The 57,671-nt window shown below is 66.8% G+C and carries 46 protein-coding genes and 1 pseudogene; 30 read left to right on the forward strand and 17 right to left on the reverse strand.

All coding sequences use genetic code 11. The features are described 5' to 3' along the window. A partial coding sequence (locus LIG30_RS11815; protein WP_038712330.1) for a porin occupies nt 1–1,103 on the reverse strand: 1,103 nt, incomplete at its 3' end. 332 nt (nt 1,104–1,435) lie between these two features. On the opposite strand from LIG30_RS11815, the gene LIG30_RS26230 reads away from it, so the two are divergent. From LIG30_RS26230 to LIG30_RS11825, 3 genes are all read left to right on the forward strand, one after another. Then, a complete protein-coding gene (locus LIG30_RS26230) occupies nt 1,436–1,798 on the forward strand; it encodes a hypothetical protein (protein WP_152986071.1) in 363 nt (120 codons plus the stop codon). Next, on the forward strand, nt 1,795–2,994 hold the full coding sequence (gene fdhA, locus LIG30_RS11820; RefSeq protein ID WP_038712331.1) for a formaldehyde dehydrogenase, glutathione-independent: 1,200 nt from the start codon (nt 1,795–1,797) through the stop codon (nt 2,992–2,994). The genes LIG30_RS26230 and fdhA overlap by 4 nt, the downstream gene beginning before the upstream one ends. Before the next feature lie 150 nt (nt 2,995–3,144). Continuing rightward, on the forward strand, nt 3,145–3,630 hold the full coding sequence (locus LIG30_RS11825) for a hypothetical protein (protein WP_038712333.1): 486 nt from the start codon (nt 3,145–3,147) through the stop codon (nt 3,628–3,630). Nucleotides 3,631–3,739: 109 nt separating this feature from the next. Here the strand turns inward: LIG30_RS11825 and LIG30_RS11830 are convergent. After that, a pseudogene (locus LIG30_RS11830) lies at nt 3,740–4,853 on the reverse strand (GlxA family transcriptional regulator). A 354-nt stretch (nt 4,854–5,207) separates the two neighbouring features. Between LIG30_RS11830 and LIG30_RS11835 the strand changes: the two are divergent. The 11 genes from LIG30_RS11835 (at nt 5,208) to LIG30_RS11885 (ending at nt 19,461) form a co-directional block, all read left to right on the forward strand. Further along, nucleotides 5,208–6,482 (forward strand): serine hydroxymethyltransferase, encoded by a 1,275-nt coding sequence (locus LIG30_RS11835; RefSeq protein ID WP_038712337.1) that lies wholly within the window; start codon nt 5,208–5,210, stop codon nt 6,480–6,482. Between the two features lie 28 nt (nt 6,483–6,510). After that, nucleotides 6,511–7,482 carry a dipeptidase gene (locus LIG30_RS11840; RefSeq protein ID WP_038712339.1) on the forward strand — a complete coding sequence of 324 codons (972 nt, stop codon included), beginning with the start codon at nt 6,511–6,513 and terminating at the stop codon, nt 7,480–7,482. Nucleotides 7,483–7,603: 121 nt separating this feature from the next. Further along, the gene (locus tag LIG30_RS11845) at nt 7,604–8,137 is read left to right on the forward strand and encodes a DUF5943 domain-containing protein (protein ID WP_038712340.1); all 534 of its coding nucleotides are present in this window, start codon (nt 7,604–7,606) and stop codon (nt 8,135–8,137) included. A gap of 58 nt (nt 8,138–8,195) precedes the next feature. Then, nucleotides 8,196–10,259, forward strand: coding sequence for an NADH:flavin oxidoreductase (locus LIG30_RS11850; RefSeq protein WP_038712342.1), 2,064 nt, complete (start codon nt 8,196–8,198; stop codon nt 10,257–10,259). A gap of 4 nt (nt 10,260–10,263) precedes the next feature. Further along, on the forward strand, nt 10,264–12,189 hold the full coding sequence (locus LIG30_RS11855) for a (Fe-S)-binding protein (RefSeq protein ID WP_038712343.1): 1,926 nt from the start codon (nt 10,264–10,266) through the stop codon (nt 12,187–12,189). 4 nt (nt 12,190–12,193) lie between these two features. Then, on the forward strand, nt 12,194–13,381 hold the full coding sequence (locus LIG30_RS11860; protein WP_038712346.1) for an electron transfer flavoprotein subunit alpha/FixB family protein: 1,188 nt from the start codon (nt 12,194–12,196) through the stop codon (nt 13,379–13,381). Next, complete coding sequence (locus LIG30_RS11865; protein WP_038712347.1) at nt 13,378–14,163, forward strand: electron transfer flavoprotein subunit beta/FixA family protein; 786 nt, start codon at nt 13,378–13,380, stop codon at nt 14,161–14,163. Before LIG30_RS11860 ends, LIG30_RS11865 begins: the two co-directional genes overlap by 4 nt. Nucleotides 14,164–14,195: 32 nt before the next feature. Next, nucleotides 14,196–15,464, forward strand: coding sequence for an aromatic ring-hydroxylating oxygenase subunit alpha (locus LIG30_RS11870; protein ID WP_152986072.1), 1,269 nt, complete (start codon nt 14,196–14,198; stop codon nt 15,462–15,464). Between the two features lie 25 nt (nt 15,465–15,489). Continuing rightward, a complete protein-coding gene (locus tag LIG30_RS11875) occupies nt 15,490–16,653 on the forward strand; it encodes a hybrid-cluster NAD(P)-dependent oxidoreductase (protein ID WP_038712349.1) in 1,164 nt (387 codons plus the stop codon). A 122-nt stretch (nt 16,654–16,775) separates the two neighbouring features. After that, nucleotides 16,776–17,639, forward strand: coding sequence for a glycine betaine ABC transporter substrate-binding protein (locus LIG30_RS11880; RefSeq protein ID WP_038712350.1), 864 nt, complete (start codon nt 16,776–16,778; stop codon nt 17,637–17,639). A gap of 166 nt (nt 17,640–17,805) precedes the next feature. Further along, entirely contained in the window at nt 17,806–19,461 is a 1,656-nt protein-coding gene (locus LIG30_RS11885; RefSeq protein ID WP_038712352.1) for an APC family permease, read from the forward strand. Nucleotides 19,462–19,475: 14 nt separating this feature from the next. On the opposite strand, the gene LIG30_RS11890 is transcribed toward LIG30_RS11885, so the two are convergent. The 3 genes from LIG30_RS11890 to purU form a co-directional block, all read right to left on the reverse strand. Beyond that, the gene (locus tag LIG30_RS11890) at nt 19,476–20,747 is read right to left on the reverse strand and encodes an ABC transporter ATP-binding protein (protein ID WP_051994983.1); all 1,272 of its coding nucleotides are present in this window, start codon (nt 20,745–20,747) and stop codon (nt 19,476–19,478) included. Between the two features lie 108 nt (nt 20,748–20,855). Next, nucleotides 20,856–22,589: an ABC transporter permease gene (locus tag LIG30_RS11895; RefSeq protein ID WP_038712354.1), complete on the reverse strand. Its 1,734-nt coding sequence runs from the start codon at nt 22,587–22,589 to the stop codon at nt 20,856–20,858. A 113-nt stretch (nt 22,590–22,702) separates the two neighbouring features. Beyond that, nucleotides 22,703–23,575 carry a formyltetrahydrofolate deformylase gene (gene purU / locus LIG30_RS11900; protein WP_038712355.1) on the reverse strand — a complete coding sequence of 291 codons (873 nt, stop codon included), beginning with the start codon at nt 23,573–23,575 and terminating at the stop codon, nt 22,703–22,705. 339 nt (nt 23,576–23,914) lie between these two features. Between purU and LIG30_RS11905 the strand changes: the two genes are divergently transcribed. Beyond that, nucleotides 23,915–25,057, forward strand: a complete 1,143-nt coding sequence (locus tag LIG30_RS11905; RefSeq protein ID WP_038712358.1) for a porin — start codon at nt 23,915–23,917, stop codon at nt 25,055–25,057. A gap of 96 nt (nt 25,058–25,153) precedes the next feature. Here LIG30_RS11905 and LIG30_RS11910 read toward each other — a convergent pair whose 3' ends face one another. The 4 genes from LIG30_RS11910 to LIG30_RS11925 form a co-directional block, all read right to left on the reverse strand. Then, nucleotides 25,154–25,516, reverse strand: coding sequence for a YbjQ family protein (locus LIG30_RS11910; RefSeq protein ID WP_038712359.1), 363 nt, complete (start codon nt 25,514–25,516; stop codon nt 25,154–25,156). Nucleotides 25,517–25,570: 54 nt separating this feature from the next. Next, on the reverse strand, nt 25,571–26,515 hold the full coding sequence (locus LIG30_RS11915) for a GlxA family transcriptional regulator (RefSeq protein WP_038712362.1): 945 nt from the start codon (nt 26,513–26,515) through the stop codon (nt 25,571–25,573). A gap of 235 nt (nt 26,516–26,750) precedes the next feature. After that, nucleotides 26,751–28,196: a DEAD/DEAH box helicase gene (locus tag LIG30_RS11920; protein WP_038712364.1), complete on the reverse strand. Its 1,446-nt coding sequence runs from the start codon at nt 28,194–28,196 to the stop codon at nt 26,751–26,753. Between the two features lie 232 nt (nt 28,197–28,428). After that, on the reverse strand, nt 28,429–28,617 hold the full coding sequence (locus tag LIG30_RS11925; RefSeq protein ID WP_038712452.1) for a hypothetical protein: 189 nt from the start codon (nt 28,615–28,617) through the stop codon (nt 28,429–28,431). A 288-nt stretch (nt 28,618–28,905) separates the two neighbouring features. Between LIG30_RS11925 and LIG30_RS11930 the strand changes: the two genes are divergently transcribed. From LIG30_RS11930 to LIG30_RS11945, 4 genes are all read left to right on the forward strand, one after another. Then, nucleotides 28,906–29,859 carry a choline ABC transporter substrate-binding protein gene (locus tag LIG30_RS11930; protein WP_038712367.1) on the forward strand — a complete coding sequence of 318 codons (954 nt, stop codon included), beginning with the start codon at nt 28,906–28,908 and terminating at the stop codon, nt 29,857–29,859. Between the two features lie 76 nt (nt 29,860–29,935). Next, nucleotides 29,936–30,865, forward strand: coding sequence for a 3-keto-5-aminohexanoate cleavage protein (locus tag LIG30_RS11935; protein WP_038712369.1), 930 nt, complete (start codon nt 29,936–29,938; stop codon nt 30,863–30,865). 79 nt (nt 30,866–30,944) lie between these two features. Further along, nucleotides 30,945–31,910, forward strand: coding sequence for an L-carnitine dehydrogenase (locus LIG30_RS11940; protein ID WP_038712370.1), 966 nt, complete (start codon nt 30,945–30,947; stop codon nt 31,908–31,910). Between the two features lie 23 nt (nt 31,911–31,933). Continuing rightward, a complete protein-coding gene (locus LIG30_RS11945) occupies nt 31,934–32,443 on the forward strand; it encodes a thioesterase family protein (protein ID WP_038712373.1) in 510 nt (169 codons plus the stop codon). A gap of 161 nt (nt 32,444–32,604) precedes the next feature. Here LIG30_RS11945 and LIG30_RS11950 read toward each other — a convergent pair whose 3' ends face one another. From LIG30_RS11950 to LIG30_RS11960, 3 genes are all read right to left on the reverse strand, one after another. Then, the gene (locus LIG30_RS11950; protein ID WP_038712375.1) at nt 32,605–32,910 is read right to left on the reverse strand and encodes a DUF4148 domain-containing protein; all 306 of its coding nucleotides are present in this window, start codon (nt 32,908–32,910) and stop codon (nt 32,605–32,607) included. A gap of 361 nt (nt 32,911–33,271) precedes the next feature. Continuing rightward, entirely contained in the window at nt 33,272–33,562 is a 291-nt protein-coding gene (locus LIG30_RS11955; RefSeq protein ID WP_038712377.1) for a DUF3331 domain-containing protein, read from the reverse strand. 305 nt (nt 33,563–33,867) lie between these two features. Next, entirely contained in the window at nt 33,868–35,109 is a 1,242-nt protein-coding gene (locus tag LIG30_RS11960) for an NAD(P)/FAD-dependent oxidoreductase (RefSeq protein WP_038712379.1), read from the reverse strand. A 793-nt stretch (nt 35,110–35,902) separates the two neighbouring features. Between LIG30_RS11960 and LIG30_RS11965 the strand changes: the two genes are divergently transcribed. The 7 genes from LIG30_RS11965 to LIG30_RS11995 all read left to right on the forward strand — a co-directional run bounded on the left by LIG30_RS11965 (nt 35,903) and on the right by LIG30_RS11995 (nt 45,890). Next, on the forward strand, nt 35,903–38,413 hold the full coding sequence (locus LIG30_RS11965) for an EAL domain-containing protein (RefSeq protein WP_051994981.1): 2,511 nt from the start codon (nt 35,903–35,905) through the stop codon (nt 38,411–38,413). A gap of 100 nt (nt 38,414–38,513) precedes the next feature. Continuing rightward, nucleotides 38,514–40,163 carry a methyl-accepting chemotaxis protein gene (locus LIG30_RS11970; protein ID WP_038712381.1) on the forward strand — a complete coding sequence of 550 codons (1,650 nt, stop codon included), beginning with the start codon at nt 38,514–38,516 and terminating at the stop codon, nt 40,161–40,163. 760 nt (nt 40,164–40,923) lie between these two features. Then, on the forward strand, nt 40,924–42,039 hold the full coding sequence (locus LIG30_RS11975) for a branched-chain amino acid ABC transporter substrate-binding protein (protein ID WP_038712383.1): 1,116 nt from the start codon (nt 40,924–40,926) through the stop codon (nt 42,037–42,039). Between the two features lie 167 nt (nt 42,040–42,206). Continuing rightward, entirely contained in the window at nt 42,207–43,133 is a 927-nt protein-coding gene (gene livH / locus LIG30_RS11980; protein WP_038712386.1) for a high-affinity branched-chain amino acid ABC transporter permease LivH, read from the forward strand. A gap of 11 nt (nt 43,134–43,144) precedes the next feature. Next, the gene (locus tag LIG30_RS11985) at nt 43,145–44,419 is read left to right on the forward strand and encodes a high-affinity branched-chain amino acid ABC transporter permease LivM (RefSeq protein WP_038712388.1); all 1,275 of its coding nucleotides are present in this window, start codon (nt 43,145–43,147) and stop codon (nt 44,417–44,419) included. Continuing rightward, entirely contained in the window at nt 44,416–45,189 is a 774-nt protein-coding gene (gene livG, locus LIG30_RS11990; protein ID WP_038712391.1) for a high-affinity branched-chain amino acid ABC transporter ATP-binding protein LivG, read from the forward strand. The genes LIG30_RS11985 and livG overlap by 4 nt, the downstream gene beginning before the upstream one ends. Continuing rightward, the gene (locus LIG30_RS11995) at nt 45,189–45,890 is read left to right on the forward strand and encodes an ABC transporter ATP-binding protein (protein WP_038712392.1); all 702 of its coding nucleotides are present in this window, start codon (nt 45,189–45,191) and stop codon (nt 45,888–45,890) included. Before livG ends, LIG30_RS11995 begins: the two co-directional genes overlap by 1 nt. A 165-nt stretch (nt 45,891–46,055) precedes the next feature. Here LIG30_RS11995 and LIG30_RS12000 read toward each other — a convergent pair whose 3' ends face one another. Next, nucleotides 46,056–46,355 (reverse strand): 2Fe-2S iron-sulfur cluster-binding protein, encoded by a 300-nt coding sequence (locus LIG30_RS12000; protein WP_038712394.1) that lies wholly within the window; start codon nt 46,353–46,355, stop codon nt 46,056–46,058. Nucleotides 46,356–46,563: 208 nt separating this feature from the next. Next, nucleotides 46,564–48,492, reverse strand: a complete 1,929-nt coding sequence (locus LIG30_RS12005) for a sigma-54-dependent Fis family transcriptional regulator (protein ID WP_038712396.1) — start codon at nt 48,490–48,492, stop codon at nt 46,564–46,566. A gap of 157 nt (nt 48,493–48,649) precedes the next feature. On the opposite strand from LIG30_RS12005, the gene LIG30_RS12010 reads away from it, so the two are divergent. Continuing rightward, on the forward strand, nt 48,650–48,928 hold the full coding sequence (locus tag LIG30_RS12010) for a DUF2964 domain-containing protein (protein WP_038712397.1): 279 nt from the start codon (nt 48,650–48,652) through the stop codon (nt 48,926–48,928). 251 nt (nt 48,929–49,179) lie between these two features. Beyond that, nucleotides 49,180–49,467 (forward strand): DUF1488 domain-containing protein, encoded by a 288-nt coding sequence (locus LIG30_RS12015; protein ID WP_038712400.1) that lies wholly within the window; start codon nt 49,180–49,182, stop codon nt 49,465–49,467. Nucleotides 49,468–49,637: 170 nt separating this feature from the next. Here LIG30_RS12015 and LIG30_RS12020 read toward each other — a convergent pair whose 3' ends face one another. From LIG30_RS12020 to LIG30_RS12030, 3 genes are all read right to left on the reverse strand, one after another. After that, on the reverse strand, nt 49,638–51,767 hold the full coding sequence (locus LIG30_RS12020; RefSeq protein WP_083494000.1) for a putative bifunctional diguanylate cyclase/phosphodiesterase: 2,130 nt from the start codon (nt 51,765–51,767) through the stop codon (nt 49,638–49,640). Between the two features lie 106 nt (nt 51,768–51,873). Further along, complete coding sequence (locus LIG30_RS12025) at nt 51,874–53,178, reverse strand: EAL and HDOD domain-containing protein (RefSeq protein WP_038712457.1); 1,305 nt, start codon at nt 53,176–53,178, stop codon at nt 51,874–51,876. Nucleotides 53,179–54,038: 860 nt separating this feature from the next. Further along, complete coding sequence (locus LIG30_RS12030) at nt 54,039–55,007, reverse strand: PDR/VanB family oxidoreductase (RefSeq protein WP_038712401.1); 969 nt, start codon at nt 55,005–55,007, stop codon at nt 54,039–54,041. Between the two features lie 237 nt (nt 55,008–55,244). Here LIG30_RS12030 and LIG30_RS12035 point away from each other — a divergent pair, with 237 nt between their 5' ends. Next, complete coding sequence (locus tag LIG30_RS12035; protein ID WP_038712404.1) at nt 55,245–56,579, forward strand: MFS transporter; 1,335 nt, start codon at nt 55,245–55,247, stop codon at nt 56,577–56,579. Nucleotides 56,580–56,637: 58 nt separating this feature from the next. After that, on the forward strand, nt 56,638–57,630 hold the full coding sequence (locus tag LIG30_RS12040; RefSeq protein WP_038712406.1) for an ABC transporter substrate-binding protein: 993 nt from the start codon (nt 56,638–56,640) through the stop codon (nt 57,628–57,630). Nucleotides 57,631–57,671 lie beyond the last annotated feature (41 nt).

Consider the following 57,671-nt stretch of genomic DNA (forward strand, 5'->3'; position numbering starts at 1 on the left):
GACGCGCGCGAGAAGTTCGAGATCTGCGCGCCCTGGATGCCGGTGCCTTCGAGCTGGTTCGCGCGCTGGTAGATCGCTTCCGTGTAGATGTCGGTGCGCGGCGACAGGAAGTAGATGTTGACGATGCCGAGCTGGTGCCACTTCGGATACTTGACGCCGGTCGGCGTGTCGAAGCGCCCGAGCGTCAGCGTGTAGCCGGCGGAGACGTGCCACTTCGACGTGATGAAGTAGCGCAGGTTGACTTCGAGGTTGTCGAAGCGCACGTCGTCGTGCGGCAGCGCGATGGCCGTGTCCGCGACGTTGTTCATCGACGTGGCGTTGTCGAGCCGCGTCTCGCTCAGCACGATCCCCGCGATCGCATGATCGAAGCGGTACGAGCCGCCGGCCGCGTAGGTGCGCTGGCGGGCCGCATTGAACGGCGCGCCGGCCGGCTCGGCGCCTTCCGTGTTCGCGGTCGCCGCGTTCGACGCGTTGTTGAACTGGAAATAGCCGGCGCCCGCGTTGAAGCCCCCGTACTGGTAGCCGACGCCGAAGCTGTAGCCGCGGCTGTTCGCGAAGCCGCCGGCCTGATTCGAGAAGCCGTACAGCGCACCGAAGGTCAGCCCGTGCCACGTCGGGCTGGTGTACTTCACCGAGTTGTTGGTGCGCGTGTAGTTGTCGAGGTTGTCGTTGTCGAACGGATGCGCGAACGCCGTGCCGCCGTACATCGTGCCGCCGAGCGAGAACGGTTCGACGAACTGCACGACCTCGTCGAACTGGCGTCCGAGCGTGATCGAGCCGCGGCTTTTCGACGACAGGCCCATGAAGGCCTGGAAGCCGAACAGGCGGCCCTGTTGCGCGGCGGTGCCCGTCATCGCCGAAAAACCGTTGGTCAGCGTGAAGATCGCGCTCAGGTCGTCGTCGATCACCTCGTTGCCGGACAGCGTCCAGCGGCTGATGTTGATGTCGCCGTTCTTCGCCTGCCAGCCGCTCTTGTGGCCGGTGGTGTTGCCCATGTCGCTGACATAGGCGACCCCGGTATCCATCGAGCCGGAAAAGCGGACCGCGCTTTGCGCGTGGGCGGCCTGGGCGGCGAGCAGCGGCGCCGCGAGCATGGGCATCATGGCCAACGATCGAATGTTCACGAAGCGGTATTCCGAAAAAAAGTCGTGGTTGGGGCGCAGCGCGCGACGCGCGCTGCGCGGTACATGCCGCCTGATTACTGCACGTCTTGTAGGGAATCGCTGCGCCGGACTGGCGGCGTGCGGCGCGTGCGTGCTAAGGCAGTTCGTGTGCGATACATGGCGGATGTCCCCTGTTTGTTCGATGTTTAGTGTGATTCCGCGCGCTTCGTTGGCCGGGGGCGTATATGTACCATTCGTGAATTTGTTACATCCATACGGGTATCTGGAAGAGAGCTTTCCAGATGGCTCAACAATCTGCGACGCGATGCGGCTTGTTGCAGCTTTCCCGCCGTGATAGCGGCGCAGATGCGAATCGCACGGAGGCGCGTGCCGCCGCAATGCGGGTTCTTTCGTTCGCACATGCGGAAAAATCGCGCGGCGGCACCGGCGCGCGCGTGCCGACGCGCGGGCGGGCAAGCGCCGAATCCGGTCCGGTGATGCGTGCGCGCAACGCTTTTTTTGCGGCGCGCGGCCGTTGTGCGGCGTCGCCGATGTCGGCGCGGGTCAAGCGCGTGTCGGTTTTTGCACGCCGGCCGACCCGCGTGACGGACTACGCTCGGAGAGCCGCTGCGCGCACCCCGCATCGGGCAGCGGGCGGCGACGCCATCCAACGAGACATGGAGACAATGCGATGAGCAGCAATCGAGGAGTCGTATACCTTGGGCCGGGCCAGGTCGAGGTGCAGAAGATCGGATATCCGAAGATGGCCGACCCGAGCGGCCGCGCGATCGGCCACGGCGTGATCCTCAAGGTGGTGAGCACGAACATCTGCGGGTCGGACCAGCACATGGTGCGCGGCCGCACCACCGCGCCGGCCGGCCTCGTGCTCGGCCACGAGATCACCGGCGAGGTGGTCGAGGTCGGCCGCGACGTCGAGACGCTGAAGATCGGCGATCTCGTCTCGGTGCCGTTCAACGTCGCATGCGGTCGCTGCGCGATGTGCCGGGAGCAGCACACGGGCGTGTGCCTGAACGTCAATCCGTCGCGCGCGGGCGGCGCCTACGGCTACGTCGACATGGGTGGCTGGATCGGCGGGCAGGCCGAATACGTGCTGGTGCCGTATGCGGACTTCAACCTGCTGAAATTCCCCGACCGCGATCGGGCGATGGCGAAGATCCGCGACCTGACCTGCCTGTCCGACATTTTGCCGACCGGCTATCACGGCGCGGTGAGCGCCGGCGTGAAGCCCGGCTCGACGGTCTACATCGCGGGTGCGGGGCCGGTCGGGATGGCGGCGGCGGCATCGGCGCGCCTGCTTGGCGCGGCCTGCACGATCGTCGGCGACATGAACGCGGAGCGGCTCGCGCACGCGAAGGCGATGGGCTTCGAGGTCGTGGACCTGTCGAAGGATGCGTCGCTCGGCGAGCAGATCGCGCAGATTCTCGGCAAGCCGGAGATCGACTGCGCGGTCGATTGCGTCGGCTTCGAGGCGCACGGCCACGGTGCGTCCGGGCATGCGGAGGAAGCGCCCGCGACGGTGCTCAACTCGCTGATGGAAATCACGCGGCCGGCCGGCGCGATCGGGATTCCGGGGCTCTACGTGACCGACGATCCGGGCGCGAAGGACGCCGCCGCGCAGCACGGCAGCCTGAGCATCCGTTTCGGCCTCGGCTGGGCGAAATCGCATTCGTTCCATACCGGCCAGACGCCCGTGCTGAAGTACAGCCGCAACCTGATGCAGGCGATCCTGTTCGACCGTCTGCCGATCGCGAAGATCGTCAACGTCACGGTGATCTCGCTCGACCAGGCGCCGGAGGGCTACAAGCAGTTCGATGGCGGCGCGCCGCGCAAGTACGTGATCGATCCGCACGGGATGCTGAAGGCGGCGTAACGCGCAAGTGAGGGAATGAACGGGCGGTTCGGTTTACGGGCCGCCCATTTTGGTTGGTGGTAGGGCAGAGGACGGCGAGGAAATAACAGGTGAAGGGCTTGGCTATCATGAAATTCTGGAGCGCGCGCAAGACATGTTTGGGGGGAGCTAATGGCAAACGTTAAGGAACTGATCGTCCGGCGCCTTGCCGTTCTTGTCGGACTCGACGTAAGCGGCATCAACCACGCCGCCGACCTGCTCACGATACAGTTTGGCCCATTGCGGCACGCCACGACACGAAGAGGCACGGTAAAGCAGGTGGGGGTATGGGCGCTTCACGTTCAATGCAACTGGCAGATTGAGCGGGCAGGTGACATCGTGGCAACACAGGATGACCTTTTCGGGCCTGATGACAAGGCACACAGGGCTGCGGAGCGTCTCGACGAATTGTTTGTAAAGCACGGTCCTACGACCGTCGAGAGTGTGCGAGGCAGCGAATCGGGCGAGGTATGGATTGCATTGTCCGCCGGGATGCGTATTGTCATAACGCCGAATGGCGTCGCGGACGAAGAGGACTGGCGGTTCTTTGCGCCAGGCGTCGATGCAGCGCACTTTGTGATTGAGGGCGGCCGGATCGATCCCGATTCGCTCAATTGAAGCTTGATCGCGAAGACTGTTTCAAAAATTCCGGCGCAGTCCGACGACTTCCACGATGGGCGAAAGCGGCCTGTACGGCCACACTGCATGTCGTGCGTATCGGACAAACTCAAGCATGCATCGCGAGCGCCGGAAATGCGGTACCGCCCGCGCCCGACGGCGTCGCCAACGGCGCGACCTGCTTGCGGCGCTCGCGCGTCGGCGCGACGCCGAACGAATCGCGATAACTCTTGCTGAAATGGCACGCGGACTGGAAGCCGCACGCCATCGTGATGTGCATGATCGACATGTCGGTCTGCAGCAGCAGCTCGCGCGCGCGGCGCAGCCGCAGCGTCAGGTAGTAATGGGTCGGCGTCATCCCGAGATGCTCGCGGAACAGGCGCTGCAACTGCCGCTGCGACATGTTCGCGAGGCGCGCCAGCTCTTCGCGCGACAGCGGCTCCTCGATGTTGTTCTCCATCAGCGCGATCACCTCGAACAGCGACTTGTTCGCCGAGCCGAGGCGCGCGACGAGCGGCATCCGTTGCTGCGCGCTGGTGTCGCGCACGTGCTCGACGATGAACTGCTCGGCGATCTGCGTGACCCGCGCGGTGCCCACCCGCGCGGCGATCAGGTTCAGCATCATGTCGAGCGGCGCGACGCCGCCCGTGCAGGTGATGCGGTCGCGGTCGATCACGAACAGTTCCTTCAGGAAGCGCGTGTCGGGAAACTCTTCCTTCAGCGCCGACATGTTCTCCCAGTGGATCGCGCACGCGTAGCCGGCCAGCAGGCCGGATTTCGCCAGCGCGTAGGTACCGGTGCACAGGCTGCCGAGCGCGACGCCCTCGCGCGCGAAGCGGCGCAGCACCGACAGGTGGCTCGCCTGCGTCGCGCGCTGCACGTCGATGCCGCCGCATACGAACACGACATCCGGCTGCCCGACGCATTCCGCCGGGCCGGTGTCGACCGTCAGGCCGTTGCTTGCCGCGACCGGGCCGCCCTCCGGGCTGATGATCGACCAGCGGTACAGCGGCTGGCCGCTCAGGTAATTCGCCATCCTCAGCACTTCGATCGCATTCGTGAACGCGATCATCGTGAAGTCAGGAAGCGGCATGAACGCGAAGTGGGACAGCGACGCTGTGCGGTCGGGCGACATGGGGGAGCGTTCCTTGGATCTAATAGCTTTGGCCCAGGGCACGGATTGGGCTGCGGTATTGTGAAATCGAGCGCAACAAGCGTGCCATACGGCGAAACCCTAGATGCGGGCGTGGCCGGGCAGGCGTCGCGATGCTGCGCTGCACCGAATTCGTGACGCGCTGCACCCGCACCGGGCGGCCGTGGCACTGCCGCAGTGCCTTGCCGGTCATTGCGCGCTGCGGAAGACTTTTTGCCATGTTTTAAAGCGCACGACCGGTCACTTGTGTAAAACGGACGCGCATGGCGGAAAAGGTAAAGAACGCGTCTAAATTCATCAATCCACCGAAAATCCGAACGACAAGAATAGAGCCGTCGGCAGCCTTGTTCAGGCCTTGCCGGAAAGTCGGAAGCGCGGGCCTTTCGCGTTGAAAGCCGCCCACTTTTCAATTCACGGACGCTCTATGTCGAACACCACGCCTTTCTTCTCGCAGCCCCTTGCCGAGCGCGACGCGCCGGTTCGCAGCGCACTCCTGAAAGAACTCGAACGGCAGCAGTCGCAGGTCGAGCTGATCGCGTCGGAAAACATCGTGTCGCGCGCGGTGCTCGAAGCGCAGGGCTCCGTGCTGACCAACAAGTACGCGGAAGGCTATCCGGGCAAGCGCTATTACGGCGGCTGCGAATTCGCCGACGAAATCGAATCGCTCGCGATCGAGCGCGTGAAGCGGATCTTCGGCGCAGGCTACGCGAACGTGCAGCCGCACTCCGGCGCGCAGGCGAACGGCGCGGTGATGCTGGCGCTCGCGAAGCCGGGCGACACGGTGCTCGGCATGTCGCTCGATGCGGGCGGGCACCTGACGCACGGTGCGAAGCCCGCGCTGTCCGGCAAGTGGTTCAACGCGGTGCAGTACGGCGTGAACCGCGACACGATGCTGATCGACTACGACCAGGTCGAGGAACTGGCGCAGCAGCACAAGCCGAACCTCATCATCGCCGGCTTCTCCGCGTATCCGCGCCAGCTCGACTTCGCGCGCTTTCGAGCGATCGCCGACAGCGTCGGCGCGAAGCTGATGGTCGACATGGCGCACATCGCCGGCGTGATCGCCGCGGGCCGCCATGCGAATCCGGTCGAGCACGCGCACGTCGTCACGTCGACCACGCACAAGACGCTGCGCGGCCCGCGCGGCGGCTTCGTGCTGACCCACGACGAGGAGATCGCGAAGAAGATCAATTCCGCCGTGTTCCCCGGCCTGCAGGGCGGGCCGCTGATGCACGTGATCGCCGGCAAGGCGGTTGCGTTCGGCGAAGTGCTGCACGCCGACTTCAAGACCTACATCGACAACGTGCTTGCGAACGCGCAGGCGCTCGGCGACGTGCTGAAGGCGGGCGGCGTCGATCTGGTCACGGGCGGCACCGACAACCACCTGCTGCTCGTCGACCTGCGGCCGAAGGGGCTGAAGGGCACGCAGGTCGAGCAGGCGCTCGAGCGCGCCGGCATCACCTGCAACAAGAACGGCATCCCGTTCGACACGGAGAAACCGACGATCACCTCCGGCATCCGGCTCGGCACGCCGGCCGGCACGACGCGCGGCTTCGGCGCTGCCGAATTCCGCGAGATCGGCCGCCTGATCCTCGAGGTGTTCGACGCACTGCGCGCGAACCCGGAAGGCGATCGCGCGACCGAGCAGCGCGTGCGTCGCGAGATCTTCGCGTTGTGCGAACGCTTCCCGATCTACTGAACCGATACCGACAAGACTGGAGTCATTCATGAGCACGCTGCATCGAGACAGCATCATCATCGACGGCCTGAACATCTCGAAGTTCGAGCGTTCGGTGTTCGAGGACATGCACAAGGGCGGCATCACCGCCGCGAACTGCACGGTGTCGGTCTGGGAAAACTTCACGAAGACCGTCGACAACATCGCGACGATGAAGAAGCAGATCCGCGACAACGGCGAGCTGCTGACGCTCGTACGCACGACCGGCGACATCCTGCGCGCGAAGCAGGAAGGAAAGACGGGCGTGATCCTCGGCTTCCAGAACGCGCATGCGTTCGAGGACAACCTCGGCTACATCGAGGCGTTCGCCGACATGGGCGTGCGCGTCGTGCAGCTCTGCTACAACACGCAGAACCTCGTCGGCACCGGCTGCTACGAGCGCGACGGCGGGCTGTCCGACTTCGGCCGCGAAGTGATCACCGAGATGAACCGCGTCGGCATCATGGTCGACCTGTCGCACGTCGGCGGCAACACGTCGTCGGAGGCGATCGCGTTCTCGAAGAAGCCGGTCTGCTATTCGCATTGCCTGCCGTCCGGCCTCAAGGAGCATCCGCGCAACAAGAGCGACGCGCAGCTCAAGGAGATCGCCGACGCGGGCGGTTTCGTCGGCGTGACGATGTTCGCGCCGTTCCTCAAGCGCGGCATCGACGCGACCATTGACGACTACATCGAGGCGATCGACTACGTCGTGAACCTGATCGGCGAGGACGCGGTGGGCATCGGCACCGATTTCACGCAGGGCTACAGCACCGAGTTCTTCGACATGCTGACGCACGACAAGGGCCGCTACCGGCGTCTCACCAATTTCGGCAAGGTCGTGAACCCCGAAGGCATCCGCACGATCGGCGAGTTCCCGAACCTGACCGCGGCGATGGAACGCGCCGGCTGGAAGGAGGCGCGCATCCGCAAGATCATGGGCGAGAACTGGGTGCGCGTGTTCAAGGACGTCTGGGGCGCGTAAGCCGCCCGACGATTCACTCGACAACAACGGGACGTGCCCGCGCGAGCCGCGCGGGCACGCGGACGATGCCGCGCCTGCGAACCGGCGGCGCGCGGCCTTTTTTCCTCACGGAGCCACCACGATGCAACCGCAACTGCCGATCGACGTCGATCCCGAAACCGGCGTCTGGACCACCGACGCGCTGCCGATGCTGTACGTGCCGCGCCATTTCTTCACGAACAACCACACCGCCGTCGAGGAAGCGCTCGGCCGCGACGCGTACGCGGAGATTCTTTACAAGGCCGGCTACAAGTCCGCGTACCACTGGTGCGACAAGGAAGCGAAGCTGCACGGGATCGCCGGCATGGCGGTGTTCGAGCATTACCTGAAGCGCCTGTCGCAACGCGGCTGGGGGCTGTTCTCGATTCGTGAGGCCGACCCCGCCGCCGCGCGCGCGAAGATCGAGCTGCGTCACTCGTCGTTCGTGCTCGCGCAGCCGGGCAAGGAAGGCAAGCTTTGCTACATGTTCGCGGGCTGGTTCGCCGGCGCGATGGACTGGGTCAACGACACGACGCCGGAAGGCAAGGACGCGCCCCGCGCGCAGTCGTCGGAGGTGCAGTGTGCGGCCGAGGGCCACGGCCACTGCGTCTTCGAGGTGTCGCCGATCGCGCGCTGACACGGCACCCCGCCCGCCACACGAGACATACGAACACAAACGCCCGAGGTCGTCTGCGATGCGCTATCCCCACTTGTTCAAACCCCTGCAGCTCAACCAGCTGACGCTTCGCAACCGGATCGTCAGCACCGCGCACGCCGAGGTGTACGCGGAGCCGGGCGGCCTGCCGGGCGATCGCTACATCCGTTATTACGAGGAGAAGGCGAAAGGCGGCGTCGGCCTCGCCGTGTGCGGCGGGTCGAGCCCGGTATCGATCGACAGTCCGCAAGGGTGGTGGAAATCGGTGAACCTGTCGACCGACCGGATCGTCGATCCGCTCGCGCGGCTTGCCGAAGCGATGCATCGCCACGGCGCGAAGATCATGATCCAGGCGACGCACATGGGCCGCCGCTCGGCGTTCCACGGCGAGCACTGGCCGCACCTGATGACGCCGTCCGGCGTGCGCGAGCCGGTGCATCGCGGCAACGCGAAGATCATCGAGGTCGAGGAGATCCGCCGCATCATCGCGGACTTCGCGGCCGCCGCGAAGCGCGTGAAGGACGCGGGGATGGACGGCATCGAGATCTCGGCCGCGCACCAGCACCTGATCGACCAGTTCTGGAGCCCGCGCACCAACTTCCGCACCGACGAATGGGGCGGCAGCCTGCAGAACCGGCTGCGATTCGGCATCGAAGTGCTGACGGCCGTGCGCGAAGCGGTCGGCAAGGACTTCTGCGTCGGCCTGCGGATGTGCGGCGACGAATTCCACGAGGACGGCCTCGACCACGCGCAACTGAAGGACATCGCGCAGGCGATGGCCGAGACCGGCCTGATCGACTACCTCGGCGTGATCGGCTCCGGCGCGGACACGCACAACACGCTCGCGAACTGCATGCCGCCGATGGCGTTGCCGCCCGAGCCGTTCGTGCATCTCGCGGCGGGCATCAAGTCGGTCGTCAAGCTGCCGGTGATGCACGCGCAGAGCATCCGCGATGCGGGCCAGGCCGAGCGCCTGCTCGCGAACGGGATGGTCGATCTGGTCGGCATGACGCGCGCGCAGATCGCCGATCCGCACATGGTCATCAAGATCCGAGATGGCCGCGAGGACGAGATCAAGCAGTGCGTCGGCGCGAACTACTGCATCGACCGCCAGTACAACGGCCTCGACGTGCTGTGCGTGCAGAACGCCGCGACGTCGCGCGAGGCGACGATGCCGCACGTGATCGAGAAGTCGCGCGGGCCGAAGCGCAAGGTGGTCGTGGTCGGCGCGGGGCCTGCCGGGCTGGAGGCGGCGCGCGTCGCGCGCTCGCGCGGCCACGACGTCGTGCTGTTCGAAAAGAACACTGAGGTCGGCGGCCAGATCATGCTGGCCGCGAAGGCGCCGCAGCGCGAGCAGATGGCGGGCATCGTGCGCTGGTTCGACATGGAGACGAAGCGGCTCGGCGTCGATCGGCGGCTCGGCGTCGCGGCCGACGAGAAGACGATCATGGCCGAGCAGCCGGACATCGTCGTGCTCGCGACCGGCGGCCGCGCATTCTCCGATCAGGTGCCGGGCTGGGGCGTCGTCGAAGGGCTCGCAGTCAGCGCGTGGGACATCCTGTCGGGTCGCGTCGAGCCTGGACAGAACGTGCTCGTCTACGACGGCGTGAGCACCCACGCGGGCGCGGGCGTCGCCGATTTCATCTCCAGCCGCGGCGCGAAAGTCGAGATCGTCACGCCGGACGTGAAGGTCGCCGACGACTGCGGCGGCACGACGTTCCCGATCTTCTATCGCCGCCTGTACGCGCAGGGCGTGATCCATACGCCGAACTACTGGCTAGACCGCGTGTACGAGGAAGACGGCAGGAAGATCGCGGTGCTGCGCAACGAGTACACCGAGGAGCTGGAAGAGCGCGCGGTCGACCAGGTCGTGATCGAGAACGGCTCGACGCCGAACGACGCGCTGTACTGGAAGCTCAAGCCGGAGTCGGTGAACCGCGGGCAGGTCGACGTGCACAAGCTGTTCGCGGCCGAGCCGCAGCCGTGCCTGTCGGAACCGCTCGGCAACGGCCGCTTCCTGCTGTTCCGGGTCGGCGACTGCATCTCGATGCACAACATCCACGGCGCGATCTACGACGCGCTGCGTCTCGTGAAGGATTTCTGACGCCATGAATCCGTCCTTCCTGATTACCGCATTGCTGTGGCTGTCGGTGGCGGGGCTCGCGTTCGCGGTCGCGAAGCGCGCGTCGTACTGGCGGCTCGGCCGGGCCACCGCGCCCGGCGCGTTCGGCGTCGCGAACCTGTTCGCGATCCCGAAGCGCTATTTCGTCGATCTGCATCACGTGGTCGCGCGCGACCCGTACATCGCGAAGACCCACGTCGTGACCGCCGGCGGCGCGATCGCCGCGCTCGCGCTGGTGTTCGTCAACTACGGTCTCGCGATCTACGCGCCGTGGCTCGACCGGCTGATTTTCGTCGCGGCGCTCGCGATGCTGATCGGCGCGGTGTTCGTGTGGCGCCGCCGTGCCGCGAAGAACGTGCCGGCGCGGCTGTCGCGCGGGCCGTGGAATACGCTGCCGTGGCTGCTCGGCGCGTTCGCGCTCGGCCTCGTGCTGTTCATGCTGGTGCCGGCCGGCGCGATGTCCGGTGCGTTCGCGGTGCTCTGCGCGCTGCTGATCGGCGTCGGCGCGTTCGCGATGACGGTCGGCGCGGCGAACGGCGGGCCGATGAAGCATGCGATCGCGGGCCTGCTGCACCTCGCGTTCCATCCGCGCCAGGAGCGTTTCGCGGCGACGCGCGAAGCGTTCACCGGCAACGGCACGGCCACGCCGCCGACCGCGCTGAAGCTGCCCGACATCGAGCAGCAGGAGTACGGCGTCGCGAAACCCGTCGAGTTCCGCTGGAATCAGCTGCTGAGCTTCGACGCGTGTGTGCAGTGCGGCAAATGCGAGGCCGCGTGCCCCGCGTTCGCATCCGGCCAGCCGCTCAATCCGAAGAAGCTGATCCAGGATCTCGTGGTCGGGATGGCGGGCGGCAGCGACGCCGCCTATGCGGGCAGCCCGACGCCGGGTATCCCGGTCGGCCGGCATCGCGGCGAACCCGACGGGCCGATCGTGTCGGGCCTGATCGAAGCGCAGACGCTGTGGTCGTGCACGACCTGCCGCGCGTGCGTGCAGGAATGCCCGATGCTGATCGAGCACGTCGACGCGATCGTCGACATGCGCCGCAACCAGACGCTCGTGCACGGCACGGTGCCGGGCAAGGGCGCGGACGTCCTCGCGAACCTGCGCGAGACCGGCACGATGGGCGGCTACGACACGGCCGCGCGCTACGACTGGTCGGTCGACCTGAGCGCGCCGCTCGCGCAGCCGGGCAAGCCGGTCGACGTGCTGTTCGTCGCGGGCGAAGGCGCGTTCGACATGCGCTACCAGCGCACGCTGCGCGCGTTCGTGAAGGTGTTGAACAAGGCCGGCGTCGACTACGCGGTGCTCGGCGGCGTCGAGACCGATACCGGCGACGTCGCGCGCCGCCTCGGCGACGAGGCGACGTTCCGGCAGCTCGCGCAGCGCCTGATCGGCACGCTCTCCACGCTGTCGTACCGCCAGATCGTCACGGCCGATCCGCACGTGATGCACAGCCTGCGCAACGAATACCGGGCGCTCGGCCTGCGCGTGACGGTCAAGCATCACACGACCTATCTCGCCGAGCTCGCCGCGAGCGGGAAGATTGCGCCGAAGGTGGTCGACGCGCTGCGCGAGAAGTGCACTACGTATCACGATCCATGCTACCTCGGCCGCTACAACGGCGAGACGGACGCGCCGCGCGCGCTGCTGAAGACGATCGGCATCCAGGTCGTCGAGATGGAGCGCAACGGCATGCGCGGCCGCTGCTGCGGCGGCGGGGGCGGTGCGCCGCTGACCGACATCCCGGGCAAGCAGCGGATTCCCGACATCCGCATCGCCGACGCGCGCGCGATCGGCGCGGACGTGGTCGCGGTCGCATGCCCGAACTGCACGGCGATGCTCGAAGGCGTCGTCGGCCCGCGTCCCGACGTGCTCGACGTCGCCGAACTCGTCGCGGCCTCGCTGGAGTGAACCCATGAATCCGATCAAACGAATCGATCCGCGCAGGCCGTTCGTGATCACGGCCGCTGGCCTCAAGCGCATCACGCTCGGCGAAGCCGGCAGTGCGGACGCGAGTGCCGCGGACTGGCATGCGGGCGCGTCAACCACGTCGGGCCATGTCGGGCCGGGCCACGCCAGGCCGCGCCGTGCGCTCGACAACCCGACGCGCGTGCTGCTGGTCGCCGCGCACAGCGAGCGCGGCGCGCTCGACGACCACGCGCGCCAGGCGGTCGCCGCCGCCGCGCTGCTCGCCGATGCGCAGACCGAAGTGGCGCTGGCCGTGTTTGGCGAGCTGAAGGACGACGCGGCCGCGCTGGGCGCCGACAAGCTGATCGAGCTGGCCGAATTCGACCGTCGCGCGTTCGCGCCCGACAGCGAACTGCGCGCATTGCAGGCCTGCGTCGCCGCGCTCGCGCCGGCGCATCTGCTGCTGCCGGACAACGCGACCGGCGACGGCGACCTCGGCCGCCGCTACGCGGCGGCGGCCGGTGCGAGCGTCGCGACGCACGTCGTCGAGATCGATGCATGCCATGTCGGCGCATATGCGCAAGCGAAACGCGCGTTCGCGACACGCGACCTGCCCGACGTGATCCTGCTCGCGCCGAACGCGGTCGATGCGAGGCTGCCGTTCGTCGGCGCGGGCGAGCGCATGCCCGCCGGTGCCGTGCGCGACGCGAGCGGCGGCGCGCAGCCGTACCGCGATCTCGGGCTGGAGGAAATCGACGCGGCGCAGGTCGCGCTCGAGGAAGCGGATTTCATCGTGTCGGCCGGCAACGGCGTGACCGACATCGCCGCGCTCGGGCGGCTCGCCGGCGCGTTCGGCGCGGCGATCGGCGCGAGCCGCGTCGCGGTCGACAACGGCCATTTCACGCGCGACAAGCAGGTCGGCGCGACCGGCAAGACCGTCGACGCGAGCGTGTACATCGCGTTCGGCATCTCGGGCGCGGTGCAGCACCTGCAGGGGATAAAGGATTGCCGGCACGTGATCGCTGTGAACCTGGACGGCAGCGCGCCGATCGCGAAACGCGCGAACCTCACTGTCGTCGGCGACGCGCAGGCGACGATCGCCGCGCTGATCGACGCGGTGCAGGCCGCGCGCGCAGCACGCGGACCATCGCCGGACACCGCCGGCGCCCGTGAACTGGAAGGAGCTGCAGCATGAACGTCCCGAGACAGGTGAAACGCATCGCAGTGCTGGTGTCCGCCGGCCGGCATCCGGTCAGCGGCACGCCGCGCTACAGCCGCAACGACGCGGCCGCGCTGGAGATCGGCCGGGGCCTCGCCGAGCGCCACGGCGCGCAGCTCGACGTGATCCATGCGGGCGACCCGGCCAGCCCGGCACTTGCCGACTACCTCGCGCTCGGCGCGCGCGAAGTCGAGGTGCTCGCATGCTACGCGGGCGAGGACGCAGCAAGCGCGCTCGCCGCGCGCGTGCAGGACTACGACCTGGTGCTGACCGGCACCCGCGCCGAGGGCGCGTACGACACCGGAATGCTGCCGTACCGCGTCGCGACCGCGCTCGGCTATCCGCTCGTCGGCGCGGCCGTCGACGTCGATGCCGCCGGCGGGCGCGTCGCGGTCCGGCAGTTCCTGCCGAAAGGCGTGAGGCGGCGCGTCGATGCGGCGCTGCCTGCCGTCGTGGCGGTGCATCCGCTCGCCGGCGCGCAGCCCCGCTACGCGTATGCGCGCCTGCGCGCGGGGGCGGTCCGCCCGGTGCGCGTCGCACTGCCCGCCGACGGCGGCTCTGCCGCGTGGACGGTCGGCCCGGCCGAGCGCAAGCCGGTCAGGCTGGCCGCCGCCGAGAAGCGTTCCGGCCATGCCCGGATGCTGTCGGCGACGACGACCGAGAGCCGCGGCGGCAACGTCGTAATTGAAGGGAGTTCGGTCGAAAAAGCACAAGTGATCCTCGCGTATTTGCGCGAGCATCAACTCATCGATTACTGATTTTGCTGATCGATGCCTGTCGGCAACAACCCATGGATGCAAGGAATCCGGAGCACACGATGAAAGTATCGGCAGACATTCGCGCGCTGGTCGAACGGCGCAACGCAGGCTACAGCCTCGAGGCGCCGTTTTATCTCAGCGACGACATATTCGCGCTCGACATGGAGGCGATCTTCCGGCAGCACTGGATCCAGGTGGCGGTCGAGCCGGACGTGCCGGAGCCGGGCGACTACGTGACGGTCGAGCTGGGCGAGGACTCGATCCTGATCGTGCGCGACGACGACCTGCAGATCCGCGCGTTCCACAACGTGTGCCGCCATCGCGGCGCGCGACTGTGCAACGAAGACAAGGGCTCGGTCGGCAACATCGTGTGCCCGTACCACAGCTGGACGTACAACCTGACCGGCGAGTTGATGTTTGCCGAGCACATGGGCGAGAAATTCGACCGCTGCAAGCACAGCCTGAAAAGCGTGCATGTCGAGAACCTCGCGGGCCTGATCTTCATCTGCCTCGCCGACGAGCCGCCCGCCGATTTCGCGGTGATGCGCGCGGCGATGGAGCCGTACCTGCTGCCGCACGACCTGCCGAACACGAAGATCGCCGCGCAGGTCGACATCATCGAGAAAGGCAACTGGAAGCTGACGATGGAGAACAATCGCGAGTGCTACCACTGCGTCGCGAACCATCCGGAGCTGACGATCTCGCTGTACGAATACGGCTTCGGCTACCAGCCGTCGCCCGCGAACGCCGAGGGGATGGCTGCGTTCGAGCGCACCTGCGTCGAGCGCGCCGCGCAGTGGGAAGCGCTGAACCTGCCGTCGGTGGAGATCGAGCGCCTGCGCGACACGACCGGCTTTCGCACGCAGCGCCTGCCGCTCGACCGCAGCGGCGAATCGCAGACGCTCGACGCGAAGATCGCGTCGAAGAAGCTGCTCGGCGAATTCCGCCGGGCGGACCTCGGCGGCCTGTCGTTCTGGGTGCAGCCGAACGCGTGGAACCACTTCATGAGCGACCACATCGTCACGTTCTCGGTGATTCCGCTGTCGGCCGGCGAGACGCTCGTGCGCACCAAGTGGCTCGTGCACAAGGATGCGAAGGAAGGCATCGACTACGACGTGAAGCACCTCACCGCCGTGTGGAACGCGACCAACGACCAGGATCGCGCGCTCGTCGAGTATTCGCAGCGCGGCGTGGCGAGCAGCGCGTACGAGCCGGGCCCGTACTCTCCGTACACCGAAGGTCTCGTCGAGAAATTCTCGGCCTGGTACATCGATCGGCTCGCCGAGAAGATCGGCGCATAGCGGAAAGTAATGAGCGGAGGCTGACATGATGCGAGACGCGGCGAATTTCGAGCCGACCGACAGCCGGGTGACGCGCCCGGCATTCTGGAGCACGCTGCCGGAGCGCTGGACGAGCGACGTCGAGGAAACGCTGGTGTGCTGCCAGGTCCGGCAGGAGACGCACGACGTGAAGAGTTTCTTCTTCCGTTCGCCGCAGGGCCGCGCGTTCGCGTTCGAGCCGGGGCAGTTCGTCACGCTGGAGCTCGACATCGACGGCGAAGCGGTCAACCGCTGCTACACGATTTCGTCGTCGCCAGCGCGTCCGCACACGATCTCGATCACCGTCAAGCGCGTGCCGGGCGGCAAGGTGTCGAACTGGCTGCACGACAACCTGCAGCCGGGTGCGCCGGTTCGCGTGCTCGGCCCGGCGGGCGAGTTCACCTGCGCGCGGCATGCGGCGCGCAAGTACCTGTTCCTGTCCGCCGGCTCCGGCATCACGCCGCTGATGTCGATGAGCCGCGCGCATCACGATCTCGCCGAGGATCGCGACATCGTGTTCGTGCACAGCGCGCGCACGCCCGACGACATCATCTTCGCACGCGAACTGGACCTGATCGCGTCGAGCCACGCGAACTTCCGAACGTCGTTCGTCTGCGAGCGCGTGGGGGCGCGCACCAACTGGCCGGGCGTGACCGGATACCTGTCGCTGCCGCTGCTGAAGCTGATCGCGCCGGACTGGACGGAGCGTGAGATCTTCACCTGCGGCCCCGCGCCGTACATGAAGGCGGTGCGCGAGCTGCTCGACGAGGCCGGTTTCGACCGTGCCCGGTATCACGAGGAGAGCTTCTCGTTCGACACGCTTTCGGAGACCGGGGCAGCCGGACTGTCCGCCGATCCCGCGCCCGAGGTGGACGGGACGGACGGGGCGGAAAGCGGCACGGCGGCGAAGCAGTTCACTGTCAGCTTCGCGAAGAGCCACCGCGAGATCGTCTGCGGATCGGAGCAGCACGTGCTCGATGCGGCGCGCCAGTCCGGCGTGCGGCTGCCGGCGTCGTGCACGCAGGGCATGTGCGGCACCTGCAAGGTCAAGCTCGTGTCCGGTCAGGTCGAGATGAAGCACAACGGCGGCATCCGCCAGCGCGAGATCGACCAGGGGATGGTGCTGCTGTGCTGCAGCAAGCCGCTGTCGGATCTCGTCATCGACAAGTAGCGCGCGCACGTCGTAACAGGACAAATGCGCGTCGGAAAACGGCGATATCAAGAAATTGTGGTCGAAGAACCTAGAGAGGAAACGCGCTTATCGCGCTCACGCGCACACCAAGGAGATCGACCATGAAGCTTTTCGGAAAACTGTTGTGGACCGGCGCGCTGTCGGCGATGTTGACGCTGAGCGCATCCGCGCTGGCGGATACCAAACCCACGCTGAAGATCGGCTATGTCGAAGGCTGGGACGACAGCGTCGCGACGTCGAACGTCGCCGCGCGCATCATCGAGAAACGGCTCGGCTATCCGGTTCAGCTCGTGCCGGTCGCGGCCGGCGTGATGTGGCAGGGCGTCGCGCGCGGCGACCTGGACGCGACGCTGTCCGCGTGGCTGCCGGTCACGCAGGGCGCGTACTGGGACCAGTTCAAGACCAAGGTGGTCGATCTCGGCACGAATTTCCCCGACGCGAAGATCGGCCTGATCGTCCCCGCTTACGTGAGCGCGAAGAGCATCGACGACCTGAACGCGCAGAAGGCCGCGTTCGGCGGGCGCATCGTCGGCATCGACGCCGGCGCCGGCGTGATGCGCAAGACCGACGACGCGATCAGGAACTACGGCCTCGGCTATTCGCTGATGCCGAGCTCGGGCAGCGCGATGACGGCGGAGCTGGCTCGCTCGATCCATGCGAACAAGCCGGTGATCGTGACCGGATGGGCGCCGCACTGGATGTTCGCGAAATGGAAGCTGCGCTTCCTCGACGATCCGAAGAAGGTGTTCGGCGAGGCGGAGCACGTCGACAGCGTCGCGAATTCGGCGCTCGAAACGAAGGCGAAACCGGTGGCCGCATTCCTGAAGAAATTCCAGTGGAAGCCGGGCGAGATCGACGGCGTGATGCTCGCGATCCAGGGCGGATCGAAGCCGGAAGCCGCCGCCGACGCGTGGATCTCGGCACACGCCGACCGCGTGAACGCATGGGTCGAAGGCACGGAATAACCCGCCGGGAAAACGGCGTAAACGACGCGATGGACATGGCGGTAAGCATGGCGAATCAATTCGTACGCAATGCGGCCATGTCCTAAATTTTTTTGTTCAAGGTGCGAAAAATCGAGTGCGTTGCTACACTACGACGCTTGTACGGAGTCTTCGAAGGAGGATCTGGATGAGTCAGGCAGGACTGCGCGAGCGCAGCACCAGCGGGGTGGAGACCACCATCTCACATGATTCCGGCGGCCACACGTTGCAGCGTGGCCTCACATGGAAAGATGCATTCTGGGTGACGAGCGGCGTGCCGGCAGGCGTGCTGTTCACGATCGGCGGCGTGTGCGCGACGATCGGCCAGCCCGCGTGGGCGATCTGGATCGCCGCGATCACCATGGGTTTGATTCAAAGCGCGACTTATGCGGAAATTTCCGGGCTATTTCCGCATAAATCGGGCGGCGCGTCGGTCTACGGCGCGATCGGCTGGGTGCGTTACAGCAAATTGATTGCCCCGGTCTCCGTCTGGTGCAACTGGCTCGCATGGTCGCCGATGCTCGCGCTCGGATGCGGCCTCGCGGCGAGCTACGCGCTGACGAGCCTCTTTCCCGCCGATGCGGCGGTGCTGCAATGGCAGCTCACGATTGCCGATCTCGGCTTCGTCAAGCCGGGTCTGTCCCTGCGGATCAATGCGACGTTCATCATCGCGACGATCCTGCTCCTCATCACGTTCAAGCTCCAGCACAGCGGCGCGTCGAAGGCGGCGCGCACGCAACGCATTCTCGGCATCGCATCGCTCACGCCACTGCTGATCGTCGGCATCGTGCCGTTCGTCACCGGCGACGTGCCGATGTCGAACCTGCTGCCGCTGCTGCCGCTCGGCCACGACGCGCAGGGCGACCCGAGCGCCGCGGCGCTCGGCAGCTGGAACGGGCAGGGCGTCGTGATGGCGCTCGGCGCGATGTTCATGGCGGGCTGGGCGTCGTACGGCTTCGAAACGGCGGTCTGCTACACCCGCGAATTCCGCGATCCGCGCCGCGACACCGCGAAGGCGATCTTCTGGTCCGGCGCGCTGTGCCTCGTCGTGATGACGCTCGTGCCGATGGCGTTCCAGGGCGCGCTCGGCACGGCCGCGATGCTCGATCCGTCGATCGGCGACGGCACCGGCGTCGCCGCGGCGATGGCGAGGATCGTCGGCGGCGGCGCATGGGTCGCGAACGCAATCGTCGTGATGCTGATGCTGTCGATCCTGCTGATCGTGATGACGTCGATGATGGGCTCGTCGCGCACGCTGTACCAGGCGTCGGTCGACGGCTGGCTGCCGAAATACCTGTCGCACGTCAACGAGCACGGCTCGCCGACGCGCGCGATGTGGACCGACCTCGGCTTCAACCTCGTGCTGCTGATGATGTCGGATTACATGACGGTGCTGTCGATCTCGAACGTCTGCTACATGCTGTTCGTGTTCCTCAATCTGCAGTCCGGATGGATTCACCGGATGGATCGCGGCGGCTGGCAGCGTCCGTTCCGCTGCCCGACGTGGCTGCTCGCGCTCGGCGGGCTGTGCGGCTTCGCGAATCTCGTGTATGTCGGCGCGGGCGCGAACCTGCAGGGCGAAGGCACGCTGCGCAACGGCCTGATCGCGATGCTGCTGATCGTGCCGGTATTCGTGTATCGCCACTACTGGCAGGACCGCGGCCGCTTTCCCGCGCAGATGGTGCGCGACGTCGAGCTCGACGTGCCCGCGCGCAGCGGGTGGCTGAACCTCGCGCCCTATGCGGCGCTCGCGGCGGCCGCGTTGACGATCTGGGGCTCGTACTATCTGGCGTGGGTGCGGTAGCGCGCGCCCGGCCGCTACGCGTCGTCGTCGTCGTTGTCGTCGCCTCGCCTGAACACGCGCGCGCGGTCGTCGTAGGTGTAGAGACCCGAGAAGCGGCCCCAGTCGATCGCGGTGAGCAGCGCGCGGTCGGCGTCCGACGGGTTCAGGTGATCCTGTAGTTCGAGTTCGAAGCGCTCGCGCGGCGCGACGTGCGCGTCGCGCTCGTCGAGCACTTCGCGGATGTGCGCGACGAGCGGCACGAAATGCTCGAGGTGCTCGCGGAAGATCCGCTTGCGCGCCGGCGGGCCGCTGCGCGCGTATGCGCGGCCGGCGGCCGTCAGCCTGATCGAGCCGTCGTGCAGCTCGCCGAATTCGAGCAGGTGCAGCGCCGTCGCGACGGGCAGCATCTCGTCCATTTTCATCGTCAGCGATGCGGCCAGACGCGCGAATTCCGCATCGCCGTCGCCCGCGTTCGCGGCGAGCGCATCGACGAAGCCGTCGATCCGGTACGCCGACACGTTCGGCAAGCGTTGCGCGAAGCCGTTGTGCGTGCTGTCCCGCATCGCGATCGACTCGACGATCCGCGTGGTCAGCACCGAGTAGATTTCGTTCGCGAGCGCCTGGAATGCGCCGTCGAGCCGGTTGCGCGGATACGCGAGCGGTATCCGCACGTCGGCCACCACATGCCCCGGATGCGCGCCGAGCACCAGCACGCGGTCGCACATCAGCACCGCTTCCTCGATGTTGTGCGTGACCATCATGACCGCCTTGATGGAGAGCTGATGCGCGTGCCACAGATCGAGAAAATCCGTGCGCAGCGTGTCCGCCGTCAGCACGTCGAGCGCCGAGAACGGCTCGTCCATCAACAGCAGCGCCGGCTCGGCGGCCAGCGCACGCGCGAAGCCGACGCGCTGTCGCATGCCGCCCGACAGCTCGCGCGGATACGCGGACTGGAAGCCGTCGAGGCCGATCAGGTCGATCGCTTCGCGCACGCGCGGCGCGACCTGGTCATGCGGCAGGTCGATCGCATCGAGCCCCAGCGCGACGTTGTCGGCGACGCTGAGCCACGGATACAGCGCGAACGTCTGGAACACCACCGCGATGCCTTCGGCGGGGCCGCGCAGCGGCGCACCGCGATAGATCACCTGCCCGGACGTCGGCGCGACGAGGCCGGCCGCGATCCGCAGCAGCGTGGATTTGCCGGAGCCGGAGCGGCCGAGCAGCCCGAGGATCTCGCCTTCGCGCAGCGTCAGGCCGACATGGCCGAGGACGGGCAGCGGCTCGCCCGACAGCTTGGCGAACGACATGCTCACGTCGCGCAGCTCGATGACAGGCTCGGGCGCGGCCGCGCGCCGCGTGGCGGCGTGGTCGGCCTCGGCGTCGGCAGGCGCGGGCAGTTGCGTCATCACAAGCTCCTAGTCGAGACGGTTGCGGCGTTCCGCGTAAGCATAGAGGGGCCGCCACAGCAGGCGGTTCGTCGCGACCACGAGGATCGACATCGTCGCGACGCCGAGCGCGATGCGCGGGTAGTCGCCCGCCGCGGTCATGCGGGCGATGTACGCGCCGAGGCCGTGCGCATCGAGGGTCGTCGCGCCCCAGCTGACCCACTCGGACACGATGCTCGCATTCCATGCGCCGCCCGACGCGGTGATCGCGCCCGTCACGTAGTACGGGAGGATGCCGGGCAGCACCGCCTTGCGCCACCAGGAGGGCGGGCGCAGGCGCAGGCTCGCGGCGGCTTCGCGCAGATCGTCGGGAAACGCGGTCGCGCCGGCGATCACGTTGAACAGGATGTACCACTGCGTGCCGAGGATCATCAGCGGGGTGAGCCAGATCGACGGCGTCAGGCCGAAATGCACGATCAGGTAGACCGCGACCGGGAACAGCAGGTTGGCCGGAAACGCCGCGAGAAACTGCGCGACCGGCTGGACGAGCGCGGTCGCCTTCGGGCGCAGGCCGACGTACACGCCGATCGGCACCCAGACCGCCGACGCGACGCCGATCAGCACGGTCACGCGCAGCAGCGTGAGCGCGCCGTTGCGCGCGACGGCGGCGACGTCGCTCCACGACAGCACCGGCCTCGCGAAGCGCCAGAGCACGAGCGCCAGACAGGCGGCCGCCGCGGCGCAGACCGCGAGCCACAACAGGTCGCCGATGCGGCGCGGCGGCGCGACGCGCGGCCGGGGCCAGCGCGGCACCCAGGCGAGCCGCGCGTGCGCGGCGCGGTGCAGCCAGGCGCCGGCGGGCGCCGCCGCGTGCTGGATCAGGCGCGCCCGGTGCAGCAGGTCGAGCAGCCAGCTCGGCGGCGCTGCGCTGCTGGCCGTCTGCTCGAAGCGGAATTTGTCTGCCCACGCGACCATCGGCCGGAACAGCAACTGATCGTAGAGGACGATCGCGACCGTCATCGCCGCGATCGCATAGCCGACCGCGGCGAGGTCGCGCCGCTCGATCGCGATCGCGACATACGAGCCGACGCCGGGAAGGGCGATGCGGACGTCGCCGACCGAGATCGCCTCGGACGCGACGACGAAGAACCAGCCGCCGGACATCGACATCATCGTGTTCCAGATCAGGCCGGGCATCGCGAACGGCACGTCGAGCGTCCAGAAGCGCTGCCATGCGCCGAGGCGCAGGCTGCGGCTCGCCTCGTCGAGATCGCGCGGCACGGTGCGCAGCGCCTGATAGAAGCTGAACGCCATGTTCCACGCCTGGCTCGTGAAGATCGCGAAGATCGCGGCCAGTTCGGCGCCGAACGTGTTGCCCGGCGTGAGCGACAGGAAGAAGACCACGGTGAACGACAGGTAGCCGAGGATCGGCACCGATTGCAGCACGTCGAGCAGCGGAATCAGCACCATTTCGGCGCGGCGGCTTTTCGCGGCGAGCGTCGCGTAGGTGAAGGTGAATAGCAGCGACGCGCCGAGCGCGGCGAGCATGCGCGTGACCGTGCGCAGCGTATAGCCGGGCAACGCGAGCGGCGACGTGGAGATGGCGGCGTGCTGCGTGACGGCCAGCGGGGCCGTCATCTGCCGCGCGCCCGAGCCGAGCAGCACGATCAGGCCCAGCACGAGCAGGACGGCGATCAGGTCGCGCCAGCCGGGTATGCGCGGGCGCCAGCGCCCGCCGGCCAGAAGGTCGGCATGATGCTCCACGGAAACCCCGAATGGTTGACCGCGACCATCGTCGGGGAAAGCCGGGGCGGCTTCGTTGATGTGCGTCAAGCTCCCGCGACGCGCGCGCGGGCGGCGTGCCGCCCGCCCGGGCGTTACCCGAACACCACCGTCCGGTCGCCGTTGAGGAACACGCGGCGCTCGATGAACGCCTTCACCGCGCGCGCGAGCGTGATGCATTCGACGTCGCGCCCGACCGCGAGCAGCCGCTCCGGCCGGTACGAATGGTCGACGCGCTCGACGACCTGCTCGATGATCGGGCCCTCGTCGAGATCGTCGGTGACGAAGTGCGCGGTCGCGCCGATCAGCTTGACGCCGCGCGTGTGGGCCTGATGGTAGGGCTTCGCGCCCTTGAAGCCCGGCAGGAACGAGTGGTGGATGTTGATCGCGCGGTTGACGAGCCGTGCGCTCGCCTCCGGCGACAGCACCTGCATGTAGCGCGCGAGGATCACGAGTTCCGCGCCGCTCGATTCGAACACGTCGAGCCATTGCGCTTCCTGTTGCGCCTTCGTGCCGGCGGTGATCGGGAAGTACCGGAACGGCAGGCCGTGCTGCTGCGCGAGCGGTTCCAGGTCGGGATGGTTCGACGCGATCCCGACGATGTCCATCTTCAGCTCGCCCATCCGCCAGCGGAACAGCAGGTCCGCCAGGCAATGCTCGAGCTTCGACACCATGATCAGCACCTTCGGCCGCGCATTGACGTCGTGGATCGCCCACTGCATGTCGAATGCGGCCGCGATCGGCGCGAATTCCTGCCGCAGCGCGTCGACGCGCAGTTCGTGCGCGTCGGTCGGATGAAACACGCAGCGTACGAAGAAGCGCTGACTGAGATCGTCGTCGAAAACGGTCAGTTCGTCGACGTAGCAGCGATGGCGATCGAGCAGGCCGACGACGGCGGCCACTTGTCCGGCGGCGCTCGGGCACGACAGCGTCAGGACGAATTGTTGCGAACGGGGCAGGGCGGACATGCGGTTCCTCTCGGTTCGTTGAGCGGCCGGCGCGTGCGGCGATTGCCGCGGCCGGCCATGCGTGAAGTAAAGCAGGCGCGGCCGCGCGCGGATAGAACCGAACCGCCGTGCGGCTGGTATCGCTGCGCCACGACGCGCGGTCGCTTTCGGCATGGTTGGTGTCGCTTGCAGACGGGTGGCGCGAAATATGGGTTTGTATTTTTCGCCAATGGGTCCGCCATTTCGGAACGCAGAACGAATGAAGTCGTTAGGCGTACGTGATTCAAATACATACAGCGGATCGGAGAAACAAGGTCTGGAGTCTTCTTTTCAACGAAGTGTCAGGGAGGGTGGTCGACAATGAGGAAATCGAAACTTGCCGCGGCAGCCGCCGTCGCATCGGCGGCAGCATGCATGCCAGCTGCGGGCCATGCGCAGAGCAGCGTGACGCTCTACGGGATCATCGACGCGGGCGTGACGTGGGCGAGCAATTCCGGCGGCGCGCACGTGTTCAAGTTTGACGACGGCGTGTCGTACGGCAACCGGATCGGCTTCAAGGGCAGCGAGGATCTGGGCGGCGGCATGAAGGCGGTCTTCGTGCTGGAGAGCGGCTTCCGGCTCGGCAACGGCCAGCTCGGCTTCGGCGGCGCAGAATTTGGCCGCCAGGCCTATGTCGGGCTGCAGAACGACTGGGGCACGCTGTCGTTCGGCAACCAGCTCGACATGACCAACGAGATGGTGACGATCTTCAACATCTCCGCGTGGGGGAGCGGCTATGCGATCCATCAGGGCGACTTCGACCGCCTCAACGGCGACCGTCTGCCGAATTCGGTGAAATTCCTGTCGAACGACTTCGGCGGCTTCAAGTTCGGCGCGATGTATTCGTTCGGCAACGTCGCGGGCGACATTCACCGCAACAGCGCGTGGAGCGCGGGCGCGAGCTACGCGAACGGCAACCTGTCGATCGGCGCCGCGTACACGCACCTGAACAACCCGTTCGGCATCTATGCGTTCGATCCGTACGCGATGATCGGCACGAAGACCTTCCTCGGCCAGCCGACCGTCAGCGTCGATCCGGCGACCGGGCAGGCGACCGACCTGTTCGCGAACACGCCGATGAACGTCGACAGCCAGGGCACGTTCGGCGTCGGCGCGAGCTATGTGATCGACAAGCTGACGTTGAGCGGCAATTTCTCGTACACGACGATCAAGGGCTTCGGCAACACGTCGCACATGCAGGTCTACGAAGGCGGCGGCCTGTACCAGTTCACGCCGGCGCTCAGCCTGATCGCGGGCTATCAGCACACGCGCTTCGAAGGCCATCACTGGAACCAGGGGTCGGCGGGCCTGCATTACATGCTGTCGAAGCGCACTGACGTCTATATTTCCGGCGACTACCTGCGCGCGTCGAACGGTGTCGATGCGGTGATCGGCTACAGCTTCGCGCCGTCGACGACGCCGACCCAGGCCGACGTGCGGATCGGCATGCGGCATTCGTTCTGACCGGCAATGGCCGGACGGTCTTCGGCCGGTCGAGTGCGACGGTCGGCGGTTGACCGGGTTGACTTCCGGCCCGTGGCTGTAACGCCGCGGCTGCGGTCACGCCGCGCGCGTCACCTGCACTGCGGTGCCGTAGCAGATGACTTCCGTGATGCCGGTGCCGATCTCGGTCGAGTCGTAGCGCATGCCGATGATGCCGTTCGCGCCGCGCTGGCGGGCCTGGTCGAGCATCAGGTCGAATGCGTGCTGGCGGGTCTTTTCGCATAACGACGTATAGAGCGTGATGTTGCCGCCGAAGATCGTCTGCAGCGCGGCACCGAACGAGCCGACGACGGAACGCGAGCGTACGACGACGCCCTGCACGATGCCGAGCGAGCGGACGATGGAATGGCCGGGCAGGTCGAACGCGGAGGTCACGCGGTCGAACGGGATATCGTCGGGCGAGTGGGCGGTGTTCGGCATGAGTGGAAGGGGCCGGCGGCGCAGTGGGAGAAGCCCTGATTCTAGCGGAGTGTCCTACCGCGTTGCGCTTCGATCGTTTCGCGGGCTGACGCCGAAGCGCATGCGGTACGTCCGCGAGAAATGCGACGGCGATTCGAACCCGCACGCGCCGCAGATCGCGGCGATCGACATGTCGGTCTGCCGCAGCAATTCGCGTGCGCGGTCGAGCCGCAGGTTCTGGTAGAAGCGCGTCGGCGTGTCATTCAGCGTCGCGCTGAACAGCCGTTCGAGCTGGCGGCGCGTGATGGCCGCTTCGTCGGCGAGCGCGTCGGGCTTCAGCGGATTTTCCATGTGGCGCTGCATCGTGCCGATCGCCTGGATCAGCTTGCGGTTATGCACGCCGTAGCGCGCGGCGATCTCGAGCCGCTGGCTGTCCGAGCGTTGCCGGATCCGGCTGACGACGAACTGCTCGGAGATCGTCGCCGCGAGATCCGCGCCGTGCCGGCGGCCGATCAGGTCGAGCATCATGTCGATCGACGCGGTGCCGCCCGCGCAGGTGATGCGCCGCTCGCCGATCTCGAACAGGTCCTGCGTCGCGGTGAGGTGCGGATAGCGTTCGCGGAACGCGGCGAGCGCTTCCCAGTGCAGCGTGACCGGATGCGACGGATCGAGCAGGCATGCCTCGGCGAGCACGAAGCTGCCGGTGTCGATGCCGCCGAGCGTCGCGTCACGCCGGTGGTGATGCCGCAGCCAGTCGGCAAGGGCGCGCGTATGGCAGGCGAGCGGATCGAAGCCCGCGACGACGAACAGCGTGTCGATCCGGTCGACGTCCGCGCACGCCGCATCGGCGGCGACCGGAATGCCGTTGCTGGCGGCGACGGGCGCGCCGTCCACGCTGAGCACGTGCCAGCGGTAGCGTTGCGCACGAAAGCGGTTCGCGACGCGCAGCGGCTCGAGCGCGGACATGAAGCCGAGCGCGGAGAACCCGGGCAGCAGCAGGAAGTGGAAATCCTCGGGCATGGGGGAGCGGTGGCGGACGGTATGAGCGTAACGGCCGATCGTACACGGGATTTCGTTCGTCATTCGGTCCGCTTGCCCCTGCTGCGTCCGGCACGCGCTTGACGCAGAAAGCATCTGTTCACGCTTCAGTGCGCCGTTACCCGCCGACCTGATGCGCGCCGAAGCGGCGCCGCTGTCTGCCAGCGGGTAGCAAACCTCCAGCCTGTTCCAGGGCTGGCTTGACTCATCCCGCGGATCAGGGCTGGCGTTTGCCGCGGCCATCAGCGGGTTTGCCAGCCGGCTTGCGTGAACTCGCAGCCGGCTTGCTGGCGGGTTTGCTGCGTGGCTTTTGCGCGCTGAATGGACTGCCGCTGGACAAGCTTGTGCCTTTACCCGCGGCCACAGCGCGCGGCGCCACAGGCTTGCGTTTGTTTTCGCCACCTTGCGGGCGCGGTTTCTTGCCGGGCACCTGCACGGCGCCCGACGCAGCTTGCGGCACTTTGGGCTTCTTGGGCTTTTTGGGTTTCTTGATGATCTGGCCCGTCGCGCTGGTTTCCGGCACGCGGTGTTCGGCTTCAAAACCCGGCTCCTCTTCACGGCGCAGCGTTTGCCGGATCAGCGCTTCGATCGCGGCCAGTTGCGGTGCTTCATCGGCACACACAAGGGACACCGCCACACCGCTGGCGCCTGCGCGGCCGGTACGGCCAATCCGGTGCACATAGTCTTGCGCGACGATCGGCAGGTCAACGTTGATCACCAGCGGCAGGTCGTCGATATCCAGCCCGCGCGCAGCGACATCGGTGGCGACCAGCATCTGTACTTCGCCGGCCTTGAAGCGCTCCAGCGCACGCAGGCGCGCGGGTTGCGGCTTGTCGCCGTGGATGGTGTCGACCGCATAGCCCGCTTCATCCAGCATGGCCGCCAGGTAATCCACGCCATTGCGGGTTTTGACGAACACCAGCGCGTGCTTCCAGTTGTTCTCGGCCACAAGGTGCATGAAGAGGTCGGGCTTGTTCCTTTTATCCACCGGCACCACCCACTGCTTGATCTTGCTGGCCGTGGCATTGGGCGGGCTGACGCTGATATTGACCGGGCCGCGCAGAATGCCCGCCGCCATCGCGCGGATATCATCGGTAAACGTGGCAGAGAACAGCAGGGTCTGGCGTTGAGCGGGCAACGCAGCAAAGACGGCGTTGAGTTCGCGCGCAAAGCCCAGATCCAGCATGCGGTCGGCTTCATCCAGCACCAGCGTTTGTACTTGATCGAACTGCACTGCGTTCTGGCGATTGAGATCCAGCAAACGGCCCGGCGTGGCAACGAGCACATCCACGCCTTTGCGCAACTTCATCATCTGCGGGTTGATGCTCACACCGCCGTAGGCGGCCAGAAATCGCAAGTCGAGGCCTTTGCCGTAAGCGATGAAGCTTTGCAGCACTTGTTCAGCCAGTTCACGCGTGGGCACCAGCACCAGAACACGCGCGCGGTTGCTGGACACCGCCGGGCCGTGTTGCACCAGCCGTTGCAACAGGGGCAGCGCAAAACCCGCCGTTTTGCCAGTGCCGGTCTGTGCCGCCGCCATGACGTCCTTGCCACTGAGCACGACAGGAATCACCTTGGCCTGCACCGGCGTAGGTGTCTGGTAATTGAGGTCCTGCACATTACGCAGCAACGGATCGATCAGGCCAAGCGAGGCAAAGGACATGGACGTATTCGGGGCTAAAACCGCAATTCTAGCGGTTACCGCGCGGATTGCCCCGCGCATATCCGCGGATACACAGGTGCCATGTCGCCGACGCGCGTTCTCGCAGCCTGACTGCGCAAGGCAGCCCGTTCGCCGATGATTTTGGACGCAGTCGACCGGGACACCCTATCGCACGGCGCCGGCCGGATTGCGAGTACCGTGCCTCACCGAGCGTCCAGCAGCGGATTTCGCGTTAGCCTCTGTCAACGTTGACGGCCACGATTTCGTATCCGGGGTCGGCATGCATGTTCGCCGCTTTTTTCGCTTCCTCATACGAGAGAAAGGATATGGCGTCTTCAATCGTCGGCGCCATGCCGATGTCGCCGTCCTCGGCGGCGCAGAGAAACTGCTCACCGGTCTTCACGACATAGACGGTCGTCATGTTTCCCTCCATGGGTTGCAGGGGAATTTCCAGTCTAGCAGGCCGGAAGGGCTGCGGGCGCTTCGCTGACGCCTTTCCGTCATGTCCCCGCCGGAGGCATTCCCGCCTCGATTGTTCCCGACACCTGCCCCCCCATAGTGGTTTCCCCTCGCAGTCGCCCACAGTCAAGAAAGCGTCGCCATCAGTCGCCTCGCGACAAATACGTCCCGTTACTTTGGAGTCCATCACCCAGGCCGGAACCGATCCCGCCATCCGGCCAGCCGATCCATCGAACGTGGGGAAACAACCATGAAGTCGAGAAAGATCGCCGCACTCGCCGCAGTCGTGCTTGCGGCATCCCTGTACCCGGCCGCATCCCGGGCCGAGCCGGAGCCCGCAAGCTGCCGCACCGTGCGCTTCGCCGACATTGGCTGGACCGACATCACGTCGACGACCGCGCTGGCGTCGGCCGTGTTCGAGGCGCTCGGCTACAAGCCGGCCACGACGATCGCGTCGGTGCCGATCTCGTTCGCGGGCCTGAAGAACCGTCAGATCGACGTGTCGCTCGGCTACTGGTGGCCCGTGCAGCAGCGTCAGCTTCAGCCGTTCCTCGACGGCAAGTCGATCCAGCTGATCGAGCCGCCCAACCTGTCCGGTGCGAAGACCACGCTCGCGGTGCCGAGCTACGTGCATCAGGCGGGCCTCACGCGCTTCGACGACATCGCGAAGCATCGCGCCGAACTCGACGGCAAGATCTACGGCATCGAGCCCGGCAGCAGCGCGAACGCGACGATCCGGAAGATGATCGACACGAACCAGTACGGCCTTGGCGGCTTCAAGCTCGTCGAATCGAGCGAGGCGGGCATGCTGGTCACGGTCGGGCGCGCGATCCGCGACAGGAAGTGGGTGGTCTTTCTGGGCTGGGAGCCTCATCCGATGAACATCGAGATCGACATGCGCTACCTGTCGGGCGGCGATGCGTCGTTCGGGCCGAATGACGGCGAGGCGCGCGTCTACACGCTGACCGCGCCCGATTTCCTCACGCGCTGCCCGAACGCGGGCAGGCTCGTCTCGAACCTGCGCTTCTCGACGCAACTCGAGAACGAACTGATGCAGGCGGTGATGAACAAGACCCGGCCGGCGGATGCCGCGCGCGCGTACCTGAAAAAGAATCCGCAGGCGCTCGAACCGTGGCTCGCGGGCGTGAAGACGTTCGACGGCAGGGACGGCCTGCCGGCCGTCAAGGCCTATCTCGGCCTGTAACGGGCGAGGGCGCAGCGCTCGGCGCCCCGTGCCGATCCCCCCAAACAGACAACCCCTGCAAAACGAGGCACCCGGCATGAACCATGAAGTCATCGTCACGTGCGCCGTGACCGGCGCGGGCGACACCGTCGGCAAGCATCCGGCGATTCCCGTCACGCCGAAGGAGATCGCCGCCGCGGCAATCGAGGCCGCGAAGGCGGGCGCGACGGTCGCGCACTGTCACGTGCGCGATCCGCAAAGCGGGCGCGGCAGCCGCGATCCGCACCTGTACCGCGAGGTGGTCGACCGGATTCGCTCGGCCGGCGTCGACATCATCATCAACCTGACCGCCGGGATGGGCGGCGATCTGGAGATCGGGCCGGGCGATGAGCCGATGCGCTTCGGCCGCGGCACGGATCTCGTCGGCGGGCTCGCGCGGCTCGCGCATATTGAGGAGTTGCTGCCGGAGATCTGCACGCTCGATTGCGGCACGCTGAATTTCGGCGACGGCGACTTCATCTACGTGTCGACGCCCGCGCAGCTGCGCGCCGGCGCGAAGCGCATCCAGACGCTCGGTGTGAAGCCGGAGCTGGAGATCTTCGACACCGGGCATCTGTGGTTCGCGAAGCAGCTGCTGACGGAAGGCCTGCTCGACGCGCCGCCGCTCTTCCAGCTCTGCCTCGGCATTCCATGGGGCGCGCCTGCCGACACCGGCACGATGAAGGCGATGGTCGACAACCTGCCGCCGGGCGCGCAGTGGGCCGGCTTCGGCATCGGGCGGATGCAGATGCCGATGGTCGCGCAGGCGATGCTGCTCGGCGGTCACGTCCGGGTCGGCCTCGAGGACAACCTGTGGCTCGATCGCGGCGTGCCCGCGTCGAACGGCGCGCTTGTCGAGCGCGCGCGCGACATCGTCGAACGCCTCGGCGCGCGGGTGCTGACGCCGGCCGAGGGGCGCCGCACGCTCGGCCTGCCGCCGCGCGGCGAGCGTCCGCTCGAACGCCGCGCGCTCGCCAAATTCGCGTGACGGTTCCCCATGTGGCGGCGTTCGCGCACGTGCCGCGGATGCCGCCGCTTTCTTCCCCGTTTTCGAGGATGCGCTTGTGATGGACGTGACGACAGACATCAGGACATTCGCCGCAATCGGCACCGGCGTGATCGGCAGCGGGTGGGTCGCCCGCGCGCTCGCCAACGGTCTCGACGTGGTGGCATGGGACCCCGCGCCCGACGCCGAGCGGCAATTGCGCGCGAACGTCGCAAATGCATGGCCCGCGCTCGAGCGCGCCGGCCTGAAGCCGGGCGCCGATCCGGCGCGCCTGCGGTTCGTGACGACGATCGAGGCCTGCGTGGCGGACGCGGATTTCGTGCAGGAAAGCGCGCCCGAACGCGAGGCGCTCAAGCGCGAGCTGCACGCGCAGATCGGCCGCGCGGCGAGGCCCGACGCGATCGTCGCGTCGTCGACCTCAGGCCTCCTGCCGTCGGATTTCTACGCGCACGCGGCGCATCCGGCCCGCTGCGTGGTCGGCCATCCGTTCAATCCGGTGTATCTGCTGCCGCTCGTCGAGGTGCTCGGCGGCGCGCGTACGTCGCCCGACGCGGTCGAGGCGGCGATGCGGATCTATCGCGGTCTCGGCATGCGGCCGTTGAGGGTCCGCAAGGAAGTGCCCGGCTTCATCGCCGACCGGCTGCTCGAAGCGTTGTGGCGCGAGGCGCTGCACCTGGTCGACGAAGGTGTCGCGACGACCGGCGAAATCGACGACGCGATCCGCTTCGGCGCGGGCATTCGCTGGTCGTTCATGGGGACTTTCCTGACCTATACGCTCGCCGGCGGCGACGCCGGCATGCGACACTTCATGCGGCAGTTCGGTCCGGCGCTCGAACTGCCCTGGACGAAACTCGTCGCGCCGCCGCTGACCGACCGGCTGATCGACCGTGTCGTCGAGGGCACGGCCGAGCAGCAGGGCGCGCGCAGCATCAAGGCGCTGGAGCGCTATCGCGACGAGTGCATTACGGAGGTGCTGCGCGCGATCGGCGAAGTCAAGGCGCGGCACGGGATGCGATTCGAGGATTAGCGTAAACAAGCCCTGACCGAACCATGACCGAAGACACGCCACTGACGATTTACCGCGACGTCGTGCGGCCCGAATGGGTCGATTACAACGGGCATCTGCGCGATGCGTTCTACCTGCTGATCTACAGCTTCGCGACCGACGCGCTGCTCGACCGCATCGGTCTCGACGACGCCGCGCGCAAGGCCCGGCGGCGTTCGGTCTATACGCTCGAGGCGCACATCAACTATCTGCGCGAGATCAAGGAGGGGCAGCGCGTGCGCGTCGACGCGCGCGTGCTCGCGAGCGACGCGAAACGCATGCATCTGTATCTGGAGATGTTCGCCGACGGGATCGACGCGCCGGTCTGCGCGAGCGAACAGATGCTGCTGCACGTCGACACCCGTGACGGCTCGAAGGCCGCGCCGTTCGATGCGGATGTCTCCGAGCGCATCGCCGCATTGCACGCGCTGCAGCGCGCATGTCCGGCGCCGACTCATGCGGGGCGCGTGATCGGCTTGCCGGCACACAGCCAGCACGGCACGGCGGCCGTGTGACGCGCGTTTGCTCTGGTATTCGAAAAAGCGCCCGGACGCGATGCGTCCGGGCGAAGCCGCCCCATACGGAGCGACGGAGGTAAAAAAAGACGAGCCCGGCAACCGGGCTCGTCTGGATGCGTCATGCGCGATGCGCGGTGCCCGTAACGGGCACGCCGGGCTTAATGACCGAAGAAGATCGAATCGCGCGCGTTGGCCACCGCAGCGACCGGCGCCGGGCTGCCTGCACGTGCGACCGGCGCTGCCTGCGCGCCGTAGCCGCTGGTGTCGGCGCCTTGCGTGCGCGCTTCCGCAGCCTGGATGTCTTCCGGGTAGTACGGGCTTGCTGCGCCCGGCTGGTAGCCGGCCTTCTCGAGCTGAACCAGTTCCTCGCGCACTTGCGCGCGGCTCACGTTGCTTTGCGCGAATGCGCCGAACGAAGCGGACAGGGCGGTTGCGGCAACAACTGCAAAAACGAGCGACTTCATGATTACCTACCTCCGGTGTTTTATAAGGTTCGCTTTCGATACGATGTCTTAAGCGATTGGCTAAATCTTAGTCACCGGAGGCGCTAGGGTAAACGCTGCTTTTGGCTAAAGATTGTTGCTTAAACTGTAAATATCACGCGAGACGAAAGCCTTTCATTATTCTTTCGTTTCAGTGCGCGCAATAAGTGTGACGAATTCGTGACATGCGATCCGGCCGTTGACGTGTATTCGGCGTGGCTGCCGCCGCACTGCGGCCCGGTGGGATCGAGTGCGATCTCGACGAACTGCGCGGGGATGCGGTGCGCGTGGCGGACAAGCAAGGGAACGGATCGGGTGATCCGGTGCTGCGCCGGACGGGCGCTTACTTGCCGCCGGACAGGCCGAGCACTTCGGCTGCGGAGATCATCGCGGCGGCGTTGGCGGGGGCCGGGCGCTCGGCCGGGCGGAACACCTCGTCTCCGCGCTGGATCACCTGGCGCGACAGCGCGCAGGTGCCGGTGCGCTGCGCAAAGCGGCGGCGCCACCGTTGCTCGCCGTAGTGACAGCGGCCGGGTTCGACCCAGCGGACGACGAGCAGCGTGTCGGAGCGTTCGAGAATTTCGACGTGGACGTCGTCAGGATCGAGCACTGGCATGGGTTTGGAGGACATCATTTGCCGTTTCCCAAAGCTCGCGCGGTCTCGCTGCAGGCAGTGGCTGCGACTGTCTGAAGTCGATTCCGTAGCGGTTTCCATAAGAAGTGCGCTAAATGTAAGCGCACGCGCGCGGAAAAAACATCCTGCCTGGATCGAATTACCTTTTGCCGATTCAGAAACAATCGGCGGGCATTCTCGAGAAAAGCGCAGACAAAAATGCCCCGGATCGGGAGATCCGGGGTGGCAAACGTGAGTCGTGCCGTTCCGCTTGATTCGCGAAGGCCTGTTGCCGTTATTGGCGGGAACGGACCCTGCACGACTACTCAGAAGCGGTCGGCGCGATACGGCGTGGGATCGGTGAACGGCGTTTCGCCCGTCATCATCTCCGCGAGCAGCCGCCCCGTGACCGGGCCGAGCGTCAGGCCATGATGGTTGTGCCCGAACGCGAACCAGAGCCCGCGATGCGCGGGCGCGGGGCCGATTACCGGGCGCATGTCCGGCGTGCACGGCCGGAAGCCGAGCCACGGTTGCGGATCGAGCCGCTCGCCGAGCCGGAACAGCGGCCGCGCGAGGCGCTCGGCGCGTTCGAGCTGCACGCCGGTCGGCGCGACCTGGCGCCGCGCGATCTCGACGCCGGTGGTCAGGCGCAGGCCGCGCTGCATCGGCGCAATCACGTACCCGGCTTCGCGATCGACGATCGGCGCGGAGGGCGTGCTCTGCGCGGTCGGCGCGTAGTGCATGTGATATCCGCGCTTCTCGCGCAGCGGAATGCGGTAGCCGAACTTCGCGAACACGGTGTCCGACCACGGCCCGAGCGCGACCACGACGGCGGGCGCCGCGGCGGTGCCGTCGCGCGTCGCGACCTGCCAGCCGGGCGAGCGCGCGTCGAGGCTCGCGGCGTCGCCGTCGAGCAGCGTGCCGCCGCCTTGCTCGAAGAGCCGCGCATACGCTTTCACGAGGCCGCCCGGATCGACGACGCTTTTCGGATCGAGCCAGTGCAGCGCGCCGCAGAAGCCGGGCGCGAGGCTCGGCTCCTGCGCGAGCAGCGCCGTCGCATCGAGCGGCGCGACGCGCAGGCCGTGCCGGCGCGCGGTCTGCGTGGCCTCGGCGATGCCGCGCTCGAATGCGGCCGGGGTGCGGAAGGCCTCCATCCAGCCGCTCGCGCGAATCAGCGCGTTCGCGCCGGCGCGTGCGATCAGCGCGTCGTGCTCGACGATGCAGCGCTCGATCAGCGGCAGCATGTCTCGCGCGGCCGCCGCGTGGCGCTGCGGCGCGGATTCCCACCAGAAGCGCGCGAGCCACGGCGCGAATGCCGGCAGCGACGCGCTGTGCCAGTAGAGATCGGTGGAGCGGTTCAACGCGTAGCGCAACAGCGTGAGCGGGCTGCGCGGAAACGGGTACGGCTCGACCGACGAGCGCTCGATCAGTCCCGCGTTGCCGAAGCTCGTGCCTTCGCCGGGGGCGCCGCGATCGAGCAGCGCGACCTTGTGTCCGCGATCCTGAAGATGAAGGGCGGCCGACACGCCGACGATGCCCGCGCCCAAAACGATCACGTCGAAATCCATGGCATCCTGAAACGGTTACGGTTGGAAAGTCAAAAACGATCGGCACTGCGCATGCGTCGCGAGCGGGGCATCCGCTCACATCGGCCGCCGACGCCCTCCGGTGTCGGTCGCGCGTGTGCGGCGCAGCGCGCGGGTGCTGCCGTGACGCGCTGTTCGGCGACGCGTATCGCTTGCCGGCGAAAACTGCCGCTTGCGCCGCATTGAAGATTAACAGGTGTGGATCGCCGTGGCTGTTCACACCAAAAATGCCTGTGCGCGGAATGACGGGCGTCGTGTGGCTTCGCGATGGCTGCGTGTGTGCGCGGCGCTAAAGGTTGTCCGGTTCGTGCCGAAAACAGATGAGGGAGTCGCATCTTTTCTGTCGGACGCGGCACGATCCGTTCGAATCGCGAGCGGTGGGTCGGATTGATCGGACGAATAAGCCGTCGCTCAGGCGGAATTTCCGTATTGAGACGCATTCCTGTCGCGAAGGCCGCCGTATACGGCGGGTTTCCGGAAAACTTTAGGTCGAATTTCGATTTTCTTTTTGGCGAGCAACGGCTGAATGTTGGCTCTCCATACTGTTTCCTTCTGTCCGGGAACGCGAGAAAATCACGGTTTTGGAAGACGTCATTCAAAGAAGCCCCGCGGGCTCCGCGTGCCAGCCCGTTCCCATCCCCGGATGTGAACGCAGCAAGGCGAAGCGGACTGCGACCGAGGGCTCGCCGTCGACACGACCGGGCAGCCGCCGTGCGCACCTGCAGGGCGGCTACTGCGTCCGACGTACACAATAAAGGTTCCGCCTCAACTGACCATGTCTGCTCTTGTTAATTTCGACAAGCGAAAAGCATTTGTCGCATTCTCGGCCGTTGACGAAAACTATCTCAGGAATTTTCACGCTTCGCTCGACGAGCTGGCGCCGGGTTTCGTGGACGCTTTTTACGAACACCTGAAGGGATTCGACGAAACCGCGCACCTGCTGGGCGACGAGACGACGGTCGCGCGCCTCAAGGAGAGCCAGCGCCACTATTTCTCGATGCTGACGTCCGGCAAGTATGACCGCGAGTACTTCGAGCACCGCCTTCGGGTCGGCACGGTCCACGCGAAGGTCGGACTGTCGCCGGAGTGGTACACGGGCGCGTACAGCCACTATCTCGTCAACCTGCTCCCGGAAATCGCACAGCGCATCGGCCCGAACGAGCCGGATTTCCTGCCGACGATCCAGGCGATCCTCAAGATCCTGCTGGTCGACATCGGGCTCGCGATCGACAGCTACATCATCGAGCGCGACGAGCGGATTGCGAGCCTGCGCGGCTTCGAAACCGCATTCGCGAACCTGCCGTTCGGCACGCTGGTAGTATCGCCGGATCTTCGCATCCTGTTCGCGAACCGCGCATGCGAAACGTTGTTCGACATCAAGCCCGAGCAGCTGTGCGACGTGTCGCTCGACCGCGTGATGGCGGTCGACGTGCTGCGGGACCTGATCGCCCGCGCGCTGCACGAGCCGAAGGCGCGCGCGGAAACGGCGCTGCGCCTGTCCGATCGCCCCGCGCAGCTGGCGGTGCCGGTTGCGCTGACGGTCACGAAGCTGCCGCTGGGCCAGGATCAGCACGATGAACGGCTGCTGATCGTGATCGAGGACCTGCGCAAGCAGACCCGGCTGGAGAAGGACCTGCTCAACGCGCAAGCGGTCGCCGGCATCGGCAACTGGCACATCAACTTCATGACCGGCAAGGTCACGCTGTCGCCGGAGGCATACCGGATCTACGAATGGCCGCAGGACGAGACGTTCGACCGCGCGTCGTTCCTGCGCTGCGTGCATCCGGAGGATCGTGCGGACGTCCAGGCCGCATGGGACATCGCACTGACCGGCAAGCCGCTGAAAATCGAGCACCGCGTCAACATCGCATGGGCCGTGCGGTGGGTCGAGACGCGCGGCGTGATCGAGCGCGACGCGAGTGGGCGGCCGATTCGCGGGATCGGCACGGTATACGACATCACGGAGCGCAAGCTCGCCGAAAACGACATCGAGCGGCTGGCGTTCTACGACACGCTGACCGGTCTGCCGAACCGCTCCCAGGCGATGATCCAGCTTCAGCGCACGCTCGACGCCGCGCGCGCGTCGCGCGAGCAGGCGGCGGTGCTGTTCATCGATCTCGATCGGATGAAGGAGATCAACGATACGCAGGGTCACGCCACCGGCGACGAGATCCTGCGCCACGTCGGCGAGCGGCTGGGCGCCGTGCTGCACGAAGGCGAGACGCTCGCCCGCCTCGGCGGCGACGAGTTCATCGCGATTCTCGGCCCGACGAGCCGCGCCGCGGCGGCCGAAACCGCCGCTCGTCTGCTGAAGGCCATCACGCTGCCGTTCGCGGTCAACGGCATGTCGTTTACGATCGGCATGAGCGTCGGCGTCGCGATCTTTCCGGATGACGGCGAATCCGCCGACAACTTGCTGCGGCACGCCGACACCGCGATGTACTGCGCGAAAGCGCAGGGCGGCCGCGCGTCGCTCTTCTATCACCCGCGGATGAGCGACGACGTGCAGCGTTCGGTCGCGCTCGGGCGGCGTCTCGAAGTGGCGATCAAGGAACAGCGCCTGCACCTGAACTACCAGCCGAAGATCTGCCTCGCGACCGGCACGCTGTCCGGCATCGAGGCGCTCGCGCGCTGGGTCGACGACGAGCTGGGGCCGGTCAGCCCCGCCGAGTTCATTCCGGTGGCGGAGGAGCGCGGCCTGATCGGCGCGCTGGGCGACTGGGTGCTCGCCGAGGCGAGCCGCCAGGTGTGCCGGTGGCGGCGCGCCGGATTCGATTTCCCGCACCGCGTTGCCGTCAACGTGTCGACGTGGCAGCTCGCCGACGAGGATTTCGTGCGCCGCGCGATCGCCCAGGTCGAGCAGGCGGGCGTCCACACGTCGTCGATCGAGCTCGAGATCACCGAGTCGATGATGATGCACGACCCGAAAAAAGCGCGGGACATGGCCGAGCAGCTCGTCGGCGCGGGTTTCTCGCTGTCGATCGACGACTTCGGCACGGGCTATTCGTCGCTCGCGCAACTGAAGCACTTCCCGATCGACCGGCTCAAGATCGACCAGTCGTTCGTCCGCGACATGTCGGACGATCCCGCGAGCCGCACGATCGTCAAGACGATCATCGGCATGGCCAAGGCACTGCATCTTCGCACGGTCGCGGAGGGCGTCGAGACGCGTGCGCAGTCGGACGATCTGCTTCACCTCGGCTGCGACGAAGCGCAAGGCTATTACGTTGCGCGACCGATGAGCGCTCAGGAGTTCACCGCCCGGTGGCTTAGCCGGGCCGCCTAGCCTTTACGTCGATGGCCGCACGACGGCTCGGCCTGCGCCTCGACGGCGCGACGCGGCCGCTGCGTGCCATCCTGCTTAAACGTTTTCAGAATCCACGACGATGCGCGATAACCACCCCGTAACCCAGAATGAGTATTCCCTGTCGGCAAAACAGACGCTTGTTTCGGTCACCGACGTAAAAGGCCGCATCACCTACTGCAACCGCGCGTTCATCGAAGTGAGCGGTTTCAGCAAGGAAGAGCTGCTCGGCCAGCCGCACAACATCGTTCGTCATCCCGACATGCCGGAGGAGGCGTTCCGCGACATGTGGGATACGCTGCAGAAGGGCTTGCCGTGGAGCGGCGTGGTCAAGAATCGCCGCAAGAACGGCGACCACTACTGGGTGATGGCCAACGCCACGCCGATGGTGGACGGCAATCGCGTCACCGGCTATCTGTCGGTGCGCTGCGTGCCGTCGCGCGAAGCAGTACAGGCGGCCGACCGCCTGTATGCGGTGATGCGCAAGGAGGCCAGCGACGGCAAGAAGGAGCACGTGTTGCGCGAGGGTGAATTGGTGCGCGGCAACTGGCTCGGCACCGTTCACCGGATGCTGCGTCCGAGCACCGAGGTCAAGCTGTTCGGGGCGCAGCTGGCGGCGGCAGGCGTGATCATCGCGCCCGCCGCGCTGGGTCTGCCGCTGCCGGTCACGCTGGCGACCGCCGCGGTCGCGATCGGGCTGAATTTCTGGCTGACGCGCTGGCTCGCCATCGCGCCGATGAACCTGCTCGTGGACGATGCGAACCGGCTGGCCGCGGGCGACCTGTCGAAGGGCGTGAGCACCGGCTCGACCGGCACGGTCGGCCGTCTGCAGAAAGCCCTGATGCAGATGTCGGTGAACCTGCGCACGGTGGTTCACGACGTGCGCGGCGAACTCGATCAGCTGCGTCTCGCGATCAGCGAAATCGCCGCCGGCAACAACGACCTGTCCGCGCGCACGGAATCGCAGGCGTCGAGCCTGGAGGAAACGGCCTCGTCGATGGAGCAGATCAACGGCACCGTGAAGCAGTGCGCGGACGCGGCGGAGCGCGGCGCATCGCTCGCGCACGACACGTCCGAAGTGACGCTGCAGGGCAACGAGGCGGTGCAGGCGGTCGCGGAAACGATGGAAGGCATCACCGAGTCGACGCGGCATATCAACGACATCGCGCAGCTCATCGAGGGCATCGCGTTCCAGACCAACATCCTCGCGCTCAACGCGGCGGTGGAAGCCGCGCGCGCGGGCAGTGCCGGCCGGGGCTTCGCGGTCGTCGCGTCGGAAGTGCGCGCGCTCGCGCAGCGGACGTCGGTCGCGACGAAGGAGATCAAGGAAGTGCTGACCGATTCGGCGCAGCGCGTGTCGCTGGGCCGCGACCGCACGATCGACGCGCGCGACCGGATGAAAGAGGTGCTGGCGGCCGTCACGTCGGTCAGCACCGTGCTCGACGAGATCAGTGTCGGTGCGGCCGAGCAGCGAACCGGCGTCACGCAGATCAGCGTCGCGGTGAACCATATCGATTCGGTCACTCAGCAGAACGCGGCGATGGTGGAGCAGCTGGCGGCGGCGGCCGAGTCGTTGAAGGAGCAGGCGGAAGAAGTCACCAACTCGATGCACCTGTTCCGTCTCGCGAGCGGCGAGGCGTCGCTCGGCGAACTCGATGCGGTCGAGCTGCGCCGCCAGGGGAAGCTCGCCGGCGCGCCGGCCGACGCGGCGTTGGAAACGTCGCCGGCCTGACGCGACGCAGGGGCGGCGCGTGGGTTCCGTCTGCCGGGCCGTGCCGCGCATGCGCGAGATGCGCGAGATGCGCGGCACGGCCCGGGCGATAACCGGAACGAACGCGCGCATTCATTTCACTTTTCTAACGTTTTTATTTCGAATGCGAACGAATTGACGGCTGATTGAAAGATCGGCTCGTCCGTGCGCATGCACCGGGACGGTGTTCGCGTGATCCGCCACGCGCACCCGGTTGTCGCATCATGCTGCGACGCGGCATAAACGATTCGCGTCGCGCGTCGCCGTGCTCGCCAGGAAGCCTGTCACACAACAAAAGACTGCAAAATCGGTCTTCGCGGCGCAACCGGATTGCAACGTTCGCCACGCTGCGCTGCGAAAGCGGTTGCGCCGGGGTGGCGACGGAGACCGTCAATCGTCCTACGGGTTTTCCCTTGGTTTGTCTGCATTTACGCCAGACGAAAGAAAAACGCTTTTATAATTTCGGCTGCCTTGCCAACGGCTGTCGGAACATCCCTCCGGCGAGCGGTTCGGCAAGCGGGGCAGGCGAAACGCTTGCGCAATGCAAGACGCATCACGTTGTCTTTCCGAACCAAGGTTCCCTCCGGGAACTGCACGAGCCGGGCCCCGCATACGCATTTCATCCGCCGCAGGTCCGTCTTTCGCGTCTCGGGCGTGTCTCATGTCTCGTCCCGGGTGCTGTTCGATTGCGCAAGTCATGCCGCCTTCGCCCGTATGACTAAACAACATCGAGGAGCTCCTGATGACGCTTTCCCGTCTTTCGTCCATTTCTCTCGCCGCCGTCCTGTTCGCCGCTGGCGCCGCACACGCGGAAACCGTGAAGATCGCCATTGCCGGCCCGATGAGCGGCTCCGTCGCCCAGTACGGCGACATGGTGAAGGCCGGCGCGCTGACCGCGATCGAGCAGATCAACGCGGCAGGCGGCGCGGGTGGCAACAAGTTCGAGGTGGTGATGATGGACGACGCGTGCGAGCCGAAGCAGGCCGTCGCGGTCGCCAACAAGATCGTCAGCCAGAAGATCAAGTACGTGATCGGCCACGTGTGCTCGGGCTCGACGATCCCGGCATCCGACATCTACGAGAACGAAGGCATCGTGATGGTCACGCCGTCGGCCACCGCGCCGCAGCTGACCGAGAACAAGAAGCGCAAGTTCGTCTTCCGCACGATCGGCCGTGACGACCAGCAAGGCCCGGCCGCCGCGAAGTACATCATCGCGCACGTGAAGCCGAAGAAGGTCGCGGTGCTGCACGACAAGCAGTCGTATGGCCAGGGCATCGCGTCGTCGGTGAAGAAGGATCTCGAAGCGGCGAAGATTCCGGTCGTGCTGTTCGAAGGCATCAACGCCGGCGATTCCGACTACTCCGCGATCATCACGAAGCTGAAGTCGCAAGGCGTCGATTTCGTCTACTTCGGCGGCTATCACCCGGAAATGGGCCTGCTGCTGCGCCAGGCGCGCGAGCAGGGCGTGAAGGCGGTGTTCATGGGGCCTGAGGGCGTCGGCAACAAGGACGTGACGGCGATCGCCGGCCCGTCGTCGGAAGGCATGCTCGTCACGCTGCCGGCCGACTTCTCGGCCGATCCCGCCAACGCCGGTCTCGTGAAGGCCTTCGCCGACAAGAAGCGCGACGCGAACGGTCCGTTCCAGATGCCCGCCTACGCCGCCGTGAAGATCGTCGCCGACGCCATTGCCGGCGCGAAGTCGACGGACCCGACGAAGGTCGCCGCGTACATGCACCAGCACACGTTCGACACGCCGATCGGCAAGGTCGCGTACGACGCCCAGGGCGACCTGAAGGCGTTCAAGTTCGTCGTCTACACGTGGCACAAGGACGCCACGAAGACCGTCGCCGCCAACTGACCGGAGTACCCGCCCGTGCCTGCCGCCTCCGCCCGAGACCCGGGCGGCGCGGCGGCGCTCGGCCGCGCACGCGGCCGGGGCGGTTCGAGACACACCGTGCGTTGCGCGCGGCCGCGCCGTGATCCGGCGGCGGCGCGCGGCGCGGCGCAACCGGGAGCTTCCCGCACATGACTGACTTCTTTCCCCAATTCGCCCAGCAGCTGGTCAACGGCCTGACGCTGGGCGCGATCTATGCGTTGATCGCCATCGGCTATTCGATGGTCTACGGCATCATCGGCATGATCAACTTTGCCCACGGCGAGATCTACATGATCGGCGCGTACGTGGGCCTCGTGACCTTGACCGCGATCGGCGTGTCGGCGGGCTACCCGCTGCCGCTCGTGCTCGGCGCGGCGCTGATCGTCTCGGTGATCGTCACCGGGCTGTACGGCTTCGCGGTCGAGCGCGTCGCATACCGGCCGCTGCGCGGCGGGCCGCGCCTCGTGCCGCTGATCTCCGCGATCGGCATGTCGATCTTCCTGCAGAACTACGTGCAGATCGGCCAGGGCGCGCGCGACGTGTCCGTGCCGGTGCTGATCTCCGGCGCGTTCGACATCCACCTCGGCGGCGACTTCGACGTGACCGTGCCGTATGCGCGCCTGTTGATCGTCTGCGTGACGCTCGTGCTGATGATCGCGCTCACGCTGTTCATCTCGCATTCGCGAATGGGCCGCGCGTGCCGCGCGTGCGCCGAGGACATGAAGATGGCGAACCTGCTCGGCATCGACACGAACCGCGTGATCTCGTTCACGTTCGTGCTCGGCGCGATGCTCGCGGCCGTCGGCGGCGTGCTGATCGGGCTCACGATCGGCAAGCTCAATCCGTACATCGGCTTCGTCGCGGGCATCAAGGCGTTCACCGCGGCCGTGCTCGGCGGGATCGGCAGCATTCCGGGCGCGATGCTCGGCGGCGTGCTGCTCGGCCTCGCGGAAACCTTCGCGGCGGGCTACATGCCCGCCGAATACAAGGACGTGGTGGCGTTCGGCCTGCTCGTGCTGATCCTGCTCTTCCGCCCGACCGGCCTGCTCGGCAAGTCGGACATCGAAAAGGTCTGAGGGAGGCGCAGATGAGTCAAGTCATCACATCCGTTCGTCATCCGGCCGCGGGCGCGTCCTTCGGCCAGTCGCTGAAAAACGCCGTGACCGCCGCGCTGCTGACGGCGATCCTCACGATTCCCGTGCTCGGCCTGCAGCTCAAGCTCGACGGCTACCAGGTCGTGCTCGAGCCGCACTGGCGGCCGGTCTGGGTCGCGGTCGCGGCCGTGTTCCTGTTCCAGCTGTTCAAGCCGTGGCTCACGCGCGCGAAAGCCGCCGTGAAACTGCCTGCGATGCCAGAACTCGGCGCATCGCGGCAGCGCGCGATCGTCTGGGCGATGCTCGCGGCCGGCCTCGTGTGGCCGTTCTTCGGTTCGCGCGGCGCGGTCGATATCGCGACGCTCGCGCTGATCTACGTGATCCTCGGCCTCGGCCTGAACATCGTCGTCGGTTTCGCGGGCCTGCTCGACCTCGGCTATGTCGGCTTCTACGCGGTCGGCGGCTACACGTACGCGATGCTCAACCAGTATTTCGGGCTGACGTTCTGGGAATGCCTGCCGCTCGCCGCGCTCGCGTCGGCGACGTTCGGCTTCCTGCTCGGCTTTCCGGTGCTGCGGCTGCGCGGCGACTATCTCGCGATCGTCACGCTCGGCTTCGGCGAAATCATCCGCCTGCTCGCGAACAACCTGACGAGCCTCACCGGCGGCCCGGACGGCATTTCCGGCATTCCGAAGCCGACCGTGTTCGGCTTCGAGATGGCGCGCAGCGCGAGCGTCGAGGGCGCGAAGACCTTCCACGAGCTGATCGGCCTCGAATACAGCGGCGAGCACATGGTGATCTTCCTGTACCTGATCGCACTGCTGCTGGTCGGCTTCACGCTGTTCGTGACGAGCCGCCTGATCCGCATGCCGATGGGCCGCGCGTGGGAAGCGCTGCGCGACGACGAGATCGCATGCCGTTCGCTGGGGCTGAACCCGACCCGCATCAAGCTGTCGGCGTTCACGCTCGGCGCATCGTTCGCGGGCATCGGCGGCGCGTTCTTCGCGGCGCGCCAGGGCCTCGTCAATCCGGAGTCGTTCACCTTCATCGAGTCGGCGCTGATCCTCGCGATCGTCGTGCTCGGCGGGATGGGCTCGCAGCTCGGCGTGATCCTCGCCGCGATCCTGCTGACCGCGCTGCCCGAAGTCGCGCGCGGTTTCGCCGAGTACCGGATGCTGATCTTCGGTCTGGTGATGGTGTTGATGATGATGTGGCGTCCGCAGGGCCTGCTGCCCGCGAGCCGTCCCCACGTGGAGTTGCCGCAATGAGCGCGAATGCTGAACTGTTGAAGGTCGCCGGGCTGCAGATGCGCTTCGGCGGGCTGCTCGCCGTCGACGGCATCGATTTCGACGTGCGCCGCGACGAGGTGTTCGCGATCATCGGCCCGAACGGCGCGGGCAAGACCACGGTGTTCAACTGCGTCGGCGGCTTCTACCGGCCGACGTCGGGCGACGTCGTGCTCGACGGCCACCCGGTTGCCGGCCTCGCGAGTCACCAGATCGCCCGCAAGGGCCTCGTGCGGACGTTCCAGAACATCCGTCTGTTCAAGTCGCTGACGGTGGTCGAGAACCTGCTCGTCGCGCAGCACCGGCAGGTGAAGTCGGGCCTGCTGCACGGGCTGTTCGCGACGCCGGCGTACCGGCGCGCGGAGAAGGCCGCGCTCGAGCGCGCGGCGACGTGGCTCGAGCGGATGAACCTGACCGCGGTCGCCAACCGGCCGGCGGGCACGCTGTCGTACGGCCATCAGCGCCGCCTCGAGATCGCCCGCTGCATGATCACCGAGCCGCGCCTGTTGATGCTCGACGAGCCCGCGGCCGGCCTCAACCCGCAGGAGAAGGTGGAGCTGCAGCACCTGATCGACAGGCTGCGCCGCGAGTTCGGCGTCGCGGTGCTGCTGATCGAGCACGACATGAGCCTCGTGATGGGCGTGTCGGACCGCATTCTCGTGATGGAGCACGGCCGGCCGATCGTGATCGGCACGCCGGACGCGGTGCGTAACGACCCGCGCGTGATCAAGGCGTATCTGGGGGAAGAGTGATGCTGAAGCTGGAACAGGTCCACACGCATTACGGCGCCGTCGAGGCGCTGTCGGGCGTGTCGATCGAGGTGAACAAGGGCGAGATCGTCACGCTGATCGGCAGCAACGGCGCCGGCAAGACGACGCTGATGATGACCGTGTGCGGCACGCCGCGCGCGTCGAAGGGCCGCGTGCTGTTCGAGGGCCGGGACATCACTGCGATGCCGACCCACGACATCATGCGCCAGGGGCTCGCGATCTCGCCGGAAGGGCGGCGCGTGTTCCCGAGCCTGACGGTGCTCGAGAACCTGAAGATGGGTGGCTTCTTCGCGAGCCGCGACGAGATCGACGCGGGCGTCGAGCACGTGTACCGGCTGTTTCCGCGTCTGAAGGAGCGGTCGGGCCAGCGCGCCGGGACGATGTCCGGCGGCGAGCAGCAGATGCTCGCGATCGGCCGCGCGCTGATGAGCAAGCCGCGCCTGCTGCTGCTCGACGAGCCGACGCTCGGCCTCGCGCCGCTCGTGATCGCGCAGATCTTCGACATCATCCGCACGATTCGCGACGAAGGCGTCACTGTGTTCCTCGTCGAGCAGAACGCGAACAAGGCGCTGCAGGTCGCCGATCGCGGCTACGTGCTCGAGACCGGCCGGGTGGTGCTCGCCGATACGGGCGCGAACCTGCTGGCGAACGACCAGATCAAGCGCGCGTATCTGGGCGGTTGACGGTGTGCGCCGCCTGCCCGGCGACGGGCGGGCGGCGTGATCTCGCGGCGGAGGCTTTCCGCTGCCGAGGCCGACGCGGTCTGCCGGAACGGCCGGCACACGCAGCACACGCAGCACACGCGTCGGCGGGCATTGTGCACCGCACCGCTTGCGGCGGCTCGCCGGTCAGCACATCTGCGCGTCCGGCACGTCGAGAACGAGATCCGACGTGGCCACCGCCACGCACGGCAGCGTATAGCCGTCCGCCTTCTCCTCGCGGCTCAGTCCCGGCCATTCGATCGTGTAGCGCACCGTTCCGCTGACGATCCGGCACAAACACGTCCGGCACGTTCCGTTCCGGCACGATCTCGGCAGCGACACTCCCGCGAACCCTGCCGCTTCCAGCACTGTCAGCGATTCGGGCGCGTCGAAGCACGCGCCGAGCGGTTCCACGCGCACGAGATGGGAAGGGTCGGGTTCGGTCATGGGCGGCACGCGTCGGACATCCGGTCGGCAAACCGCCAAGGATACCCGACGCCGCGCGGCCGCGCCGCGCCGACGGGCAGCCGGCAATGCACGTTCCCCCGTCTTTGAAAATTCCTTCGCGGGGCCGGCAACGCTCGTTCCCCTGTCTTTGAAAAATTCTTTCGTGGGGCCGGCCGTCAGAAGTGTCCGTTATCAGCGTGACCAGACCCTAGCCGCGCCGCAGATGCCGGTACACCGTATTGCGGGCCAGCCCCAGCTCGCGGGCGGTCGCGGACACGTTGCCGTCGTGCCGCGCGAGCGCCGCGTCGATCAGCGCGGCCTGGTGGTCCTGCAGCGTGGTCGAGGCCGGTGCGGCCGGGGCGTTCGCTGGCCGGTCCAGCGCGGCGGCCGCGGGCCGGTCCGTCGCGGCGGCGGGCATCGTGTCGCAATCGAGCCAGAAATCGTCGGGCAGGTGCGCGAGCGCGAGCTCCGCTTCGTCCTCGGCCAGCATGCCGGCCGTGCGCAGCACGTTCGTCAGCTGGCGCAGGTTGCCCGGCCAGCGGCAGCGCGCGAACGCGGCGAGCACGTCGGGCGACACCCGCTGCGGCATCGGCTCGCTGCGGCCCAGGCGCGCGAGGACGCGCGCGACGAGCACCGGCAGATCCGTGCGCGCCGCGAGCGGCGGCAGCGTGACCGCCAGCCCGTTGATCCGGTAGAACAGATCCTCGCGGAACGTGCCCGCGGCGATCATCGCGCGCAGGTCGCGGTGCGTCGCGCACACCACCCGCACGTCGACCGGCACCGCGCGGCCGCCGCCGAGCGGCATGACCGCGCGCTCCTGCAACACCCGCATCAGCCGTACCTGTTGCGCGAGCGGCATGTCGCCGATTTCGTCGAGGAACAGCGTGCCGCCGTCCGCCTGCGTGATCTTGCCGGGGCTGCCGCGCTTGCGCGCGCCGGTGAATGCGCCGTCTTCGTAGCCGAACAGCTCGGCCTCGATCAGCGAATCGGGCAGCGCCGCGCAATTGACCGCGACGAACGGGCCGTCCGCGCGCGGCGACGCGTGGTGCAGCGCGCGCGCGAGCCATTCCTTGCCGGTGCCCGTCTGGCCGAGGATCAGCACCGGCAGGTCGCGGCCGCGGACCTTGCCGACCCGCTCGAGCACGGCCGCCATCCGGGTGTCGCCGGTGTCAAGCGTCGCGAACGTGATCGCGTCGGTATCGAGCGTGCCGGCACGCTGCACGGCCGGCGCGCGCGGCGAGACGCCAATCGTCGCTTTCTGCGCGGCGGCGAATTCGCAACGTGCCAGCACGCGCACGCCGCTCGGCAGCGTCAACGTGAAAGCGCCGCCCGCCGCGCTGGCCGCGTGTTGCGCGAGCGCGCCGAAGCGCATGCCGAACAGCGTGTCGCAGCCCTGGTGCTGCAGCGCGTCGAACGGCGCGCCGAGCTGGAACTGCGCGCTGCGGTTCGCGGCGATCAGGCCACCGTCCGGGCCGAACGCGACGAGGCCGGCGAACAGCGAATCGACGCATTCCTCGTGCGCGTGAAAGCGCACCCGCAGCGCTTCCTCGCACTGGTTCGCGAACAGGTGGTTCTCGATCAGCTGCGCGGACATTCGCACCAGCGCGAGCGTATGCGGGCTGAAGCCGCGCGGGTCGCCGCTGACGTCGAGCGCGCCGAGGGTGCGGCCGAACGGATCGACGATCGGCGCGCACGAGCAGGCGAGGATCCGGTTCGCCTGCAGGAAATGTTCGTCGCCGTGCACGGCGAGCGCCTGTCCCGACACGAGCGCGGTGCCGATCGCATTGGTGCCGCGCGTGCCCTCGGCCCACGACACGCCGGCGCACAGCGCGACGCGATTGGCTTTCTCGATGAATTCGGCGTCGCCGATGCTGTGCAGGATCACGCCGTCCGGGTCGGTCAGCAGCACGAGGCTTTGGGTGTCGGCGATCTGCGCGTGCAGCGTTTCCATCACCGGGCGCGCATGCGTGTACAGCGACTGGTTGCCGTTGATCAGTTCGTGCAGTGCAACGCGCGACAGCGGCGAGAAGTCGGGCATCTCGCCGGCGCGCAGGCCGAACGCGGCCGAACGGGCGTGCGCCTGCGCGAGCAGGTCGACGCGGCCCGCGGCGGCGGGTAGCACGGAAGAGTGTGGCATGACGTGTCTCCAGGGAGCCGGCGGCAGGGTGCGTTCCCCGCTCGGAATGCGTGGCGGACCAAAGCGCCGGCCACGCCGGCACGCCCCATGATACAAGCGTGGCGCCGGTTGTGCGACCGCAAACGCAATTCCGCTTGCTTTCAGGCGTGTGCCTGCAATGATGAAAGTGGAGCACGTGCGCGCCGTGTTCCGCATCGCAACATGCATGCGCCGCGACATGCATCCGTTCGGGAGACGCATCATGGTACGGACGGAACTGAGGGTAGTGCTGGCGGCGATCGCCACGTTTGTCATGCTCGGCGGAATCGCGGTGTCGATCCACGGCCTGCTGTTCGATCTCGACGACGCGGTGCGCTACGGCGCGGCGGCGATCGCGCTGGGCATCACCACCTGCGCGGTGTCGCTGAACGTGTGGCCGAAAGATCCCCATCCGTGATGCCGCCCGGCGCGAGCGAAACGCGCCGCGCTCGCCCGGCCAGGGCAACGGAAAACGGGGCGTGAGCCGCGTGTCTCCGTAAATTTTGCCTCCTGCGCGAAACCGTCTAAAGTGAATGCAACCGGCACGCATTGTCCGCCCGGCACTCGGCGCCCGATGCATCTGCCGGCCCGCCCGCGCGCATCGCCCGGCAGGTCACGGCCGACGCGCGCGGCCCTTTGTCGTTTTACCTGACGGTCAAGGCAGCTCCCATGCAGATCAATTTCCCGAATGAAGCTCCCGAGTATTCGGGGCGCGAACTGACGCTCGCGTTTCCGGCGTTGGTCGATGGCGAGCGGGTCCAATGCCACATCACCGCGGAGGCCCTCGAAGATCACTTCGGCGCGGCATCCCCTCGCTTCGAGGACATGGTCGGCGCGTTCGACATGCACCGGTCGCGCATCGAGGCCGCCACCCGGCGCCTGTTGTCGGAAACCCGCGCGCAGTGCGTGGTGCTGCGCAGCGGCTACGTGCGCTTCTACGAGGCGAACTGGCGATAGCCGGCCAGCCGGGCCACGGTCACGCGGGCGCTGTCATCGCGGATGGCGCCCGTTTCTTGTCGGCGGGGACGCGCGATGCACGGCGGGCGCGCGCGAAAGCCTGCCGCTGATTCCGCCACCTGCGGCGGGCGCAAGCCCGTGACGCGCGTGGGCCGTCCGTTACACCGCTGTCATTCCGCGCTGTCCGCCGAGACGAGCACGGCCGGCTCGTTCGCCGGGGCGGGCGGCGGCGGGGCACCGAAATGCGACACCGTGTCGAGGAACCGCTCCGCGGGTGCCGGATGGCCGAGCAGATAGCCTTGCAGTGAATCGCATCCCAGGTCGGTGAGCGTGGCCTGCTGATCCGCCGTTTCCACGCCTTCCGCGACGATGCTGAAATCCAGCGTCTGCCCGAGCGCGATGATCGACGACACGATCGCCACGTCTTCCGCGTCGCTCGCGAGACCGCGGACGAAGCCCCGGTCGATCTTGAGCTCGTCGGCCGGCAGCCGCTTCAGGTAGAGCAGGCTCGAATAGCCGGTGCCGAAGTCGTCGATCGCGATGTGCACGCCGATCTGCCGCAGCTTCTGCAGCACGAGCAGGCTGGCTTCCACGTCGCGCATCGCGGTCGATTCGGTGATTTCGAGCGTCAGGCAGCGCGGCGCGAGGTGATGGCGCGTCAGCGCGCCCTGCACGGTGTCGACCAGCTCGGCGTGCGCGAACTGCACCGCCGACAGGTTGACCGCGATCGACCACGAATCGTGTCCCGCGTCGTGCCATTCCCGCAATTGCCGGCACGCCTCGTCGAGCACCCAGGCGCCGATCGGAATGATCTGGCCGTTCTTTTCCGCCAACGGGATGAACTGATCCGGCGGAATGAGCCCCCGGGCCGGATGATTCCAGCGCAACAGCGCTTCGGCGCCGGTCACCGGCCCGCTTGGCGCGATGACCTTCGGCTGGTAATGCAGCACCAGTTGGCGGCGCTCGATCGCGTGGCGCAGGTCCTGCATCAGTTGCAGGTGCGCGCGGACGTTCGCATTCATCGATTCCTCGAAGAAGCAGGCCGCGTTGCGTCCGGTCGATTTCGCGTGATACATCGCCGCATCCGCATTCGACAGCAATTCCTCCGGCGTCTTGCCGTCATTCGGATAGACGGCGATGCCGACGCTGGTCGACACGCGCAGTTCCATGCCGTCGATCGTGTACGGCGCGCGGATCGCGTTCACCAGCGTGTCGCTCAGCGCGGCGGCGTCGGCTGCCTCGCCGATTTCCGCGACGACGGCGAACTCGTCGCCGCCGACGCGCGCGAGCGTGTCTTGCGGGCGCACCGCCGCGAGCGTGCGCTTCGCGACGTCGATCAGCAGCTTGTCGCCGGTGCAATGGCCGTATGCGTCGTTGACCGCCTTGAAGCCGTCGAGATCCATGAACATCAGCGCGAAGCCGACGCCGGTGCGATCGGTGCGCTCGATCGCCTGATCGAGCCGGTCGCCGAGCAGCATCCGGTTGGGCAGCCGCGTCAGGCTGTCGTGCAGCGCGAGGTAGGTCAGTTCCTGGTTCGCCTCGGCGAGCGACGCGGTGAGCCGGGCGGTATGCGACACATGGCGCAGGTCGAGCACCGACAGCAGGATCGTGGCCGTGAGTATCGACACGGCGCCGATGATCACGACGGGCGCGAGCCATGCGCTCGTCACGCCGGTGCCGACCGCGCCGCAGACGCTGCCGAGCGGAAAATCCGCTGCCGCCATGCCCGTGTAGTGCATGCAGGCGATCGCGAAGCCCATCAGCACCGCGGCTCCGGCGCGGAGCGCCGTCGCCGATGCCACGCGGCGGCGCAGGCGGGACACGAGCCACAACGCGGCGCCCGACGCGCCCACCGCGATCGCGATCGACAGCGCGAAGACGGCCGGTTCGTAGCGGATGCCCGGCTGCATCCGCAGCGCGCCCATGCCGATGTAGTGCATTGCCGCGACGCCGCATCCCATCACGAGTGAGCCGACCGCGAGACGCCGCGCCTGCAGTGTTTCCCGCGACACCAGCCATAGCGCGTAGGCCGACGATGCGATCGCGACGACGAGCGATGCCGCCGTGATGGCCGGGTCGTAGCCGAGCGGGATCGGCAGGTGGAACGCGAGCATGCCGATGAAGTGCATCGACCAGATGCCGGCGCCCATCGCGAGGCTGCCGCCCGCGAGCCACCAGCGGGCGGTGCGCGCGCTGGCCATCGAGATGCGTCCCGCCATGTCCAGCGCCGTATAGGACGCCAGGATCGCGACGATGATCGAGAACAGCACCAGCAAGGGGTCGTAGTTGCCGACGTACATAAGGTTCTTTATTTCCACGAAGGCCACGCCGGACCGGCGTTGCGGGCGCGCGTGCCCGACGTGCCGGCCCGCCGCCGGAAACCGCGGCGGGCCGGTTGCGAGCGGGTTACAGGCTGTTTTCGGCGACCCATTGCGCGGCGCGGATCGCGAGATCGGAGCTCGCGCTCCGGTTCAGGCCCGGCCAGCCGTTCGCGCACGCGTCGATCGCGTCCTCGTCGAGCGATTCGATCGCTTCGGCGTAGCAGAGCAGGCGGCCGAGCTCGCCTTCGCGGTGGGCCACGGCGCCGCGAATCTCGTCGCTGACTTCAAGCTCGTGCAGCAGTTGCGCGAGATCGATGCCCAGCGCGGCGTCGGCCAGCGACAGGATGCCGACCAGGTACGCGCGGGATGCGAGATCCTCCGACGCGTGCCGGGGCGAGGCGATCCGGCAGGCCGCGAGCTCCATGAACCGCGCGCGCATGCCGACCATCTGGATCAGCGGATTCGCGTGCATCGGCAGGTGGCTGCCGTGCGCGTAGATCAGCAGCTGCGCCCAGCGCTTCAGGCGCACCGTCCCGACGCGCTGGATCGCTTCGCGCAGCGAATGCACCGGTATGTGGGTGCGGTAGCAGGACGCGGAGTTGGTGAGCTGGAGCGCGCGGATCAGGATGTCGGGCGTGGCCTTCAGCGCGTCGTCGAGCTCGTCGAGATTCGCGTCGCGGTTGAGGACGTTGATCAGGCGTATCAGCGCGCTGGCGGAGCCGGGCCGCTGGCGGGCCGACAGCACTTCCGGCCGCGCGAAGAAATACCCCTGGAACAGCGCGCAACCGAGCTGCTTCGCGCGCTCGAAGTCGTCGGCGCTCTCGACCTTCTCGGCGAGCACGGTCGCGCCTGCGCGCAGGTAGCTGTCGATCAGCGCCGGCAGATCGTCGGGCGGCGTCGACATGAAGTCGATCTTCACGATGTCGACGATGCCGCGCACCGCATCGGGCACGATCCGGCCGGTCGTCACGTCGTCGAGCGCGAGGCGGTAGCCGGCCGCTTTCAGCGCGCGGCATCGCGCGATCGTCGCGTCGTTGAAGACGACGTCCTCGAGGATCTCGAGCACGAAATGCTGGGCCGGGAGCGCCTCGATCGCCTCGCTCATCAGCATCCCCTTGCCGACGTTGACGAAGCCCGACTTGTTGCCGAGCACGCCGCGCATCCCGAGGCCGCAGATCGTGTTCACGATGACCTGGGCCGTCGCCCGGTCGGCGTCGGCGAAGGTCGCGTGATTGCCTTCGCGATGCTGCCGGAACAGCAGCTCGTATCCCGACAGCGCGCCGGCGCGATCGATGATCGGTTGCCTGCCGAGGTAGATGCTGGTCAGAAAGGAGGCGTCCCCGTGCTCGGAACGGGTGCCGAAATCCGCGTCGTTGTCAACAGAACTCATCGCCAATGTCTGGTTCGTTGCGTCGGCCATCGTAGAGCGCGAGACACGCTGATGCGTGCCGTCGACGCTCATGCAGGACAGGGCGACCGCAAATGATCGAGCGCGCACCTCGCGTGCCGGCCGCGCGGCCTGGCGCCGCGCCGAGCCCGCGACCGTGCGTCGCGTGGCTGCAGTGCGTGCCCGCCAGGCTGGCTGGCAGGGTGGCGCCGGGTTCGTCTACCGTCATGAGAGGCGCTCGAACAGGAAAGTCGTTGCATATTCTTGAGCCGAACACGAACCGGTAGCGAAACGTGTCAAGCGCGAGTCTTGATGAAGCTCATCTAGTGGAGAAATTCTACAGGAGGAGAAATGGCCTGTGCTGATCCGCCATTCTGCGCAAACGTTTTCGTCGAAAATGACGAGGCGGCGGGCGAACTTTCTTTTTGCGCGGGTGGGGGGGCGTGGCGCGCGGTGTGCCGATGCGAGCAACGCGCGGATGGAAGTCGGCGGCTTTTCCGACAGGTCATCGAGCAGCTTGTTGATCCCGGCTTTCAGGGGCTCTTCACGAGGTCACAGTACTGATCACGTGAACGGCACACCGGCCTGTGGAGCACCCCGGCAAGGAAGTGGCTTTCTTGCAGCGAAAGTTGCTGGCCGCGTGACTCGCCGCCGCGGGCGCGGTTTTTCTGCCTATGCGTTGAAGCTGGCCGTGCTGTGGCGCGCAGTCGATACGGGCTGCACCGGGACGAGACCGACGAGGACATCTCCGTCGAGGGGCTGCTCGCCGGTCGCGGCCAGCGCTACCGGCGAGTTTCTCCCGCCGGGCTTTCACACGCAAGTGTCGCCGATGCTCGACGGGATCGCAATCCGCCCCGCGATACTCAAAGATCGAGAACCAGCTCCGCGGATTTCGCACGCGACACGCAGACCATGATCTGCGTTTCTTTCTCGTCGTCGCGCAGCACGAGATCCCGATGATCCGCCTCCCCTGAGCACAACCCTGTCTTGCACGAGCCGCAGGTGCCGCTTTCGCACGAACTCGGCACGCGCACGTTCGCGTCGCGCAGCACCTCGAGGATCGAGCGATTGGCGGGAATGTCGAACGACGTGCCGCTGCGCGCAAGCCGCACAGTGAACGGCGTGTTTTCGTGCGTCTTCGCATGGCTTGCACCGAAGCTCTCGAAGTGAACCGTGCCCGACGGCCAGTGGCCGGTCATGTCCCGCACGGTGTCCATCAGCGCCTGCGGGCCGCAGCAGTACACGTGTTGCGCCGACTTCGACCTCTCGAATACGGGCCAGAAGTCGAATGCTTTCGACGGATCGCCGTAATCGTGATGAATCTTCACGTCCGAACGCCATTCGTCGCCGGTCAGTTCATCGAAGAATGCGGTGCCTTCCGGATCGCGGGCGAGGTAGTACAGCTTGAACGAGCGCAGGCCTTCCGCCCGCAACTGCTGCGCCATCGACAGCATTGGCGTGATACCGATACCGCCCGCGACGAGGATGAATGAGTTTGCGCGCGCATCGAGGGGAAACTCGTTGCGGGGCAAAGAGACGTCCACGGCGTCGCCCTCGGCCGTATCGTCGATGAAGCTCATCGAGCCACCGCGTCCGTTGCTGTCACGCTTCACCGCGATGACGTAGCGGTTGCGCTCCTGCGAGTCATTGCACAGCGAATAACTGCGTCGCGAGCCGTTGGGCACGACGACGGTCAAGTTCGCACCGGCCTCGAACGGCGGCAACGGCGCGCCTTGCGGGGCGGTCAGTTCAAAGCGCCAGATGTCACGGGCGACTTTCTCCTTGCCCGCAATCTTCAGACGAAGAAAACCGTCTTCCTGGGGGGTAGTCATGCCTATCTCCTTCTGACCGGTCCGGTCTTGTGTTGCGTCAACATGGACCGCATGTTATTACTAGATCTCTAGTTATGCAAGTCAAGAAAAGCCATTCTTCTCGATCTTGCTCTCGGTATAAACCCGTTCTTGCCAGCGACAAAATGCCGCCTTACCTTAAGATTAGAGCTCTAATCATGCAGCGAGAGCCTCCCTGTTCCAGCCGGTATCCAGAGTCAAATTCGGAGACATTCAGTCATGGCACATTCAACGTTGCACTCCGGGGACCTGTCCCTGCCTGTCGTAGCCGACTCGGCGGCGGAGGAAGCGACTTACCGCAAGATCACGATCAGGTTGATGAGCTTCCTTTTCGTTTGCTGGGTCCTCAACTATCTCGATCGCGTCAACGTCAGCTTCGCGCAGTTGCAGCTGAAGCACGACCTCGGCTTGAGCGACGCGGCGTACGGGCTCGGCGTGAGCCTGTTTTTCATCGGCTACATCCTGCTCGAAGTGCCGAGCACGCTGTTGTTGCGGCGCATTGGCGCTCGCAAGACCGTCACACGGATCATGCTGCTGTGGGGCAGCATCTCCACTGCCATGGCGTTCATGACCGCTCCATGGCAGTTCTATCTCGCCCGGACGCTTCTTGGCGCGGCCGAAGCGGGCTTTTGGCCCGGCATCATCCTCTATCTCTCGTACTGGTATCCGTCGAAGCGCCGCGCCCGCATCACGTCGCGGTTCTTGCTGGCGATTGCGGTTGCGGGGATCGTCGGCGGCCCGCTATCCGGGTACATCCTGCAAAACTTCATGGGCGTCTGGGGCTATCGCAACTGGCAGTGGCTGTTCTTCCTTGAAGGCTTGCCCGCCGTGATTGCCGGTGTCGTTGCCTACTTCTACCTGGTCGACCGGCCGCAAGACGCGAGGTGGCTGACCGAGGAGCAAAAGCGAATCGTCATTGGCGCGCTCGAGGACGAACACCGGAAGAAACCGCATGATGCGCCGAGCCGTCTGCTCGCCGCGCTGCGCGATCCGCGCGTGTACGTGATTGCGGCTGGCTGGGCTACGGTGCCCATCTGCGGGACCATCCTCAACTACTGGACGCCCACGATCATCAAACAGGCGGGCGTGTCCAACCTGTTGCAGATCGGCTTGCTGTCCGCGCTGCCATACATCGTCGGCGCCGTTGCCATGGTGCTGATCGCACGCAGCTCCGACCTGCGGCTCGAGCGCCGCTGGCATTTCGTGCTGTCGACGACAGCCGGCGCCACGGGCGCGGTGCTCCTGACGGTTCTGACGCACAACTCGTTTGCCGCCATCGCGTGCCTGAGTCTCGTTGCGGTGAGCTATTTCTCGGCCGCGGCCATCATCTGGACCATTCCGCCGAACTACCTCAAGGGCGAGGCGGCGGCTGGCGGTATCGGCGTGATCAGCAGTCTCGGTCAGGTGGGCGCTTTCTTCGCGCCCATCGTCCTCGGCTGGGTGAAGAGTGTGACCGGCAGCTTCTCGGCCGGCATCCTGCTGGTCGCGGCGCTCGTTTTCATCGGCGGCATTGCCGTTTTCTTCGGCGTGCCGCGCGAGCGGCAGGCGCAGTAGTCCGGCGCGTGACGACGCACGTGACGGACAGCATTTTGACAGTCAGACAGGAGCAGGAATGAGCAAGCTTCAACTTTCCATCGCCGTTGGCAACTATGACCGGATGCGACCGCTGATCGACGGCGACGTCCAGATCGACGGCGTCGACCCCGTGTTCATGCTGCAGGACCCGGAGGAAATTTTCTTTCGTGCCTTCCGGCACGCGGACTACGACATTTGTGAGCTTTCGCTCAGCAGCTATTCGGTGAAGACGGCCGCGGGCACGTCGCCCTACATTGCCGTGCCGGTGTTCCCTTCGCGCGCGTTCCGGCACAGCTCGATCTATGTGCGTTCCGACCGCGGGATCGATCGTCCCGAGGACCTGAAGGGCAAGCGGATCGGCGTGCCGGAATACCAGCTCACGGCCAATGTGTGGGTCCGGCTGTTTCTGGAGGAAGAGTATGGCGTGAAGGCGTCGGACATTCGCTGGGTGCGGGGCGGCTACGAGGATCCGACACGCGTGGAGAAGATCGCGTTGAACCTGCCCGAAGGCGTCGTGCTGGAAAACGCGCCCGAAGGCCAGACGATTTCGAACCTTCTTGCCGACGGCGAGATTGACGGCGTGATCGGACCGCGCGCGCCGTCGTGCTTCGAGCGTGGACATCCGAAGGTCAAGTACCTCTTCGATGACCCGCAAAAGAGCGCCGCCGAATGGTACGAGCGCAGGACGCTCTTCCCGATCATGCACACGCTGGGCATTCGCAAGACGCTCGCGGATCAGCACCCGTGGCTGCCCGGCGCGATCGCGAAGGCGTTCGAGCAATCAAAGGAAGTGGCGCTGGCCCGTTTGAGCGACACCTCGGCGACCAAGGTGACGCTGCCGTTCATCGAGGACCAGTTGCGCAATGCGCGGCGTCTGATGGGGCACGACTTCTGGTCGTACGGATTCGCGAACAACGAACACGTGATCGACCGCTTCCTCGCGCAGCACCATGCCGAGGGTTTGTCGAGCCGTCGCCTGCAGCCTGCTGAACTGTTCCACCCGGCCAGCCTGGAGCGATTCAAGATCTGACCTCTCGCGGCGGTCGTTGGTGCCTCAACGCCGTACGGCAC

Origin of the sequence: Burkholderia sp. lig30, from assembly GCF_000687455.2 — a bacterium.
Classification (GTDB): domain Bacteria; phylum Pseudomonadota; class Gammaproteobacteria; order Burkholderiales; family Burkholderiaceae; genus Burkholderia.

Excerpts from the sequence above, each read along its gene's own strand:
- fdhA (WP_038712331.1), top strand. The coding sequence starts at position 1,795 with ATGAGCAGCAATCGAGGAGTCGTATACCTTGGGCCGGGCCAGGTCGAG.
- LIG30_RS11825 (WP_038712333.1), top strand. The coding sequence starts at position 3,145 with ATGGCAAACGTTAAGGAACTGATCGTCCGGCGCCTTGCCGTTCTTGTC.
- LIG30_RS11835 (WP_038712337.1), top strand. The coding sequence starts at position 5,208 with ATGTCGAACACCACGCCTTTCTTCTCGCAGCCCCTTGCCGAGCGCGAC.
- LIG30_RS11840 (WP_038712339.1), top strand. The coding sequence starts at position 6,511 with ATGAGCACGCTGCATCGAGACAGCATCATCATCGACGGCCTGAACATC.
- LIG30_RS11845 (WP_038712340.1), top strand. The coding sequence starts at position 7,604 with ATGCAACCGCAACTGCCGATCGACGTCGATCCCGAAACCGGCGTCTGG.
- LIG30_RS11850 (WP_038712342.1), top strand. The coding sequence starts at position 8,196 with ATGCGCTATCCCCACTTGTTCAAACCCCTGCAGCTCAACCAGCTGACG.
- LIG30_RS11855 (WP_038712343.1), top strand. The coding sequence starts at position 10,264 with ATGAATCCGTCCTTCCTGATTACCGCATTGCTGTGGCTGTCGGTGGCG.
- LIG30_RS11860 (WP_038712346.1), top strand. The coding sequence starts at position 12,194 with ATGAATCCGATCAAACGAATCGATCCGCGCAGGCCGTTCGTGATCACG.
- LIG30_RS11865 (WP_038712347.1), top strand. The coding sequence starts at position 13,378 with ATGAACGTCCCGAGACAGGTGAAACGCATCGCAGTGCTGGTGTCCGCC.
- LIG30_RS11870 (WP_152986072.1), top strand. The coding sequence starts at position 14,196 with ATGGATGCAAGGAATCCGGAGCACACGATGAAAGTATCGGCAGACATT.
- LIG30_RS11875 (WP_038712349.1), top strand. The coding sequence starts at position 15,490 with ATGATGCGAGACGCGGCGAATTTCGAGCCGACCGACAGCCGGGTGACG.
- LIG30_RS11880 (WP_038712350.1), top strand. The coding sequence starts at position 16,776 with ATGAAGCTTTTCGGAAAACTGTTGTGGACCGGCGCGCTGTCGGCGATG.
- LIG30_RS11885 (WP_038712352.1), top strand. The coding sequence starts at position 17,806 with ATGAGTCAGGCAGGACTGCGCGAGCGCAGCACCAGCGGGGTGGAGACC.
- LIG30_RS11890 (WP_051994983.1), bottom strand. The coding sequence starts at position 20,747 with ATGTCGTTCGCCAAGCTGTCGGGCGAGCCGCTGCCCGTCCTCGGCCAT.
- purU (WP_038712355.1), bottom strand. The coding sequence starts at position 23,575 with ATGTCCGCCCTGCCCCGTTCGCAACAATTCGTCCTGACGCTGTCGTGC.
- LIG30_RS11905 (WP_038712358.1), top strand. The coding sequence starts at position 23,915 with ATGAGGAAATCGAAACTTGCCGCGGCAGCCGCCGTCGCATCGGCGGCA.
- LIG30_RS11910 (WP_038712359.1), bottom strand. The coding sequence starts at position 25,516 with ATGCCGAACACCGCCCACTCGCCCGACGATATCCCGTTCGACCGCGTG.
- LIG30_RS11915 (WP_038712362.1), bottom strand. The coding sequence starts at position 26,515 with ATGCCCGAGGATTTCCACTTCCTGCTGCTGCCCGGGTTCTCCGCGCTC.
- LIG30_RS11920 (WP_038712364.1), bottom strand. The coding sequence starts at position 28,196 with ATGTCCTTTGCCTCGCTTGGCCTGATCGATCCGTTGCTGCGTAATGTG.
- LIG30_RS11925 (WP_038712452.1), bottom strand. The coding sequence starts at position 28,617 with ATGACGACCGTCTATGTCGTGAAGACCGGTGAGCAGTTTCTCTGCGCC.
- LIG30_RS11930 (WP_038712367.1), top strand. The coding sequence starts at position 28,906 with ATGAAGTCGAGAAAGATCGCCGCACTCGCCGCAGTCGTGCTTGCGGCA.
- LIG30_RS11935 (WP_038712369.1), top strand. The coding sequence starts at position 29,936 with ATGAACCATGAAGTCATCGTCACGTGCGCCGTGACCGGCGCGGGCGAC.
- LIG30_RS11940 (WP_038712370.1), top strand. The coding sequence starts at position 30,945 with ATGGACGTGACGACAGACATCAGGACATTCGCCGCAATCGGCACCGGC.
- LIG30_RS11945 (WP_038712373.1), top strand. The coding sequence starts at position 31,934 with ATGACCGAAGACACGCCACTGACGATTTACCGCGACGTCGTGCGGCCC.
- LIG30_RS11950 (WP_038712375.1), bottom strand. The coding sequence starts at position 32,910 with ATGAAGTCGCTCGTTTTTGCAGTTGTTGCCGCAACCGCCCTGTCCGCT.
- LIG30_RS11955 (WP_038712377.1), bottom strand. The coding sequence starts at position 33,562 with ATGATGTCCTCCAAACCCATGCCAGTGCTCGATCCTGACGACGTCCAC.
- LIG30_RS11960 (WP_038712379.1), bottom strand. The coding sequence starts at position 35,109 with ATGGATTTCGACGTGATCGTTTTGGGCGCGGGCATCGTCGGCGTGTCG.
- LIG30_RS11965 (WP_051994981.1), top strand. The coding sequence starts at position 35,903 with ATGTCTGCTCTTGTTAATTTCGACAAGCGAAAAGCATTTGTCGCATTC.
- LIG30_RS11970 (WP_038712381.1), top strand. The coding sequence starts at position 38,514 with ATGCGCGATAACCACCCCGTAACCCAGAATGAGTATTCCCTGTCGGCA.
- LIG30_RS11975 (WP_038712383.1), top strand. The coding sequence starts at position 40,924 with ATGACGCTTTCCCGTCTTTCGTCCATTTCTCTCGCCGCCGTCCTGTTC.
- livH (WP_038712386.1), top strand. The coding sequence starts at position 42,207 with ATGACTGACTTCTTTCCCCAATTCGCCCAGCAGCTGGTCAACGGCCTG.
- LIG30_RS11985 (WP_038712388.1), top strand. The coding sequence starts at position 43,145 with ATGAGTCAAGTCATCACATCCGTTCGTCATCCGGCCGCGGGCGCGTCC.
- livG (WP_038712391.1), top strand. The coding sequence starts at position 44,416 with ATGAGCGCGAATGCTGAACTGTTGAAGGTCGCCGGGCTGCAGATGCGC.
- LIG30_RS11995 (WP_038712392.1), top strand. The coding sequence starts at position 45,189 with ATGCTGAAGCTGGAACAGGTCCACACGCATTACGGCGCCGTCGAGGCG.
- LIG30_RS12000 (WP_038712394.1), bottom strand. The coding sequence starts at position 46,355 with ATGACCGAACCCGACCCTTCCCATCTCGTGCGCGTGGAACCGCTCGGC.
- LIG30_RS12005 (WP_038712396.1), bottom strand. The coding sequence starts at position 48,492 with ATGCCACACTCTTCCGTGCTACCCGCCGCCGCGGGCCGCGTCGACCTG.
- LIG30_RS12010 (WP_038712397.1), top strand. The coding sequence starts at position 48,650 with ATGATGAAAGTGGAGCACGTGCGCGCCGTGTTCCGCATCGCAACATGC.
- LIG30_RS12015 (WP_038712400.1), top strand. The coding sequence starts at position 49,180 with ATGCAGATCAATTTCCCGAATGAAGCTCCCGAGTATTCGGGGCGCGAA.
- LIG30_RS12020 (WP_083494000.1), bottom strand. The coding sequence starts at position 51,767 with ATGTACGTCGGCAACTACGACCCCTTGCTGGTGCTGTTCTCGATCATC.
- LIG30_RS12025 (WP_038712457.1), bottom strand. The coding sequence starts at position 53,178 with ATGAGTTCTGTTGACAACGACGCGGATTTCGGCACCCGTTCCGAGCAC.
- LIG30_RS12030 (WP_038712401.1), bottom strand. The coding sequence starts at position 55,007 with ATGACTACCCCCCAGGAAGACGGTTTTCTTCGTCTGAAGATTGCGGGC.
- LIG30_RS12035 (WP_038712404.1), top strand. The coding sequence starts at position 55,245 with ATGGCACATTCAACGTTGCACTCCGGGGACCTGTCCCTGCCTGTCGTA.
- LIG30_RS12040 (WP_038712406.1), top strand. The coding sequence starts at position 56,638 with ATGAGCAAGCTTCAACTTTCCATCGCCGTTGGCAACTATGACCGGATG.